Genomic DNA, 57671 nt, shown 5'->3' with positions numbered 1-57671 from the left:
TTAAAGCTTTTCCTATTTCCTTGTCTGCATATTTACCTTCGTTAAAGATGTCCCTTAAGGCATCAATAGTAGCAAATACAAGATTTCTGTGAAGACGCATATATAAAAAATTAAGCCTGCAAAGGTAAGATTATAATAAGAATAGACCTATATTTAAAGCATGCATTTTAATTTTAAAACCATTGTTTATTGCACCTTATTTTTAATAATGGGATGCAAAACCACAACAGAAGAAGTTGCTAACTTTTCATCTGTAGATATTGAAGTTATATATACTAACGAAGACCTAAGTATTAGAGGTTTAGAGATTATAGCTGAAGATACATTAGCCTTAGCGTATAACACCGGTTTTGGAGTATTAAAACGACAAGGCAATAAGTTTGATGATAGCCAGATGTTCTTTAATTTTCCATCACCAAAACAAGATTCTGTCTTCTCAACTTTAGCGTTTAGAAGTGTTGCTGTAAACGATGCGCTTTATGCATTATCAATTGGTAATCCTGGAACGTTAATTTCTTTACCTTATAAAAATAAAGACGCCACAATATCTATAGTATATACCGAAGAAGGTGAATCTGTATTTTATGATTCTCTTGCATTTTGGGATTCTATGGATGGTATTGCTATGGGAGATCCTACAAATGGTTGTCTTTCTATACTTATCACTAGAGATGGTGGCTTAACTTGGAATAAAATTGCTTGTGAAGATTTACCGCAATCTTTTGATGGTGAAGCTGCTTTTGCTGCAAGTGACACAAATATTAAAGTGATAGGAGACAAGGCTTGGATAATTTCTGGTGGTAAAGCTAGTAGAGTTTTTTATACTGAAGATAGAGGATATACCTGGTCTGTAGCAACTACTCCTTTAATACAAGGAAAGGAAACTACTGGTGGTTACTCTATAGATTTTTATGATGAAACCAACGGATTTATTGTTGGTGGAGATTATACACAACCTGATAACAACTCTCAAAACAAAGCTGTTACTATAGATGGTGGCAAAAGTTGGTCTTTAGTTGCTAACAACTCTGGTATTGGTTATAAAAGCTGTGTACAATACGTACCAGAAGGACAAGGTAAAGCATTGGTTGCTGTAGGCTTTACAGGGATTAGCTTTACTAGTGATGCAGGAAAAGAATGGACAACACTAAGTGATGAAAGTTTTTACTCTATAAGGTTTTTAAACCCTACAACTGCATATGCAACTGGTAAAGGTAGAGTAGCTAAACTAACCTTTAATTAAGGTTGCTCCTTACGTTTTTCCTCTTCTTCTTTGTGACGCCTTTCTCTATACTCTTTTAGCAAACGACGTCTAAAGTCATCTTCTGCTTTAAAAAGTTTAATTGTTTTCTTTTTTGAAATTACAGGCGCTAGGTTTTTAACCAAGTTTCTGCGTTCTTTTACCTTATTTTCTTCTATGCTTATAAAAGTTTCTACAAGTTGAGCAGATTTACTTTCTGAAAGCTCATCACTACAATTGCGAAGTTCGTCTTTAACCTCTTTGTGCTCTCTTACATACAGATCATGTAATCTTTCACTATATGCGTTGTAAATAGGCCAAAATTTTTGAGCTTCTTTACTAGTTAACTCAAGTTGCTCTGTAAGGTAAGCGGTTTTAAGAGCTTCGATACGTTCTTTACTATCTGGTTGCGCCATAGCTGCAACAGATATAAAAAGGATAAATAGGGTGATATATGTTTTCATATTATTCAGAATAAAATGATTGATCGTCTATATTGTTTTCTAAATATTCTAAAATGGCATCATCATCTACATCAAAACTAGCTGTAAGTTCTGTGTTTTCATATAATGATGTAATATCAGATAAGCTAATGTCTAAATAGCCTTCTTCTAAAGCATCTTCAATACTTGTAATTTCAATAGTATCAAACGTTAATGTGTTTGTTTTTTGTATGTTAACTACCATCATACAAACAATTAATACAGCTGCAATTGCAGATAGGTACCAATAGTTTAAGCGAATGGTAGGTGTGTTAGATGTAGAAGTTTCTTCAGCATCTTTCTGAATATTAAGCTTAGCAAAAACGCTATCTTCTACAGTATTAAAATAACCGTCTGGAATAGTAAAACCATTAGGCGTACTCTCTTTAAGTTCATTTTCAGAACTTAGTTTAGAGAACATACGGTCTTCAAATCCATCAAAATAATTAGCTGGAGTTTTAAAACCTGAAGCGTTATGTGATTTATTATTCGTTTTCATTATTAATTTGACTCTTATATACTTAAAAGGTTTAATTTGTTTTTAAGTACTCTTCAATTTTTTTTGAAGCCAAGTGATAACTAGCCTTTAAAGACCCTTCACTTGTTTCTGTAATTTCTGAGATATCAGCATACTTTAATTCCTGAAAATATCTCATATTAAAGACTAGGCGTTGTTTTTCTGGTAATGTAGCTATAGCTTCTTGTAATTTTTTAGCAATCTCATCGCCTTCAAAATAAACATCGCTTTCTAAATTTTCAATAAGACTTGTTTGTAGCTCCTCATCTGTTATAGATTTTCTTTTAGCCTGTTTGCTTAAAAATGTAAGAGCTTCATTAGTTGCAATTCTATACATCCACGTGTATAACTTACTGTCTCCTTTAAATTTATCTATATATCTGTAAATCTTGATAAATGTATTTTGAAGCACATCATCTGCATCGTCATGAGACTTAACGATATTACGAATATGCCAATATAACCGTTCTTTATAATCGGCCATAAGCTTCCTAAAGGCTGTCTCTCTTGTGGCCTTGTCTTTAAGCTGAGTTATAAAAAGTGATTGATGATCTTCCAAGTACTTAAGATATCTTACTAATGGTTAGACGGTTATTTACAGAAAAGGTTTAATCTCCTTAAAAAAATATTATTCAACTAGTTCTACATCACTAATTGTAGCTTTCACTTTGCAGTTTTCTGCTTTAAATTTAAATTCTTGATCGCCTTTATAATGTGAAATTGCATAGATATTACAAGAGTCTAAATTTGTATTACTTTCAGAAAAGATAACATCTCCGTTTAGTAATGCCGCTGAAATATCTGAAGTATCTAACTGTACTCTAGCCATTTCTGCTATAGCCTCGCTAGTAAATATGCGATCTTTAAGCTTTATGTTTTTTAAAACTCTTGACTCTGGGCCATAGTCACAGGAAGCACGTTTGCCTCCCAAGAAAAACATGAGGATAATTATGCCTACAACAAAACCACCTAAATAGTAGCTCACACGATGTATAAGTTTCACAATAGAAAATTAAATGTTAGGGTGCAAATTTAGAAGTTATATCTCACAAACCGTAAGGTTTGGCAGCAGATTAAAATATAAGTAGGTTAATGTCTCTATAATTTAGATCAAACCACTCTGCAACAGACCTGTTAGTAAGTACGCCATGATAAAAATAAATGCCATTTCTTAAGCCTTTATCAAACCTCACAGTATCTTCTAATCCACCTTCTTCGGCAATGTGCAACAGGTATGGTGTAAAGATGTTACTAATAGAAACAGAAGCTGTACGGGAATATCTTGATGGTATATTAGGTACACCATAATGAATAACACCGTGTTTTACATGAATAGGTTCATCATGAGAAGTTATTTCGCTAGTTTCTACACAACCACCCATATCTATACTAACATCAATAATAACTGATCCAGCTTTCATTTGCTCCACCATTGTTTGAGTCACTAATACAGGAGCTCTATTATTACCTCTTACTGCTCCAATTACAACATCGGCTCGCTTTAAAGCTTTCATTAAATACTTTGGTTGTAGGGTAGAGGTATGTAGTGGCCTACCAATATTGGTTTGTATACATCTTAATTTTGTGATAGAATTATCGAACACCTTAACATTGGCTCCCAAACCAACGGCAGATCGTGCTGCAAACTCACCGACAGTTCCTGCTCCTATAATGACCACTTCGGTTGGAGGTACTCCACTAATATTACCAAACATAAGTCCTGTACCAGGTTTTTGACCACTCATTATTTGAGAGGCAATTAAAATAGACGCTGTTCCTGCTATTTCACTTAACGCTCTTACTGCTGGATATGTACCATCTTCATCTCTTATAAACTCAAATGCCAATGCTGTAATACGTTTTTCAGCTAGCTTTTGAAAATAAGATTTATCTTGGGTTTTTAGTTGAAGTGCAGAAATAAGAACCGAAGCTGGATTCATCATATCTATTTCTTCGTGAGTAGGTGGCTCTACCTTAAGAATCATAGGACAAGAAAATACTTTTTGCGTATCCTGTGTAATCTTAGCACCAGCCTCACTATAATCTTTATCTGTAAAACGTGCACCTTCACCAGCACCAGACTCCATCATTACTCTATGCCCGTGAGCTGTTATAGCTGCAACAGCATCAGGAGTAAGACATATTCGCTTTTCTTGATAGGAGTTTTCTTTCGGGATACCTATAAAAAGTTCGCCTTTTTGCTTCTTAACTTCTAGCTTTTCTTCTTGGGGCAATAATTCTGCTTTAGAAAATGGTGTACTAGGTTTACTCATGAGTCTTGGTTAGTGCTTACTTAGTAAAGTTAGAAAAATTACTGTAATGTAAGTTGCCTAGTATCAGAATTGATTGCTAATAATTTAATGGTGTGTACTTGATCTTCCAAAAATGGCGTGGCAATGTCTGGCCATTCTATAAAAACATAGGCGTTATCTGTAAGATAGTCTTCAAAACCAATATCATATAATTCATCTTCATCTTCAATTCTATACAAATCAAAATGATATACTTTATCAGTTAATCCTTGATATTCATTTACTAAAGAAAATGTTGGACTTCCTGTAATATCATTTACACCTAAACAACTTGCTAAGGCTTTTATTAAAGTAGTTTTTCCAGATCCCATTTCTGCTTCAAATAAAATAGTTTTATACTTAAACATTTCTATAAGTTGTGCTGCAATGTCATCTATTTCTGAAAGCTTATAAGTAAGTGTCATCTCTTTAAAATATGCTGCAAATATAGAGATATCTTATATGTGTTTTTAAATCCTTTTCCTACAAATGATTTATACATTAGTAATGCCTCCTTGTAAACTTTGGTATCTTTGTATTATAAATTATGAATATGTCTATTAACGAGAAAGCGCTTTCTGAATACGCTTGCTTTTTTCAAGATTTGCTTACATCACAAGGTATGACGGTGATAAATGCAACTATGCTTGGCGTTTTATTAAACTGTCTGGTTTTTGGAACAGCAGTCTATATGCTAGATCGCTTTTTAAGATGGGCAATTGTTGAAGGTTTTAGAGCATTTACCATTAAAAGTAAAAATACTTTTGATGATCATATGTTGCAGACCAACTTTCCAAGGTATGTAGCACATATTATTCCTGTAACGTTAATAAAATTAGCGTTACCATATTTGGTTTACGATTTTCCAGAAACGCTAGGTTTCTTTACAACCATAATTAACATATACGTTATATTCCTTGCGGTACGCTTGTTAAGAAGTATTTTAAGAAGTACTAAATACTATTTAAGAACTAAAGAAGAGTATGCAGACAAACCTATAGAGAGCTATGTTCAAGTATTAATGATCATACTCTGGGCAATAGGAATTATATTAGTATTGTCTCAATTATTCGGTACTTCTATCAAAGAGTTTGCATTATCTCTTGGTGCAGTATCTGCAGTAATACTTTTAATATTTAAAGATACCATCCTAGGATTTGTGGCAAGTATACAAATTTCTGTTAATGACATTGTTAGGATTGGAGATTGGATAACCTTTAGCAAATATGGAGCAGACGGTTATGTTACAGAAATAAACCTTGCTACTGTACGCGTTCAAAATTTTGATAACACATATACTACCATTCCTACATACAGTCTTATTAGTGATTCTTTTCAGAATTGGAGAGGAATGCAGGAATCAAAAGGGCGTCGTATAAAACGTAGTATTTTTATTAAACAAAGTTCTATTCGATTTCTTAATGATGAAGATATTGAGCGTTTAAAGAAAATTCAGCTTATATCACCTTATTTAGAGCATAGACAAAAAGAAGTGATGCGTTTTAACAGAACACATCAAATAGATAAGTCTCACATTGTAAACGGTCGAAATCAAACTAACTTAGGAGTGTTTAGAAATTATGCAACTGCATATCTAAATGAAAATGAATTAATTAACCAAAATCTATTTTTAATGGTAAGGCACTTGGCACCTACAGAACATGGTATACCATTAGAGATATTTTGCTACACACACCATAAACAATGGGAGAAATACGAGCTTATTATGGCAGATATTTTTGACCATCTTATTGCAGCCATAGAGTATTTTGATTTAGAAATCTTCGAGTTGCCATCTGGAAAAGATGTACAACGTGCGCTAAGAAATGATTAACAAGTTGTTGGCAGAAGTTTGAGTGACTTACAAGTATATTTGTGTTACTTACAACTAACCAATGACAAAACAACATCTCTACAACGCAATCAAAATTTTTGGTTGTATCGTTATCGTATTAACGCTTTTCAGGTTTGTCTCACTAGATTTTTGGTGGGTAAGAATATTCGATTTTCCACACGTACAACTTACCTGTATTACAGCGACAGCTTTAGCGTTATACTTTATAAAATTTGATTACAAATGGTTAAACGACTATATTATTATAGGCGGTATTATAGCTTGTTTTATCTTTCAGATCTCTAAAATTTATCCTTACACACCGTTGTCTTCTACAGAAATTGGAAATGTAACTGAAGACGAGCAGCACGACAGTTTAAAAATTTATGTGGCCAATGTTCTTCAAAAAAATAAAGAGCCTCGTTTTTTAATAGATGAGATTAAAACAGCAAATGCAGATGTTATTATTCTTACTGAAACAGATAAAATTTGGCAGAAAAATATTGCTCCTATTGTTAATGCGAGATATCCATATCAAGTAGAAGTACCACAAGACAATACTTATGGCATGCTACTTTATTCAAGAAAAGAACTTGTTAACCCTAAAGTGATGTTTATGGTAGATGATGGTATACCATCCATACACACCAAAGTAAAGCTAAACAACACACAGTTAGTGCAATTGTATGCTATACATCCTACGCCACCAATGCCGCAACACAATCCAACATCTTCAGATAGAGATAAGGAGATGATGCTTACAGCACAATTAGCTTCTAAATCTGAATTGCCAGTTATAGTAACAGGAGATTTTAATGATGTGGCGTGGTCACAAACTACAACATTATTTCAGCGTATAAGTGGTTTGTTGGATATGCGAAAGGGAAGAGGATTTTTTAATACATTTAATGCAAATAATCCTTTAATGCGCTGGCCTTTAGATCATATGTTTGTTTCTGAGCATTTTAGAGTTATAGAAATAGGCTTAGGAAATGATATAAACTCCGATCATTTTCCATTTTATGCCTCACTATCTTTTGAACCAGAAAAGGCAGCCGAACAAAAAATGCCTCCACCAACTAAAGATGAGTTGAGTAGGATGCAAGAGCAGATTAAAGGAAAGCCAGGCTTTGAGATGATAGATGAAATAACGAACTAAATAAAAGATTCACTTTAAATTATGTTACTATTACAAGCAACTACTACTAATAATGAATTAACAATAGTAGAGTCTACAGTAAACTTTTACAATGCGTTTATTGCACAACTTCCAGCAATAGGGTTAGGCTTGCTCATCATAATTTTAGGTGTAATCATAGGGACTTGGATAGGTAACTTCTCACGTAGGCGTATTTCTGCACGTACACAAGATCCTTTAATGAGTAAGTTTTTAGGAAAAGCTATACGGTTTCTCTTTATAGTTATTGCTATAATGATAGGATTACGTGCAGCAGGTTTGGGTGGTATTGCTACTGGTATATTAACTGCTGCAGGTGCAAGTGCCGTAGTGTTAGGTTTTGCCTTTAAGGATATAGGTGAAAATTTTATAGCAGGTATAATTCTTACGTTTAACAGACCATTTGATGTAAATGATACTGTAGCCATAGGCGATAATTTCGGAAAAGTAAAAGAGTTAGAGTTTCGGTATACAAAACTTAAAACCTTCGACGGTAAAGATGTGTATATTCCTAATAGTGACGTTCTTACAGAACCTGTAACCAATTATACAGAAGACGGATTTTTTAGATGGGATTTCATAATAGGAATAGCCTATGAAGATAATATTGAAGGAGCTAAAAAAGTAGTATTAGAGGCTTTGAGAAAAGAACCCAATGTTGTTGAAGATGAAGAACATGTAAATTTTGTGATAGAAGATGAACTTGCAACTAGTACAGTAAACTTAAAGGTGTTCTTTTGGGTAGACACCTATGATTTTAGGCGTATGGCACTTATTACCAAGGGAAATGTGGTAAGAAATGTAAAAGAAGCACTCGAAGAACACGGTTTCTATATGCCAGCAGATATTCAGGAAATTAAACTTTACGGTGGCGAAAAAGAATTTCCTGTTCGTATAGCACAACAGCTAAAAGAACCTAAAGACTAATTATTTAGCCATTCGGTCTTTTTGATATTCTATTTGAGTCTTACCGTGTGGTTTTGGTTTTCCATCTTCACCTAATGCTACCATTATAATAGTATCTATAGTAATAATTGTATCGTAGGTCATTTTATTACGCACTTCACATTTAAGTGTTAGGCTAGTGGTACCGTACTTAATTGGTTCTAAACCTATTTCAATAATATCTCCTTTTCTGGCAGAGCTCGCAAAATTAATCTCACTCATATATTTTGTTACTGTTTTAGGGTTTTCTAGTTGAATAATAGCATAAAGTGCTGCTTCTTCATCTATCCACTCTAATAGGCGACCTCCAAATAAAGTGCCGTTTGGGTTAAGGTCTTCTGGTTTTATCCATTTTCGGGTGTGAAAATTCATAGTTTATATTTTAAGTTAACATTGTTGGAACACTAAGCTGTGTTCCTAATTTTTTATTTGCTTGGTTAATAACATAAGCTGCTAATAACGGATGATCTTCATTTATCTTTTGATGTATAAACAAGTATATATTTTGTAAACCTTGCTTTTGCCAAGTTTCAAATTTATACATCCATTGGTCTAATCTTACTTTATCTTGTTCAGTATTAACGCTATTAAATCTAATAAACGCTGTATTTGTAGTTAAACGCATAGAAAGTACATCTCTTCGTCCTGGAGAATCTGTCATTATAAGCGTTACTTTAAAAGCTTCAAGAATATCACACAATGCTGTGAATACTTTAGGGTCTTCAAACCAACCTTTATGCCTAAACTCAATTGCAATTGGAATATCCTCTGGAAATTTCTGCAAGAATGGCTCTAGTCGATCTATACTTTTAGGAGCAAAATTATGTGGCATCTGTAAAAAGCACATTCCGAGTTTTTCTTCCAATTGAATAACACTTGCTAAAAACTGATCAAGATAGGGTTGGGCATCTTCAGATAAGCGTTTAAAGTGACTTATATTCTGAACTAATTTCGGAAAGAACTTAAACCCTTTTGTTGTCTTCTCTTTCCAAAGTTTAAATTGTTCTGGCGGAAAAATTCTATAAAACGAAGCATTTAATTCTATAGCATTAAACTGTGTGCTATAATAGGGTAACTCATCTTTTGTTCCTTTCGGATAAAAATCCTTAAGCTCTGTCTTACTCCATTTAGCACAGCCAATATAAAGGTTAATTTTTCCGTTAACTGTACAATTATTAAAAACACGTTTGGTCTCAAAATGATCTGGAGGTAAGGTGAAATCTACCAATTCCGGATTGTCTACTTTTCCAAACTTCATTTTAAATGAGATTACTTTTATATTCTTTATTAGTTATTACAAAGGTAGTTGTAAACGCTTAGAAAAAGCGATTAAACAAACAGCTAAACTCTATATAACTATAAGTGTTTAGGATTATAAAAGCTTTAAAATAAATTGAAAATGTAGTAGCTTAATTAAGCTTTGCCGGTTTGTAGCTGTAAGCGTTTTTCACGTTTTAAATAAAACAATAATAGGAGAGAAATACCACCACAAATTGAAAAGCCTACAAATAGAGGTAGTGCAGTACCACTAATATAACGACCAATAAATATACTAATTGGCACAGCCATAATGGTTGAAATAAATCCTGTGATAGCAGAAGCAATTCCTGCAATATGTCCTACAGAATCCATTGCCACAGCACGAAGGTTACCAAAAAGAAATCCGATGGCAAAAAACTGACACGCAAAAAAGCCTAACAATACCCAAACACTAGGATTAGGACTGTTATAAAATACACATACATATATAACAGACACTACAAAAAAGGCTAGGAGTGAGGTACTTATAAGTTTCTCCATACCATACTTAATAACCAATGAACTGTTTAATAAAATAGCACTTCCTATTGAAGCTGCCAATCCAGCAAAAATAAAAGGAAACTCATCTTTTAACTGGTATTGTATTTCAAAAATTTGTTGGGAGCTACTTAAGTAAACCATAAAAGAACCTGTGACAAACCCTGAGATTACGGTAAAAATAATAGTGCGTTTATGTTTTATGAGTTCTTTAAAACCTTCAGTAAATACTGTTGTCGATACCTTTTTTTTATGCTCCGCAGCTAAAGTTTCTGGTTGGCGTCTCCAAAACCAAAGGCATACTAAAATGCTTATTAACACCTGTACATAAAAGATACCTTGCCAATTGTAGGCATCTAATATAAATTTACCCAACGCAGGTGCGATAATAGGAACAAGAATAAAGACTACGGTAACAAAAGACATGATGCGCGCCATATAATCTCCAGAATACATATCCCTTATAATGGCAATACTAATTGTACGTGGAGCAGAAAGCCCGACGCCTTGTAATATTCTACCAATAATCATAACCTCTAAGCTATTAGCAAGAACACAAATCACACTTCCTATAAAGAAAATACCAAACCCCATATAAACAACAGGCTTTCTTCCTAAACTATCGGATAGCGGACCAAAGATTAACGGACCAACACCAAGACCTAAAAAGATCATGATGATAAGCAATTGGTTATTTACTATATCTGTAACACCAATTGCAGCACCTATAACATCCAGAGCAGGTAATAAAGCATCAATAGTTAAGGCTACTACAGACATTAAAGATGCCATTAGAGCCACAAATTCTAACTGAGATTGTGCTTTTTGATTTTGCATCCTGCAAAAATACTCTATGTTTTGCTCTCAAAATTTGTAATTTACTTAAGGTCTTCTTAAATTATGTAGGTTTAAAATTAACCTATGTTTGTGGTATTAGTTTTGATATATATTATGTAAAATAAGAACGTATGAAATGGTTAGTATATATAGTAATAGCATTAAGCATAGTAGGTTGTGGCACTGCTAAAGAACCTACAATTGAAGAACAAGAAGCTTATAATACTCTTAAGTCTTTTATAGCTGAAAAAGATTTTACAATACTTTCAGATTATGCAAGACCACAAGCGTCAAGCGGATTAAACAGTTTACAGAATTCAAATATTCTTGGGAACGGAAATTCTGTGGCAGGAATTAGTTTACAGGGAAATCCTAATTATTTAAAAGTAACAAACGATACCATTTCTGCGCATTTACCATTTTATGGAGAACGACGAATAGGAAGCGGATTTGGATCAAACGGTGCTATAGATTTTAATGCACAGCCAAATAATTATAAGGTGATTGAAAATGATAAAAAACGTGCTGTTGAAATCTCATTTGATATAAAGGGAAACTCTGAGTTATATACCATAAACCTAACTGTATTTTCAAATAAACGAACCACATTATTAGTTACAAGTTCACAACGTACTAATATAGAATACACAGGTAAGGCAAAGCGAACTGTGAATGAATCTTTAGAATAGAGGAAACAATTTTAAATACATCTTAAACACAAAATATTCTATTTTACATAATATAAATTATAGTACAAATCAATATATAAGAATATTAAGTAATATCGTCTAATTAGGATTTAATAAGCTTATTAGAATATTTAGCTTTAATAAGCATATATACACCATATGCTATTAAGCCAATTGAAATGCTTATAAATACCACATCTCCAAAGTTACCTTTCAAGAACTGAAACGCTTGTTCTTTATTTACAACGTTACCTTTACCATATGTTAACATACTTTTAAAGATTAGGTATACCGTAATTGCAATGACAATACCACGTGTAGTAAGTCCTAATTGACCTGAATTTACCAATAGTTGTTGTCTTTTACTATCCAAATCAAACTCTTGTATCTTTTCTTTGTACTTACCAGAATACACTTGATAAAGTTGATACATAGCTTTAGCTAGCAGTCCTATTCCTATTAAAACAAGTGCAATTTGACCTATTGTACTGTCTAATAGTGTTTGGAATGATCCGCCATTAGATGAATTTACATTTAATAGTATTTTAATTGCTGTATAAGACAAATACCCATAAAACAATGCACTAAAGAAAAATCCGATTTTCTTGGTTATGGTTTTAAAATTATTTGAGTTGTTTTCTTTGTCTATAAACGTTTGATAAAGTCTCCAGAACACATAACCTGTTAATCCTATTGCAATTATGGCTAATATAATTTGGCCATAAACTTGTTTGGCTAAGTATTTAAATGCTCCTAAACTTCCAGTTTCTTTTCCGCCTAAGCCTAAGGTTGTCATAGCACTAAGACCACCTATTAGAAGGTATATAATTCCTTTAGTAGCAATTCCAAATTTCGCAAAATACTCTCTTTTGTTTGTCATGTAATAAGATTAATCAAAAATGAAAGTACGCTAAAGAAAACCTTCTCTATATACATATAACACAGGTTTAACATTCGTTTGAAAAATTAAATTAACACCAATATTACTAGTCATAAATATGTACTATTTAAATGTAGAAGCTGGTAATTGCGTTTAGATATTTCAATTGATTTGTATAACGGTAATTGTAAGTTATCAACTCTACTTCAGACTATAGGTTTACTTTCAATTCTTACCCAATTTAACTAACTTGCATATAAACTTATCTTATGAAAACTCTTACTTGGACTTTACTATTACTAATTGTTGTTTCAGGATGTTCTTCTTCTAAAATAATACCTACGCAATGGGCTTCCAGTGACTTTAATGCAGAGCAAATTAATACCTTGTTAGTTTATGCCAATACAGAAGACAAAGCTTTACAGGTAGATTTTGAGAATATGGTAGCTACAGCATTAACCAACAAAGGCGTTACCATGTATAAAATGCATGATGAATTTCCAGATATAGAATACAAAGAAAATCCGTCTCAAGAAGAGATTAAAGAATTTGTGGCAGACTGTAAAGCAAAAGGTATTTACAATGTTTTACTGGCTTCTCAAAAAGCTGTTAAAGTTGATACTGTAAGAAAACATACGCTACATAATTATATGAATTCTTTACAGCCTTTAAAATTAGGATATACAGGTTCAGAAAATCTTGAGTATGATAAAAAGGAATTAACATCTTATACTATTGAAGCTGCCGTATATGATATAGCAAAGACTGCTGAAGATAAGCCAATTGCCACCACTACTCTAGTGGCTAAAAATCCAAAATCTAAGGATAAAGTAAAAGAACAATTCTTAGAAGCTATCATTGCGCTTTTTGAAAGTAACTAATCAAGTTAAAGGGTTATATACTTAAGTAGTTTTAGAGGTTTTTAAAGTGTTGCGTATATGCTCACCATCCCAATGGTTATCATAATCTACAACACCGCGCTTAAAGTCTTGTTCTAATAGCTTTTCTTGTTCTTCTAGTTCTTTTCGAGCTTTAAAAATGTAGTCTTCTTCTCGTTTAGGCTCTTTTGCTAATCGCCTCAAACTAGTTTCATCGTATTTAATAAAATTTTGCACTTGTCTACTAAGCGTATACTTTCTGAATCCTAACTTGTTTAAAACATCACTCGCCAATGCTAAAGATGTATCTAAAGTTTCGCGGTAAATATTTTCGTGACCTAGGTTTAACAATTCATAAGCATCATATCTGTTTTTAGTACGAATCATAAGTTCAACATGAGGATACTTCTCTTTAATTATTGAACTTATAGCTTTGGAAACGCCAATTTTATTTGTGGCACAAATAACAATTTTAGCTTCAGCAATACCTGCAGACTCTAACAGATCTAAGCGTGTAGCATCTCCATAATACACTTCAAACCCCATTTTTCTTAAGAAATCTACTCTATTAGAATCTTGATCTAAAATGGTTGCTTCAACACCATGAGACCGTAAAAACCTTCCAATTGTACTTCCAAAATGACCAAATCCAACTAATATAATTTTTTGAGATTTTGCAATATGATCCATTGGTCGTTTAATAGATTCTTTGGTGCCAAATCTCGGTAGTAGTAAGCGCTCATTTAAAAGACCAATAATTGGTGTTAAAGACATAGATAATGCCGTTATAACTAGCATAATATCTATTTGTTCTTGGTTTAAAATATGTAACTGAAATGCAAAAGATAAGAGTACAAATGCAAACTCACCTACTTGAGCTAAACTAAAGGTAAGCAGTAATTTTTGATCTAGTTTTAATTTAAAAACTTGTGCTGTAATAAATAATACTGCAGCCTTAAGTACTATGATGGCCAACAAAATACCGCCTATAGTAAACGGACTTTTAGCTATAACAATAAAGTTTATTGAAGCACCAACAGCCATAAAAAACAACCCTAAAAGTAAATTTTTAAAGGGTTCTAGAGTGCTCTCTAATTCGTGTTTAAACTCACTATTAGACAATACAACGCCACCTAAAAAGGCTCCCAATGCAGGACTTAACCCCACAAACTCCATTAAGAATGATATGCCGAAAACAATTAAAAAGGCAGCAGCAATTAGCATTTCACGAACACCAGTTTTTGCAACTTTGCGCAACATTGGTGCTATTAAATAACGGCCTGCCAACACTATTAAAACTACAGACACTATAATTGCTAAGGTTTGAAAACCAATAGGTAAGCTTTCAATTAAACTAGCAGTATTACTATGATCATTTGTTGTAGGCTCTGAAGATGCATTAGAAAGTAATGGTAATGCTCCTAACATGAAAATTACTATAATATCCTGAAACAATAGTATAGAAAAAGAAGACGAGCCAAAAGTAGTCTCCATAAGTCCTTTTTCCTTGATGGTCTGTAAGGCAATTGCGGTAGATGATAGTGCAACTGCCATTGCAATTACTAAGGAAACTTGCCAAGTATAACCCATCACATAGAAAAATGCGTAGGTAAATATCATGGTAAGCCCTACTTGTATACCACCCATACCAAGTATAGATTTTCGCATTTTCCAGAAATTTTTTGGTTCAATTTCCAGGCCTATTAAGAATAGCATTACCACTACTCCAAATTCTGCGAAGTGTAAGATATCGTCACCTTCTTCTCCTATAAAACCTAACACATAAGGTCCTATTAACACACCAGCTAACAAATACCCCAAAACAGAGCTTAACCCTAACCGTTTAACAATTGAAACGCAGATTATTGCACCTGCCAAAAATACAATAGCTTGAAATAGTAAACTTCCTGTCATGTTACTGTATTTTTTAACTGTGGCAAATCATTTAAAAAAGGACAATCCTTAAATGCTCCTAAATGAAATTCATCTTGCAGAAGGTCTAATAACTTATCATAATCTTCGCAATTCTTTTGCAAAGCTTCATCAGATAATGTGTGTGTTCCCATAACTGCAAATGGTGGTAAATAAGTCATACCACAGAGGTTTGCAGTTTGCTCAAACGGTCTTAAAAATTGCTCAACAGTAAAGCTGTTATATCCTTGAGAACAATATACGTCTTTAGAGCCACCAGTTGTTATTGCATTTAAACAGGTTTTACCCAATAAGGCATTACCATTTGGACCATAAGCCCAATCAAATTCCAAAACCATATCTATCCACTGTTTCATAAGTGGCGGACAGCTATACCAATAAAACGGATGATGCCAAATAATAACATCATGAGCGCTTATTAGTTCCTGTTCAAAAGCTACGTTAATATGAAAATTGGGATAATGTTCATACAAATCATGAACATATACGTTTTCCTTATCTTTAATTTGATTAATTAGTGCCGAGTTGGCTCTAGACTTCTCAAATTTAGGATGTGCAAACAGGATTAGTATTTTTTTCATCTTACGAATTTAATCGAAATTTATGAGTATGCTTTACATTCTATAAAGCATATTGAGCATTATAGACTTTCTAATATTGCTTCTGTTTGTGTTATGAGCTCTTCAACTTTACGAGCGTCGTATGCATCTGGATGTGCCGTGTTAAACTCACCTTTAGTATCTCCTTGATCATTATCAAAATACTGCCCAGATTTATCTTTATAAAATTCTTCTGTAGCTAACTCAACTAATATCTTCTGCCCTTTTTCTGCCGAAGACCAATGTTGACCATATGCTTCTTTTACCATTTTTGTATTTAGTAAAGAACCAGGATTTACTGCAATAGTTGTAATTTTAGGATATTCTTGAGCTAACTTAAAACTCCACATTGTAAGAGCTAATTTACTTTGAGCATAGCTGGCACTTTCTGCTATTTGCTCATTTCCCTTTAAAACAGGTATAGCAACAGTAGCTTGAGCTGCAGAGCTTAAATTAATAATTCTCGGAGCTTCTGAAGCTTCAATCTTAGAGATTATGGCGTTGGTTAATACATAAGGAGCAATATAATTTACTGCTATTCTCCTGTCTAAACTATTAGCACTCTTAGCAGTTTTTGATTTAAAAACACCAGCGTTATTTATGAGAACATCTAATGTTGAAATGGTTTCATTTATACGTTTAGCCATTGCTTTAACATCTTCTATTTTAGAAAAGTCTGCTACAAACCCATTAATATTTGAGTTGCCTGAGGCTTCTTTTAATTCTGAAATTACTTCTTTTAATTTCGCTTTATTTCTTCCGTGTACATAAATGTTATGTTGCTGTTTGGCTAACTTTAAGGCTGTTAACTTCCCGATGCCATCTGTACTTCCAGTTATTACTATTGTTTTACTCATAATTGTGTAATGATGATTATTGAAACTCTGGTAATACCTCTTTAATGATCTGTTCTAAAGTGGTGTTAATTGCCATGGTATTAAATCTTAAATTTAACGCTAAATGATTAACTCCTATATTTCTCAACTTGTCTAAATAATCTGTTAGATAGTTTATCCCCAATCTAAACCCTAATTGTATTGGTTGTGGTTTAAAATTAGGATCTTTTTGTAAATCCAAATACATAGGTTGCATAAAAGGTTTATCGAAATTGTGATAGCTGCTAACCAAATCTCTATAGGATTTAATTGTAAGTTGTTGTTGATATAAATCTCTCGGATAATTCATCCAGCCATCTGCATGTTCTGCATTCCACTCTAGCGTTTGTCTACTGCTACCTGTCATTAACAACGGTATTTTATGAGCATTTGCTTTTGGTAACATATCTATATTACCTTGTAAGTTTCCATAACCTTTTGTGTTAATTGTCGGAAAGTTATCCTGAAGCTGTCTTATATATTGAAAAGATTCTTTAAACAGTTCTCCCCTATTTTCATAAGAAATTCCCATTGCTGGATATTCATCATATCTATCTCCAGATGCCACACCTAATAGCAATCTACCATTAGACAATTCATCTATAGTTGAAGCAGATTTTGCAACGTGCAGAGGATGATGAAGCGGTAATGCAATGCTTGAGACACCAAGTGCAATTTTAGAAGTTTGACCTGCTAAAAAGCCTAAATATGTAAACGGATCATAAGTTTGGCCTGCATCTCCAAAACTAGGAACATTAAAAGGTATATCTCTAATCCATAATGCTTTAAAACCTAACTCTTCAATGTATTTTACACGTTTTAAATGCTCTTGCATTGTAGGTACTGCAGATTGAGCATAGTTTTCAATAGGTACGACAACGCCTACTGTTAACTCATTTGGTTTAAATACTGAGTTATATGCATTATTTATAGATTCAAATTGTGTCATAGTGTTGTTAGAAAAATGTGCTTCCTACTGCGGAAGCACATCATTATAATCTTAAAAGTTGATGGGTTTAATTATTCTCTACAACAACTTTCCCAATAGCTTTCCCGCTTTGTAAATGTGCATAGGCTTGACCAACGTTTTCTAATGAAAATGTTTGTGCATCTAGTATTGGAGTTAATTTTCCAGAATTACTTATTTCTGCCAAAGTTTTTAAAGTTTCTCCATGTTTCTCTCTTTTAAAATCGTGTAACATTGGTATTAACATAAATACTACGTGTAAGGCTGCACCTTTAAAATGCAAAGGTGTTAAGTCTAATTCACATAATGAGACTGTAGTAGCAATTTGTCCATTTAGAGCAACTGCTTCTATAGAGTTATTTAAATTTGCGCCACCTACGGTATCAAAAACTACATCAAAACCCGTATTGTTGGTATATTTCGAAGTATAACTTTCTACACTTTCTGTTTTATAATCTATAAATGTCGCTCCAAATTGCTCCACAATAGCTTGTTGATCTTTACCAGTTCCTGTTGCATAAACATCTGCGCCAAAGTAATTAGCTAATTGCACTGCTAAATGACCAACACCACCAGAACCACCCTGAACTAATACTTTTTGCCCATCTTTTACACCAGCACGAGTTAAACCCTCATAGGCTGTAATCCCTACTAATGGTAAGGCAGCTGTTTCACGCATAGTTAAGCCTTTTGGTTTATGTGCTATAAGTTTACTATCTGCAACAATATATTCTGTTAGAGTTCCAGGTAAATCTGCTAGACCACCAGCACAACCATATACTTCATCTCCTATGTTAAAGCCTTCAACACCTTCTCCAACAGCTTCTATTGTTCCAGAAAAATCCATTCCTAATAATGCAGGTGTTGCTGGAGATAATGGTAAGTCTGTTCCCATATTGCGTATCATCGTATCTATTGTATTTACACTTGATGCTGCTATTTTTACTAATACGTGATTTGTTTTTACTTCGGGTTTTTGAATGTCTGAAACTTCAAACTTTGCCTGTTCCCCATATTCCTTAATTAACATTGCTTTCATCTCTATCTTTATTTTTATTGATTAATATTTAATTTACTTCTTGTATATCTATTACCATTTGCTCCCAATTCTTTTGATTATCGTGATTAAATTGAGCACCATTATCATTTGCGTATTGAAAACGCTTAACCGCTGGAGTTTTACTAGTTGCCTGAAATAATTGGTATGCTTCTTCTTTTAAAGCTTCTTGTATAGGTAAATCTATTGAGGCATAAATGGCTCGTTTGCTAGCAGTAATAGATTCTGCTGGAAATTTTGAAATGCGTTGTGCTAACGTAGCTACATAATCATCTATTTCATCTGGATTTAAAGCTTTGTTTATAGTCCCGAACTTTTCAGCTTCATCTGCGTCCCAATCTCTTGCACCTAAGATAATTTCTAAAGCTTTGCCTAAACCAGTTTGTCTAGCCATACGAGAAGCGCCACCACCACAAGGTAAAATGCCCATTCCTACTTCCATTTGCATAAACTTTGCTTTTCCTCTAGCTGCAAAGCGCATATCTAATGCCAATCCCATTTCATGACCACCACCACGTGCAAACCCTTCTATTTTAGCGATAGTTGCCTGTGGTAATTTGCTTAATCGCTCTAAAACTACTTGCAGATCTAATAATTGTACGTCTTGTCTAGATACTGCTTCTATTGACATGTCTTTTAAAAGATCTGTATCATAATGGCACACCCAATAATTAGGGTTAGAAGATTCAAAAATGACCACTTTTACAGATCTGTCTCTTTCTAGACGTAAGCAAAGACTGCTTAAGTCTGCTAACATCTCTTGACCTTGAACATTTACAGGACCAAAATTGATATCTACGGTTAAAATGCCACCGTTTTGTTTTGCCGAAAAGGTTTGAAAATTTTTATACTCCATTGTTTTTTATTTAGTTGATTAGCGCTTTGTTTTAATTACAGTACAAATTTACTGTACGCATCCTGCTATAATTTGGTAAAAAACAATGTGTTATAGGTAAAAAATAAGGGTTATGTATCGTACTATGAAAGGTTTGCCTTAAAAGCACCAATGGTTTAACCTTTATAACTTAAGAATGTCTTATTTAGGTGACTAGAATCTGTAAAACCCAACTCTGTAGCAATTTCGGAGAATTGTAAATCTGTATATTTTAGCCGAGTTTCTACAAGTTTAAGCTTGTAATTTATAATGTATTTTTTCAGTGAGACATCTGTATGCTTTTTAAAGTATTCACTAATATAGTTTCCTGCCATATGAAACTCTTCAGCTAAGTGTTTCGTGGTAAGTAGTTCTGAATTATAAATATTTGAATGAATGTAGTTTATAATCTTTTGAATTTTAGAAGATTCTGTAACTTTTGAGGATTCAGAATTTAAAAACTGAATATTTCTCGCTATCAAATGTAAAATGACAGATAATGAATTCTGAATAATGAAGATATCATAGAACTGTTTCTTATGATATTCTGTAGTAACCATATTAATTAAAGACGTTAAATGCAGTTTATCTGAAGCATTTTCAAACTTCATCTCTCTTAATTGATGACTCTCACTATTTAAAATCTCTTCTATTTTTCTAAACCAATCATTAACAGGTAGGACTGCAGGTTGAGAATTAGTGTTTCTAAAAAAGCTTTTTAAAAATTTTATGGTTACTGTACTTGTTGCCGTTTTAGCGTTAACTATATAAATATCATCCGGGACAAATACAAAAATGCTATTAGGTGTATAAGTTACCGTTTTACCATTTATTTTAATAATGCCTGTACCCTTTTCAAAATAGAGAATCTCAAAAAAACGAATGGTTGTATATTTACAAAACTCAAAGAATGTTTGATCCTTATATTCCTGAATAACAATATTTTCTATAATTGTACGCGGCATAATAATTAAAGCTAAATATTATTTTGAAGTTATATTAAAACTGCCATTACTACGAATATAAATTGTAGTCTCTTCTAAAGCTTCTACTCTATGTACTGAATCTTTAGCTGCTCCAAAATAGCTACCTGATTGTAATGTAGAGCGTTTAGCATTTTTAGTAATACTATGAGTTAGGTTACCATTAATAATTACAGCTCTAAAATTTGGACTTAGGTTTTTAATACTTCCCTGAAAGCCTTTAGGTAATTTGATTAGTGATGCTCTTAATTGTTCGTTTTCATGAGTTCCCCATAAAAAAGCAGTTTGTACACCACTATCATTTTTAATCCACGTGATATCCTTAGCATTTAGCCAAACCAAGTTAGACTTGTCAATATTAACAGGACGTTCTCCATTATCAAAAGCTTCTGATGTTGGTTTTACCAAATAAGGGCCTTCTTGGATTTCTATATATGCCAAGTTAACTTTGCCAGAAGCTGCTGTAATATGTGCTTCGCCTGCAGGTTGTACCCAGAAGGAACCCTTTGGCAACCACATTTCTTCTGCCTTTTCATCATCATTATGAAGTAAACCAGAAATGACCATACCACGATACGTCACATTATGAATATGCGCAGGAGACGAAAATCCTTTTTTAAACTTTACAAGAAATCCTGAAGCATTCGTGCTAGTACGATCACCCCAAAGTTTACCGGCAGCAGGACTTTTGTCGCCACGTAGCGGGTTTAGCCAACCCCATTCAACTTGGTTTGCTGTAACTACTTCATTTATTGATGTTGTACTATCTGTAGTAGGTGTTTGTGCGTTAGCTAAAATTCCTATTAATAAAGCGATTGTAAATGCAGTGTAATTTTTCATGTGTTCGTCGTTTTAAAATTCTTCTAAGACTATTTTTCCCTTTGCTTTCCCTGTTTCTAAGAACGCGTGTGCTTTGCGAAGATTTTCTGCGTTTATTCGCCCAAAATGTTCTCCTACGGTTGTTTTAATAATATTGTTATCTATTAAATCTGATACCTTGTTTAATATATGGTGTTGCTCTATCATATCTTCTGTTTGAAACATAGAACGTGTAAACATAAATTCAAAATGAGTTGATACGGCTTTAGACTTAAAAGGCATAACGTCTAATGATTTAGGATCGTCAATAAACCCGAATTTACCTTGAGGCTTTATTAATTTAACTATCTCATCTATATGATGTTCTGTGCCATTTAAGCTTACTACATAATCTGGAGCAGGAAGATTGTGCTTTTCTAATTCCTCACTTAATTTATGTTTATGATTTAAGACGGTATGAACGCCTAAATCTTGTAACCAAGACGTTGTTTCTTCTCGAGATGCAGTACCAATGATGTTTAGCTTAGTGAGCTGTTTAGCTAACTGAACCATAATAGATCCTACGCCACCAGCAGCACCAATAATTAAAATAGATTTACTATCGTCATCTTTTGAGACTTGTAGCCTGTCAAATAAAAGCTCCCAAGCGGTAAGTGTTGTTAATGGCAATGCGGCAGCTTCTGCATAACTTAAATTGCTTGGTTTGTTACCAACTATACGTTCATCGACGAGTTGGTATTCTGCATTGCTACCTTGTCGTGTAAAATCTCCAGCATACCATACCTTATCTCCTACTTTAAAAAGACTAACATCTTCTCCAACTTCCTTTACTATTCCGGTAGCATCCCAACCTATAACTTTCCACTTGTCTCCTTCTGCTTTCATTCCAGAGCGCACTTTATAGTCAACAGGATTAACAGATATTGCCTTAACTTCAACAAGTATATCTCTTCCTTGTGCTTTTGGTGTTTCTAATTCTATGTCCTGAAGAGAATTTTCATTTTCTATATCTAAATTCTCTTTATAACCTATTGCTTTCATTGGTAATATTTTATGCGTTGCTATATTGTACTATAAAAAGTATAGCTACAAAAGTAAATGTAGTCTTGCAATCTCACAATAACGGTCAAACATGATAGTACCCTAAATTTAACAAGTTAAGTTCTTATATATTTAATCATCAGTAATTTAAATATTATAATTTTAACTATAAAAAGTATAGTTGTATACATTAGTTTAGTGTTGTAATTTTGAAATCTTATTTAAGATATTTATGGAGGTTGAACACAAAAAAAGATTAATAACTTACAACGACAAGAGCTTTTCTTGTACTACTAGTATTGCTATGGAGTTTATTGGCGGTAAATGGAAAAGCGTTATTTTAATATATCTTACTAGTGGCAAGAAGCGTTATAACGAACTTTATAAGCTTATATCTACAATTACAGAGCGCACACTAAGTTTACAGTTAAAACAACTAGAGAAAGATGGCTTAATTACTAGGCGTGTTTATACAAAAAAACCACCCTTAAAAGTTGAATACGCTCTAACTCCATTTGGGGAAACATTATCTCCTGTTTTACACGCTATTGCAGAATGGGGACAAGTAGTGGCTAAAGAAAAAGGTGAGATTATTGAATAATCTGAACAGCCAATACGATTCAATTTAAACTACCTTTACTAACTAAATTTACTCCTATTTATAGTGCAACAAATTAAAGCATACTTAGATCAAATTGCATCGATATCTGCTGCAGATTGGGCATTTTTTACCTCAAAACTTCAACGGCGTGTTATTCCGAAGAAAGATGTGTTCTTAAAATTGAATGAAATAGAAAATACCATATCGTTTATTGAAACAGGTGTAGTAAGATTATTTATCCCTAAAGAAGATCCAGACAAAGAAATTACTTTTGGCTTTACGTTTAAGAATCAGTTTGTTAGCGCTTATGATTCTTTTATAACTAGGCAACCTTCTGCCTACCAATTACAAGCACTTACAGAAACAACTTTGCTAAGTATTTCCTATAACGATTTACAAGCTGTTTATAAGACAACACAAATAGGTAATTTAATAGGACGGCTAACTGCAGAGCGTTTGTTTTTGGTAAAATCTAAACGTGAACAAAATTTATTAAACCTTTCAGCAGAAGAACGCTATATAAAACTCTTTAAGGAACGTCCAGAACTATTAAAAGTAATTCCATTAAAATACATTAGTTCTTACATAGGCGTGACAGCACAAGCCTTAAGTAGGATAAGGAAACGGCTTTAAATTTTAATTTAATTGATTTAGGTTCATTGTTTGGCATATAACGTGCAATTACTTTTGTATAAAAAAGTTATGGCTGTTATTCTGTTTGTCTTAGTACTTTGGTATGGAGGCTTATTTTTTCAATCGTTTTTTCTTCATAGGTATGCTGCACACCAAGTGTTTACAATGTCTAAGACAATGGAACGTATTACATTTATACTTACATGGATTTTTCAAGGCGCAAGTTATTTAAGTGCTTACGGATATGGAATAATGCACAGAATGCATCACGCATATACAGATACTGAAGAAGATCCGCACTCACCATCACATGATGCTAACATATTTGCTATGATGTGGAAAACAAAAACCATTTATCAAGATATAAACAAACAGCGCATTACTGTAGAACCTCGTTTTACTAAAAACATACCACAATGGTCTAGTTTTGATATGTTTGCAAGCTCAAGAATTTCTAGGTTATTATGGATAACTGGCTACATTTTATTCTTTGCATTCTTTGCAACTGCTTGGTGGCAATGGTTATTACTACCTATTACATTTTTAATGGCTCCTATTCATGGTGTTATCATAAACTGGTTTGGTCATATTTATGGTTATGTAAATTTTGCTATGAAAAATACGAGCAAGAACTTATTTAGATTCGATTTTTTAATGATGGGCGAAGGCTATCATAACAATCATCACAAATATGCAAGTCGTGCAAATTTTGGTGTAAAATGGTATGAGATAGATGTTACATACCTTGTAATAAGACTACTAGATGCTTTAAGAATTATACACCTTAAACCTATACCTATTAAGAAATAAGGTTAGTTTACCAATCTATAGGAAAATAATCTTTTAAGAATTTACCGCTCCAATGCTTTCCTGTGTTAATTCCATCAATTAAAGGATCCATTACACGTGCAGCACCATCTACAATATCAAGTGGTGGTTGAAAATCATGAACTTCTTGTTTCTTTTTAGAAAGTTCTGCAGGATCTTCATCTGTAACCCAACCAGTATCTACAGCATTCATATAAATACCAGATTTAGCTAATGTTGCAGCAGATGTATGTGTAAGCATATTAAGTGCAGCTTTAGCCATATTTGTATGAGGATGACGATCTTCTTTTTTAAAGCGATGAAACTTTCCTTCCATTGCTGAAACGTTGATTATATGCTTTTTACCTGTATCTTCTTTAAGCATTAGTTTAGATAATCTATTGCATAAAACAAAAGGAGCTACTGCATTTACAAGTTGTACTTCTACCATTTCAGTAGTTTCAATTTCACCTAATTTTAGGCGCCAACTATTAGTCTTACGTAAGTCTACTTGTTGTAAATCTGCATCTAATTCACCTTCAGGAAATACTTCAGAAGCTTTTAAAGAATTATCAAAACTATAAGGGATTTGAGATAGTTCTGCAGAGTTCCTTAATCCTATACCAGGTTCTGGACCGTGCCAAGTTACCGGCAAGACATTGTTTTTACTAGTTTTACTTGTAGAAATACTTAAGTCTGAAAGTTCCTTTAAACATTCAGAATGATCTTTTAAAAGTGGTTGCGCTAATTCTGGCAGCTCATTTATAGAACGTTTTTCATTTAACATTAAATGTGAGTAGAACCCAGAAGGACGTCTAACTGTTTGAGCAGCATTATTTATAAGAATGTCTAGACGCTCATATTTCTGTTCTATATAGTTACAGAAAATTTCGACACTAGGGATATGGCGTAAGTCTAAACCGTGTATATGTAAGCGGTCTTTCCATACATTATAATCTGATTCTTTTGAAAATCGGATAGCTGAGTTTGCCGGAAAACGTGTAGTAGCCACTACTCTAGCACCACTTCTTAATAGCATTAACGTAATGTGATATCCTATTTTTAAACGAGAACCTGTAATTACGGCAACTTGGTTAGTTAGGTCTGCTGTTTGAAAACGCTTCGCATAATTTAAATCGCCACAATCTGTACACATTGTATCATAAAAATGATGCAATTTGGTGTACACTTTTTTACAAACGTAACAGTTTCTTGGAGACTCTAGCTCTAGTTGTTCATCTGGAGCAGCAGTAAGAAGTTTCGGTGCTTCAAAAACCGAAGCTTCTCTGGCAGATCTTATGCCTGTTGCTTTTCTAGCATGTTTATCTCGCGTAATCATTTTACGCTTAGCCGCTTTTTTAGCGTCTTTTCGACGGCGATCAAACTCGTCGCGGTTTGGTCTAGTTAAGGCACCAGCTGCTTTAAATAAAGCTATGCGTTGCTCTTCTGGTAAATCAAACAACCTATTGGTGTCTTCTAAAAGAGATTGCAACGTTGCAATACAAGCATTTATATCTTCATTATTTGTAGCCTTGCTCATAGCAGCGAGTGTCTTTATAAATTAGGCGTCTTGTAAATTACGCTTAGATTGTCTGTGTACAAACTTTGGATAAATGTTTCGTTTTGCAAAACGGTTTAAGTTTCCAGCATTTACCAACTTGATATAAACTGGCTTTGTTACACCAAAATACTCATACGTAGTGCCGTCTGTAAAGGTTACTTCTAACAGCATACCTTTATGGTGGTAGTCTGCAATACTCTCTGTAGTTATAGTTTTAGTATAAGCCTCAAGATTTGCAGCCTTTGTTTCTGGTGCCATGCTTACTAAGAAGTGGTATCCATCAATAATTTTTCGGCTTTGTATTTCGGCTTCAGCTTTTTTTGCATCGTCACTCTGAAATTTATCAGGGTGCCATTCTTTTACTAAGTTGCGGTAGCTTTTCTTTAAAGTCTTTAACTCTATTTCCTTTTCTACACCAAACAACTTCTTATATTCTGAAATGCGTTTCATAGTTTATCTTTTTTGAAGGCGCGAAAGTACGCTTATTTTTAGTCTGCATGCTTATGTATTAAGCATTTAATTTTAGATGCTTAACTTTTGAAAATCAGACAGAAAAAGCGATTTGATGAAGAGCATTGAAAAACCTGCAATCCAGACTAATAAACTTATACAAATACTTGAATAAAGTTCTTGTTACTCTAAAACTGTAATTCTTACTTTCTTCTTTTTTAAGCGAGTATCTGTAGTTTTATTTGCTATTTGTTGCGCTTTTTTAGCAGGTACAGCAACAAACGCACAGTCTTGCTTAAGTTCTATTATACCAACTTCATGTTTATCAAGTTGTCCTTGTTTAAACAATAGTCCCGCAATATCTCCTTTTGAAATTTTATCTTTTCGACCACCAGATATAAACAGTGTTGCCCAAGTTGAAGCTAATTTAGGAACATTAACTTCTGGTGTGATAATTTGCTTTGCGGTTATAAATTCTGGCAAATATTCTTCTTTCCATTGCAATACATATGCTGTACCTTCAGAGTCCATACGTGCGGTACGGCCATTTCTATGAGTAAACTCTTCTGCTTTTAAGGGTAGCTGAAAATGTATAATGTAACTTAACTCAGGTATATCTAAACCGCGTGCAGCCAAATCTGTGGCAACGATAATTTGATGAGTTCCATTTCTAAATTTAATTAGAGCACGTTCTCTATCTATTTGATCCATACCTCCAAAGAAACAGCCGTGAGGTATGCCTTCATCTAATAAAAAGTCACTTACAAAGCGTATAGTGTCTTTGAAATTACAAAATATGATACCAGGCTTATTACCAATATGATGTAAGAGTTGAGCTAAGGTTTCAAGTTTATTCTTATTAGGAGATATAACCTTTTTAATTTCTAATTTAGAGCGTTTTGTATCTAAATAGTCTATAGTTAATTCTTTTGTGACACCAACAAAAACAGGTATCTCATCTAATCGGGTTGCAGATGTTAAGATGCGTTTTTCAATAGTTGGTAACGCTTCAATAATTTCTTTCATCTCTGTTTCAAACCCAACTTCCAGAGACTTATCAAACTCGTCTAAAACTAAAGTCTTTAATTCAGCAGTCTCAAAAGTTCCTCGTCTTAAATGGTCTGCTACTCTACCAGGCGTTCCAATTAAAATAGCTGGTGCGTGAGAGAGTTCAATTTTATCTTTCGAAAATGGCCTTCCACCATATACCGCATTAGCTTTAAAGCCAGAGCCCATTTCTCTTATAACCTGCTCAATTTGTATGGCTAGTTCTCTAGATGGAACTAAAATTAGAGCTTGTACTTGTTCTATATCTCTATTTAAGTCGTTAATTAATGGTAATAAAAAAGCTACGGTCTTTCCTGTCCCTGTTGGAGATAGTAATACTGTATTTGCTGTAGATGTGATCGCTAACAGTGCTTCCTCCTGCATAGGATTAAGCGTTTTAATATTAAGCTTATCTAGAATTTCCTTTTGGGTTTTTATATCTGTAGCCATTTTTCTCAAAGTTTAAGTGCATCTTGTGTACAGCAAAGATAGATAGAGTTTAAGAGCTACAATACGATTTGAGGTTTAGTTATACTCTTTGTTTATGATAGTGGTTAATTGGTTACAAGTTTATAACCAACACCGTGTACGTTTATTAGCTGTATAGAAGCATCTGAAGCAAGTTTCTTTCGTAATTTAGAAATATAAGTGTCTAAACTACGCCCAACTACTACTCCATTATCTTCCCACACTTTTTTGGTGAGTTCTTCTCTCTTTATAACTTCATTTGGCTTAGCTACAAATAATGCCAGTAGTTCGCATTCTTTATTAGATAGTTGGATTTCCTCTGCTTCTTTAACCAAAATTAATTGATCTGGATAAAATTTAAAATGACCTATATAGTTTGTGTTTTGTTCTTCTTGCTGCTCTCTTTTATAGCTTGCATATTTACTATAAAACACAAGCACAAGAAATGCCAACACCAATGTAACTAATATGTAGAATATTATAGTTTTAGTTGAAGATGTTTTTACTGGTATTTCTGTTAGCATTACTAGTATGGTGTAACAATCATTTGGTAAAACACGACCACTACAAGGCACTATATCTTCATCTTTAAAAGCTGTTGTAACATAACTATATGCAACTTCATTCGAGGTACAATCTACCACTTCAACTAAATAATTATGGATGTTTAGTTTAGACTTGAAGACATTATCTATTGTAGCGTTTAATACTTCAGGATCTATTTGAAATGAGCGTTCAAAAGATAACTTATACGTTGTAGCGTTTGTTTGCTCAATAGGCTTTACTAAAGAAGTACTGTCGTTTTCTAACAATAATAGTTGATGCCCAACACTTCTTAAAGCAACTTTAATATGTTCTGAGGACACTTCAGGTTTTTCCTTAGTGGAACAACTCAAAGTAAGCAATAGAAACAACGTTGCTGTAAATAAAATAAAATATTGATATCTAAACTTCATAATATAGTGCAAATAACACGCAATTTGCTGAATTTTTACAGCTGTTGACACTTCTTTTACATTCTTTTGACACTTTTAAATATCCCTAAAAGTAGCTTTACTCTAAAATATAAAAATTATGAATAAACTACTTATTTGCCTTGGCGTGATGATGCTATCTGTTTGCATCTCAAATTCTCAAAAGATGTATGATTTAGATACAGATGAAAGTCTACTAAATTGGAAATCTGACTATGTCTTTAAAATTGCTGGTCATCATGGCTTTGTTAAGTTTAACGACGGAAAACTTATTACCATAAACGGAAACATTACTGGTGGTCATTTCACTATAGATATGACAACAATTGAAAATGTTGATGGTGGCTATAATGAAGGTTTGGTATCACATTTAAAGAATGAGGACTTTTTTGATATTTATAAATATCCCACAGCTTATATAGAATTTACAAATGTGGTATATAATAAAAGCATTAATGAACATTTAATTGATGCGATGTTGACTATTAAGGATGTTTCTAAACCTGTAAAATTTACAGCTAAAGCAGATGGTACCGACAACACGATGACCGCAAGATTTAAAATAGATAGATCTCGATGGCAAATTAATTACAATCACGATTTAAAAGATAGTACGATTTCTGAAGCTGTAGAGTTTAATGTGTACCTAAAGTTTAAATAATGTAAATTTTGGCGTTGGTACAAGACGTAACAACGCCAATCAAAATATTAATACATTGTATTTAAGTTTTTAGAGACCTTAGAAATTTGTTGTATAACATCCCAATGTTCACAGATTTTCCCGTTATCATCAAATTTAAAGAAATCCATAGTTACATATTCATCTTGATCTGGCCAAGTTTGATGTGTATGTAGGGCAACCAAATCACCTTCTGCAATACATCTTACAAACTCTATACTTTTATTAGGGTATTCGGCGTGCATACGTTCAAAATAATTAATAAAACCCAAAGTTCCATCTTCAACATGTGGATTGTGTTGTATATACTCCTTTCCAACAAAATTTTCAATTGCTTTTTTAGGGTTTCCATTGTAGGCCATTTCATAAAAAGCAATGGCTCTGTTTTTATTTTGTTCTAATGACATTCGTTTAATTTTTATCCAAGATAATCAATTTCTTCAGCACTTATTCTTGTCTTATTTAACCTAGGTTAATCAAAAGAATTAAGGTTAGTTAAAAATAAATGTAGTGCTAAAATTTGAAATAAATTTGCACTAACAATCAATATAAACTCACTAAAAACACAAAATAGTAAATAGGTTTTATGTTGAATATTTTAAACGTGATAAACATTTTATAATGGAGTTATTAGATAAATTAAATTGGAGATACGCTACAAAAGCAATGAACGGAAAGACTGTAGATCAAGACAAAATCGACAGGATTTTAGAAGCAGCACGTTTAGCTCCAACATCTAGTGGTTTACAACCATTCGAGATAATTGTGATTACCAACAATGATATAAAAGGACAAATAAAACCTGTAGCTTGGGATCAATCTGTTATTACAGACAGTTCTCACCTTCTTGTTTTTGCTGCTTGGGATACCTACACTGCAGAACGTATAAACCAAGTTTTTGATATGACAAACTCTGTAAGAGGTTACGAAAATGAAGGTTTTGAGAATTACAGACAAATGTTACTTAATACATATCCTCAAAAGGATGCCGAAGAAAATTTTATTCACGCCTCTAAACAAGCATACATTGCATTTGGACTTGCTGTTGCAGCTGCTGCCTACGAAGGAGTAGATGCTACGCCAATGGAAGGTTTTGATCCAGATGCTGTAGATAAAATTTTAGGCCTACGAGAAAAAGGTTTACGTAGTGCTGTATTATTACCATTAGGATATAGAGATGAAGATAATGATTGGTTGGCAAACCAAGTTAAGGTTAGAAAACCTAAAGAACAATTAGTAACAGTACTAGATTAATATATAATGACCAATTTTTTAAAAATCACCACACTAATAGCATTAGTGATTACAGCTACAAGTTGTAAAAATGAATCTAAACAAAACGCTTCTGATACACTTGCAGAAGCATCACAACAAAACGAAAAAACTATGAATATTTTATTTGTATTAACATCTCACGATCAACTAGGAGATACTGGAGAAAAAACTGGGTTTTGGATTGAAGAATTTGCAAATCCATATTACACGTTAAAAGATAAAGGAGCAAACATAACTATTGCAACTCCAAAAGGTGGCGCAGCACCAATAGACCCTAAAAGTGATGATGAAAGCGCAAGTACAGAAGATACTAAACGCTTTAATAACGACGAGGAGACTCAAAAATTAATAGCTAACACAAAAGTACTATCTACTGTAAATGCAGAAGATTTTGACGCTGTATTTTATCCTGGTGGTCATGGACCTTTATGGGATTTAGCGACAGATGAAACTTCTATTAAGTTAATAGAAACGTTTAATTCTCAAAATAAGCCAATAGCTTTTGTATGTCACGCACCAGCAGCTTTAAAAAATGTGAAGTCTCAAGACGGTACACCTTTAGTTAAAGGTAAAAAAGTAACTGGTTTTACAAATACAGAAGAAGAAGCTGTACAGCTTACAGATGTTGTTCCTTTTTTAGTTGAAGACATGCTTAAAGAAAACGGAGGTGAGTATTCTAAAACAGAAGATTGGGGTGCCTATGCATTGCAAGACGGTAACCTTATTACAGGTCAAAACCCAGCATCATCTGAGTTAGTTGCAGAAAAATTGTTAGAATCCCTTAAGTAAGCTCACTTACATTCTAATAAAATGCGCTTAAGGCTTTGTCCTTAAGCGCATTATAATTTTACCATATTTTCGGTTTTAAATTCATTTAAAAATTACTTTAAAAGCATATGATTTCTATGAGTTATCATGTACTTTTGAAGCCTTAATTATCAAGAATCTCAAAGAGAGATAGCAACCTGCAATAACGAGCAAGGTGCTAAAATAGATAAGCCAAATTCAATTGGAAAAAATGTTAATTCATACCCATTTGCGCTTCCTAACATCTTTTGTGATTCTGTAATAAAACATATTATGACAGAAATACCTTTAGTATCCCCAAAATCAAGTTTTAAAGCTTTACTCCCACTTTTTGTATTTGTATTTACCTTTTTAGGCGTAGGTATTTATCAGGGAGATTTTTATGCACTTCCTTCTCCCATCGCAGTAATTGTTGGTATCATAACCGCATTTATACTTTTTAAAGACACAATAAATGCTAAAATAAATACTTTACTTAAAGGCTGCGGAGATGACAAAATCCTAACAATGTGCCTCATCTATTTGCTTGCGGGAGCTTTTGCAACAGTTACCAAAGCAACAGGAAGTGTAGATGCTATAGTAAGCTTAGGCTTAGATGTTATTCCTATTCAATATATTTATTTTGGAGTATTTATTATTGCAGCATTCTTATCTGTTTCAACCGGTACATCTGTTGGTGCAATTGTAGCTCTAGCCCCAATTGTAGTTGGTATTGCAAATCAAGGTGGTGTATCCTTACCAATACTTTGTGGTGGCTTACTTGGTGGAGCAATGTTTGGCGACAACCTTTCTGTAATATCTGATACTACAATTGCTGCCACACAATCTTTAGGATGTAAAATGAGTGACAAGTTTAAACAGAATATTAAAATTGCATTACCTGCTGCAATTGCAACCATTATTATACTTATTATACAAGGATTCGGATTTCAGCCAACAGAGGTAATTGAAGCCTCACAACAGTATTCAATTTTAAAAATATTACCATACCTGTTAGTAATAGCATTAAGTATTATTGGAATAAATGTATTTGTAGTATTGCTATTAGGTGTTATTGCTGCAGGAGTTTTAGGTTTGGTCTATGCAGATTTCACCATTATTGAGTTTACAACATTAGCATATACAGGTTTTACCAGTATGACAGAAATTTTCTTACTCTCTCTACTTACTGGAGGTTTAGCAGCATTAGTTGAAAAGCATGGCGGTATACAGTTTATTTTGGATAAGATTAAGTCTTTAATAAATAATAAAGCAACTGCTCAGCTTGGCATTGGTGCACTAGTAAGCAGTATAAATTTGGCTATAGCAAATAATACTGTCTCTATAATTATAGCAGGACCAATAGCCAAAACTATTAATGATGATTATAGCTTAGATAACAAAAAAACAGCATCTATTCTTGACATTTTTGCGTGTATTACTCAAGGTTTACTTCCTTATGGGGCTCAAGTACTAATGATTTTAAGTCTTACAGAAGGCGCTATAGATTATCTAGACCTAATATCTAACACCTGGTACTTATTACTGTTATTAGTGTGGACACTTTTGTTTATGACATTTAAACCTTTAACTAACTCTAAAAAACGAAATCGCATTTAAGCTGGTACTGCATTAAGATCTTTCATTAATTCTGCAAATAAAGTTACAGACTTTAAGCGGTCTTCGTAATCGTAAATATGTGATACTACCATTAGCTCATCTGCTTGTGTGTCTTCTAAAAATTGTTTTGTTTTTTCAGACACCATTGCTTTGTCTCCAGCAAAAGCATAAGCCATCATTCGCTGTAATGCAGGGTTTTCTACTACAGCTTTTAAATCTGGCGTCATAGCTGTTGGTGGTTGCATATAATCTAATCTACCAGTTAAAACTCCTATAAGCATACGTATCATAGATGTAGAAATGCGCTCTGCTTCTTCATTTGAGTCTGCAACTATTGCATTAATGCAAGCAATAGTTTTTGGTTCTTTAAGAAATTTAGAGGGTTTAAATTCTCGTCTATATATCTCAAATGCTTCAAACAAATGTGTAGGAGCAAAATGACTTGCAAAAACATATGGTAACCCAAGTTTGGCTGCTAAGTGGGCACTATCTGTACTTGAACCCAATATGTAGGTTGGCAAGTTAATACCTTCAGCAATGGGCACTCTCACTTTAGCATTTACATTTTCTTTAGAAAAGTACTTTTGTATTTGCTCTAATTCTTGAGGAAATTGATACACAGCTTGCATTCTATCTGGTCTTATGGCTTGTGCTGTGGTCTGGTCTGTTCCTGGAGCGCGTCCTAATCCTAAATCTATTCTATCTGGATACAAGTGTGCAAGCGTACTAAATTGTTCAGCAATAATTAAAGAAGAGTGATTTGGTAACATAATTCCTCCAGAACCAACTCGTATACTTTTGGTGCCACCAGCAATATGACTCATTAAAACAGAAGTTGCAGAACTGGCAATACTCACCATATTATGATGTTCTGCCAACCAGAATCTTTTATAGCCTAAATCTTCTGCAGCTTGCGCTAATTTTAAGCTATTCTTAAAAGTATCTGAAACCGAAACTCCTTTACCAACTGTTGCTAATTCTAATATTGAATATGGTATAGTTTCCTGTGATTTATCTTTAGACATTTACGAACTTTTTTACTTAGTATACATTCTTACACATCGTATGTAATATTTAAATAGTCGTAATTAGAACAAGAAGTATACAAATTCACTAAAATGATTTAATATATCCTATATTTCAGTAATAAGTATTCAACTATAGGTAATTAGAGTACAATTTGACCTTCTGTTTTCCTCTAACTTTGCAATGTATACGTAACAATTGTATATAAACACAAAATACTTAGTTATGAAAAAGGATAAACTTAAAGGTAATAAAGCAGAACAACCTGCAAAAGAAGAAACACTATTAATACATCCTAAAAAACGACTAAACTCTAAACCTTTTTTACGTTTTGGAAACGGTAATCAATCTAGGTTTCTAATGTTTTAATTGAAAACTAATGATTAAACGAATTTTAAAAAAACTAATGATAACAATTATAGCAATTATAGGTGTATTGGTTGTATCCTACCTATTGGTTACCACCTATTACCCAAATTTTGGAGGGAATATTTCTGAAGATCGACAAGAACAATACCTAGCGTCTACTCAATTTAAAGACGGGAAATTCCATAATACGAATCCTGTACCTAAAGATTTAAGTTTTATAGAAACTATACCTCTAGTTTATAAATTCTTCACAACTAAAGTTCCTAATGGCCGACCTATGAAAAACTTGGAAGTAAAAAAAACAGACGTTAAACACATTGAAAACTATACGGGTAGCGCTCGCTTGGTTTGGTTTGGACATTCATCATTTTTATTGCAGATAAAAGGGAAAACAATTTTATTAGATCCTATGTTTAGTAACGTAGCTGCTCCACATCCTTTATTAGGAGGTAACAGGTTTAACAAGGAGATGCCAATAAATGTAAAACAGCTTAAAACAATAGATGCTGTTATATTTTCTCACGATCATTATGATCATCTTGATTATGAAACAGTAAAAAGTATACACGAAAAAACTAAGCATTTCTTTGTGCCACTTGGTCTTGGAGGACACTTACAATATTGGGGCGTTCCTGAAACTAAAATAACAGAACTAGATTGGTGGGAAGATGTGTCTTATGAAAATTTAAAATTGGTATGTACACCAGCTCAACATTTCTCAGGTAGAAAGCTTAATAATTCACAAAGCACGTTATGGAGTTCTTGGGTTATTACATCATCATCAGAAAATATATATTTTAGTGGAGATAGTGGTTATGCTTCTCATTTTAAAAGTATAGGTGAAAAATATGGTCCTTTTGATATCGCTTTACTAGAATGTGGCCAATACAATGAACAATGGTCCGATATACATATGATGCCAGAAGAAACCGCTCAAGCTGGTTTGGATGTTAATGCCAAGAAAATTATGCCAATACATTGGGCTGGTTTTAAGTTAGCATTACACGATTGGAAAGACCCGATTACTAGGGTTACAAAAAAAGCTGATGCTTTAGGTATTGAGGTAATAACCCCGCAAATTGGTGAACATATCATTATAAACGATTCAACTAATACTTTTAATAAATGGTGGCAATCACTTTAAATATAGTTTATTATGAAAGATATTTTAAGAATAAATAGTATAGCTGAAGTTCATAAATTCTTTGGATTAGAAAAACCTAAACACCCTTTAATCTCTGTGCTTCGAGTTACTAATGAACTACAGAAAAAAGACTTAGAAAAGTTTAAATATGCTTTAGGTCTTTATCAAATTAGCTTAAAAGAAAGTTGTGCCTATACCATTTCCAACTACGGTAGAAATCAATATGATTTTGAAGAAGGCTCTATGATATTTATGGCGCCACATCAAGTTGTTGAAGTGGAGAAACAAAATATTCCCACAAACAGCGGAAGCTGGTCAATCGTTTTTCATCCAGACTTAATTAGAAAATCTGAACTCGGTAAAAAAATAGATAAGTATTCATTTTTTGATTACGCATCTCACGAGGCGCTTCATTTATCAAATGATGAGCGTAATACACTATCTGCTATTGCTACAACAATTGAGCAGGAATTTACGCAGCAAATAGATATGCATAGCCAAACTTTAATTATTTCAAATTTAGAGCTGTTGCTAAACTATTGCATACGATTTTATGATCGCCAATTTTATACAAGGACAAATCTTAACCAAGACTTGGTGAGTAAATTTGAAACCTTACTAAAAGATTATTATGCTTTAAATAAACAAGAGGAATTAGGTATTCCTACTGTACAGTATTGTGGTGCTGCATTAAATATGTCTCCAAAATACTTAAGTGATTTGCTAAAGAAGGAAACTGGCTCAAGCACGCAAGACCACATACACAAGTTTATTATTGAAAAAGCTAAATATAATCTTCTAAATTCAACAGTGAGTGCAAGCGAAATAGCCTATAATTTGGGGTTTGAGTATCCTCAATATTTCAGTAAAATATTTAAAAAGAAAACTGCGCTTAGTCCCAATGCGTTTAGACAAAGTTATAATTAATACCGTTGTTAATAGTATTTAAAGCATGATTTGAAATCTAATAATTTTGAGTTTTTATTATGAAAACTCAAATAGCTGATTTGTACCTTTAGTAAAAACTATAACTATGAAAAACTCAAAAGGATTATTGGCTTTATTAGGCTTGGCAGCAGGCGCATTCGGATTTTGGAAATATAAAAACATGACTCCAGAAGAAAAAGCTAAACTTAAAGAACGTGCTAATAACGCAGGAAAGAAAATAAAAGAAACTTATGACGATGTTGAAGGGCAACTATCTGAGAAAATTGATAAATTAAAAGATTCTGTTAGCAATTAAATAATTGTTTCAACAAAAAAGAAAACGGCTTTGTGATACATACTCATACTCACAAAGCCGTTTTTTAGTTTATAATATTTACCAATTATTCTAAAGTTAATACTAGGTCTTCTGAGTTTACCATAATATTTTCTTTAAGAATAATTTCTTTCACAGTAGCATCTACATTTGCAGTAATTGTAGTTTCCATTTTCATTGCTTCAATAATAAATAAAGGTTGATTCTTTTTTACAGCATCTCCTTTTTTAACAAGAATGGTAGACAGCATTCCTTGTAACGGCGCACCTATTTCTTTATCATCTGCTTTATCAGCTTTTTTATACTCAACCTTATCTACCTTAACAGAAGTGTCTTTTATTTTTACAATACGACCTTGGCCGTTAACCCTAAAATAAACATCTACAATACCATCTTCGTTAGGTTCTCCAACAGAGTCTAAGGTAATTAGTAGTGTTTTACCTCTATCTAATTCAATAATTATCTCCTCACCTATCTCCATGCCGTAGAAAAAGTTTTTAGTAGGCAGGTTTATCAGGTTGTCATATTTTAAATGATTGTTATAGGCATCTAAAAATACTTTTGGGTAAAGTTTGTAAGATAAGAAGTCTGTAATATCCAGTGTTCTACTCATATCATTTTCGAACATGTCTTTAAACTCCTTATACTCTTTATCTATATCTAATTCTGGTAATTGAGAATTTGGTCGCTCTGTATAAGCTTTTGTGTCTTTCAAAATAAGTTTTTGCAAGTCTTTTGGGAATCCACCAACTGGTTGCCCTAAGTCACCTTTAAAGAAACTAACTACAGATTGCGGGAAAGATATACTATCTCCACGCTCCAATACATCTTTTATTGTAAGGTTATTACTTACAAGATACTGTGCCATATCTCCAACAACCTTAGAGCTTGGTGTTACCTTAACAATATCGCCAAAAAGTGAATTTACATCTGCGTACATTGCCGTTATTTCGTGGAAACGATCTTCTAAACCTAATGCTTGCGCCTGTGGTTTTAAATTAGAATATTGTCCTCCAGGAATTTCGTGAGTATACACATCTCCAGAGCCTGCTTTAAGACCAGACTCAAATGGATAATAATAATCTCTCACTGTTTCCCAATAGTGAGAATATTCACTTAAAGACTTGGTATTTATTGTTGAAGAGCGCTCTTGATACTTAAGCATTTCTACAACTGAATTGAAGTTTGGTTGAGACGTAAGACCAGATAAGCCTCCTAAAGCTACATCAACTACATCTACACCAGCTTCAACAGCCTTTAAATAAGTAGCTGCCTGTATGGAAGATGTATCATGAGTATGTAGGTGAATAGGAATATTTACGGTATCCTTTAATGCCGATATTAACTCATACGCTGCATAGGGTTTTAATAATCCAGCCATATCTTTAATGGCAAGAATATGTGCACCTGCATTTTCTATATCTTTTGCTAAACTTGTATAATAGTTAAGGTTATACTTTTTATTTTCAGGGTTTAGGATATCGCCAGTATAACATATTGACGCTTCTGCAAGACCTTTAGTGCGAGTTCTTACGTGTTCAATACAAGGTGCTATTGATTGCATCCAGTTTAAAGAATCAAAAATTCTAAACACATCTACTCCAGTATTCCAAGATTGTTCTACAAATTCTGCAATAAGGTTGTCTGGATATGCAGTATAACCAACACCATTTGAACCTCTAATAAGCATTTGTAATAATACATTAGGCATTGCCTCTCTAAGCAATTTTAAGCGTTGCCAAGGGTTTTCTTGTAAAAAACGCATACAAACATCAAAGGTTGCGCCACCCCAAACTTCCATACTAAAAATGTCTGGATGATTTTTAGCATATCCTTCTGCAACTTTTAGCATATCGTAAGTACGCATACGTGTAGCAAGTAAACTTTGGTGTGCATCACGCATTGTGGTGTCTGTAAAATGTACTTTCTTTTCTGCTTTTAACCACTTAGAAAATTCATCTGGACCTAATTTTGTAAGTAAATCTTTTGTGCCTTCTGGATAGCTGGCAGACTTATCATACTTTGGTACTTCGGGTTTTATAAATACTTTAGATGGATCTTTTTTCTTTACATCTGGATTTCCGTTAACAATTACATCTCCTAAATAGGTTACTAATTTTGTTGCTCTGTTTCTAGGTGCTTTAAACGTAAATAAGTCTGGATGAGATTTAATAAAGTTTACAGTTACCTCACCTTTTCTAAATGTGTCATGAGCTAGTATGTTATCTAAGAATGGCATATTGGTTTTTACGCCACGTATTCTAAACTCGGCTAAAGCTCTTCTAATTTTTCGTGAAGCACCATCTAATGTTCTACTATTAGCAGTAACTTTTACCAACATAGAGTCGAAAAAAGGTGATATTGTAGCACCTTGATACACACTACCAGCATCTAGACGAATACCAAATCCTGAGGCACTTCTGTAAGTAGAGATTGTACCATAATCTGGTTTGAAATCATTTTGAGGATCTTCTGTGGTAATACGGCATTGTAAAGCATAACCATTAACCTTTACAGCTTCTTGATTAGGAATCTTAATTTGTTGATCGCTTAACTTATAATTTCCAGCTATAAACAACTGTGTTTTTACCAAGTCTATATTAGTAACAACTTCTGTAACTGTATGTTCTACTTGTATACGCGGATTTACTTCAATAAAATAAATAGAGCCATCATCATCTACCAAAAATTCTACAGTACCTATATTATTATAGTTTACCGCTTTACAAATCTTTACTGCATACTTATATAAATCTTCTTTTATAGATGTATCTAAATCATACGAAGGTGCAAACTCTATTACCTTTTGATAACGACGTTGTACAGAACAATCTCGTTCAAACAAATGCACCATATTACCATGATTATCTGCTACAATCTGGATTTCAATATGCTTAGGGTTTTCTACAAATTTTTCAAGAAAAACGGTATCGTCTCCAAATGCATTTAAGGCTTCGCGTTTACTTTCGTTAAATGCACGCCTTAACTCATCTTCTTCTCTTATAACACGCATACCTCTACCACCACCACCAGAAGCAGCCTTAAGCATTACTGGATAGCCAATGGCTTCTGCCTCGCTAATAGCAATATCAATAGAGTCTAAGTCTTTTGAGTTACTTTGTATAATTGGGACATTATTCTCTAACGCCACTTGCTTGGCAGTAATCTTATCTCCTAAAGATTTTAAAACTGACACTTTAGGTCCAATAAATATGATTCCGTTGTCTTTACACTTTTGAGCAAATTCTGCATTTTCAGAAAGAAACCCATATCCAGGATGAATAGCATCTACATTATTTTCTAATGCTACTCTAATTAATTCATCCTTATTTAAATAGGGTTTTAAAGGATCGTTGTCCTCTCCTATTTGGTAAGACTCATCTGCTTTATATCGATGTAATGAATAGCGATCTTCAAAAGTATAAACGCCAACTGTTTTTACGTTTATCTCTGTACACGCTCTAAAAATACGAATAGCTATTTCTCCTCTATTGGCAACTAATACTTTATTAATATTCATTGGGTTATCTAAATTTTAGTGGTAAAAATTATATAAGAATCTAAGTTAATAATTATTGTACTCGTAATTTCTTCTGAATTGTTATAATAACGCTAACAAGTTACAAAATAAACCCAAAATACAATGCACGCATAATAAATGTGTGTGCTAGTATTTTATTGACAAATGTTAATTAAAATAAAAATAAGATTAACAATCAATTAACTTCGTTAAGTTCGGTTTATTCCGAACCAATCGTAATTTTGTAAAAAATATATAACTATATGAATGACATTTGTCATAAGAAAAGAGATTTAGTAGAAAAACTAGGTGTGTTTATTGAGCAAAAAGACAGTCTTGCTCCAGTTGCAGCTAGAATACTCTCCTACATCATATTAACTGGGAAAGTAGGAACTACATTTGAAGATCTTGTTACTCAATTATGTGCTAGTAAAAGCACAATTTCTACACATTTAAATCACTTAAGTGATTTAAAACGAATAGAATATTTCACTAAAGCTGGAGATCGAAAAAAATACTACATCATTAATCGTGACAGTATTTTGCAGCATATAGACGAAATGATAACTACTTGGAATGTTCAGAAAAATCTTCATTCAGAAATTAAAGACTACAAGGAATCTGTAAACAACCTACCAGAAACCGAAGAAAAAGATATGTTCGACCTAACCTTTCATATTAATTATTTAGAATTTTTAGCAGAAGCAACTTCCTCTATCTCTAACTTAAAAGAAAAACTTAAAAACAACCCTAAACTATAACCTACACTAATGAAGAAGAGAATCATATATTTAAGCCTGTTGTTAGGTGTCACCACAGTAACGCTTATAAGTTGTGGAGACAGTAATGCTAACTCAGAAACACAAGCCCAACCTAAAGCCACTCCTATGGCTGTAAGTACTATTCCTAATAAAACTGTAACGTCTTATTTAACTTACCCAACAACTATTGAGGGAAAAGTAAATAGTGAAGTTAGAGCTAAAGTATCTGGCTATATACAACGAGTGTTGGTAGATGAAGGTGAACAAGTAAAAAAAGGACAAGCTCTATTTAAACTTGAAACACAATCTTTAAGTCAAGATGCTGCTGCTGCAAAAGCTAATGTAAATGCTGCTCAGGTTGAAGTAGATAAATTAGTGCCTTTAGTGGAAAAAGGTATTATAAGTAATGTACAATTAGAAACTGCAAAAGCTAAACTTGAACAAGCTAAAAGCGGTTACAATAGTATTGCTGCTAATATTGGTTATGCAACTGTGAAAAGCCCTGTTAATGGTTTTGTTGGTTCTATAACTTATAGAGAAGGTTCTTTAGTTAGTGCTACAAGTACTAAACCATTAACTACTGTTTCAGACATTCAAGACGTTTATGCTAATTTTTCTATGAATGAACGCGACTATCTTAATTTTTTACAGAAAACTGAAGGAAAGAACTTAAATGAAAAACTTAAGAATTTCCCTAATGTAAAATTAGTACTTGCCAATGGTCAGGAATATGCTCATAGCGGTGTTATTGAAACTGTTACAGGACAGATAGATCCTAATACGGGAACAGTAAGCTTTAGAGCTGTATTTAAAAACCCTAATCAATTAATTACTAATGGAAACAGTGGTACTATAAAAGTACCTACGGAGTATACAGATGCAGTAGTTGTCCCGCAAACAGCAACATTTGAACAACAAGGACAAACTTTTGTATACAAGGTTAATAGTGAAAATTTAGCCATTGCTACACTAGTAAGTGTAAAAGACACTTCTAACAACTTGTTTATTATAGATTCTGGTATTTCTGCCGGAGACAAGATTGTTGTAAAAGGTATTGGAAAGCTTAGGAATAAAACACCTATTGCTCCTCAAGAGGTACCTTTTGATAGTATTGCGAAGCCTATTCAAACATTATTTCAATAACTGTAGCTCCTAGAACTTATGTTAAAAACATTTATAGAGAGACCTGTATTATCTACAGTAGTCTCCATAGTCATTGTTATATTAGGAATCTTAGGTCTTTCTACGCTTCCTATTGAACAATATCCAGATATTGCACCACCAACTATACAAGTAACTGCCACCTATCCTGGCGCGAGTGCAGAAACCATATTAGAAAGTGTAATAATTCCTATTGAGGAACAAATTAATGGTGTGGAAGGTATGACCTACATAACATCAGACGCTACTAATAATGGAACCGCTAATATTACTGTTTTCTTTGATCAAGATGTAGATCCAGATATCGCTGCTGTTAACGTACAAAACCGTGTTGCAAGAGCAAACCCATTATTGCCGCAAGAGGTTATACAAACAGGAGTGCAAACACAAAAGCAACAAACTAGTGCTTTAATGTTTATGTCTGTACTTTCTAAAAATGAAGATTACAATGACACTTATATACAGAATTACCTAAGAATTAATGTAATACCATCTTTACAACGTGTTAACGGTGTTGGAGATGTTAATGTATTTTCGAGACAAGATTACGCCATGCGTATTTGGTTAAAACCAGAGAAACTTGCTGCTTATGGTCTTATACCGGCAGATGTTTCTGCAGCTTTGAGTGAACAAAACTTAGAGGCATCTGCAGGATCCTTAGGACAAAATAATGGAGAAGCTTTTACATATGCTATCACTTATAGTGGTCGATTTAAGACGGCAGAGCAATATGAGAATATTGTTATTAAAGCATTAGATAATGGCGAATACTTAAGGCTTAATGATATTGCAAAAGTAGAATTAGATGCCCAAGGTTACGACTCAAGCTCCACTACCAATGGTTATCCTAGTATTAATTTGGCCATTTATCAAACTGCAGGATCTAATGCACAAGAGATTATTGAAGATATTAAATCTGAATTAACTCGACTTGAGAAAGATTTTCCAGAAGGAGTTGAAGCATTTATAAATTACGATACCAATAACTTCCTTTCTGCATCTATTGAAAAAGTGGTGCATACTTTATTAGAAGCATTTTTATTAGTGTTTATAGTTGTATTTATATTCTTACAGGATTTTAGGTCAACTCTTATTCCTGCTATAGCCGTACCAGTTTCGATAATAGGAACATTTTTCTTCCTAAACCTTTTTGGTTACTCTATTAACCTGTTAACGCTGTTTGCAATGGTACTCGCCATAGGTATTGTGGTAGATGACGCCATTGTGGTTGTCGAGGCTGTACATGCCAAGTTAGATGAAGGTGCAAAAAGTGGAAAAAAGGCAACTTTAACCGCTATGAATGAAATATCTGGTGCTATTATATCTATTACATTAGTAATGGCAGCAGTGTTTATTCCAGTAACGTTTGTACAAGGTCCTACAGGTGTATTTTACGAACAGTTTGGTGTAACTTTAATTGTAGCCATCTTAATTTCGGCAATTAATGCATTAACGTTAAGTCCTGCATTATGTGCCTTATTTTTAAAACCACATAATGAAGATGCTCAAGAGAAAAAAGGGTTTTTACAACGTTTTTATAGGGCTTTTAACCGTGGTTTTAATGCTACAATACAACGCTATGGGCGTTCTCTAAGTTTTCTGTACAGACAAAAATGGATTACAGTTGCTATTCTAGTTTTAGCTGGAGTTGGTATATGGTGGTCTGCCACTACTACACCAACTGGTTTCGTGCCTACAGAAGATAGAGGTTTAATATTTATTAATGTTGAATTACCTGCAGGCTCATCTATAGATAGAACAAATGAGATAAACCAAGAAATTTACAATCAAGCAAAAGAGTTGGAAGGTGTAGATGGAATCTCGCTTATAAATGGTCGTAGTTTAATTAGTGGATCTGGTAGTAATTACGGATTAGGCTTTATTAAACTAAAAGATTGGTCAGAGCGTGAGGATGAAAGCCTATCTACAGAAGCTATAACTAAGCGTTTATTTGGTATTGCTGCGGGTATTCCAGAAGCAAAGATTATATTTTTTGCGCCTCCTAGTATTCCAGGATTTGGATTATCATCTGGGTTTGAGGTAAACTTGCTAGACCGTACTGGTGGAGACTTTAAAGACTTAGATGCTGCAACACAAGAGTTTATTGGCAATTTAATGTCGCATCCAGAAATACAATATGGCCAATCTTCTTTCAATACAAAGTATCCACAATATGAGATGGATATTAATGTACCGTTAGCTAAAAAGTTTGGAGTTCCTGTAAGTAGTATTTTCTCTACTATGCAAGGATATATTGGTGGTGTATATGCATCAGACTTTGCAAGGTTTGGTAAGCAGTATCGTGTATATATGCAAGCGTTACCCGAAGATCGTACAGATAAAAATTCTTTAAATGAGATTTATATTAAAACTGGCAGTGGTGAAATGACTCCTATTACTCAGTTTGTAACACTTAATAGGGTTTATGGACCACAAACTGTAACACGTTTCAACTTATATAATTCAACTAAAGTAAGTGGTGCTGCTAATCCTGGTTTTAGTACTGGAGATGCATTGGCAATTGTACAAGAAGAAGCTGCAAAATTATCAAGTGAATATGACATCGCATTTTCAGGACTTTCTAGAGAAGAAGTTAGTGCTGGAAATCAAACTGTGATTATTTTCATGCTATGTATTCTATTTGTTTACTTTTTATTGGCAGCACAATATGAAAGCTACCTACTACCCTTTTCTGTAATATTATCATTACCCTTAGGTGTATTTGGAGCCTTTTTTACTACCAAGGTATTAGGATTAGAAAACAACATCTATTTTCAAATAGCATTAATCATGCTAATAGGGCTATTAGCTAAGAATGCCATACTAATTGTAGAGTTTGCCTTGCAACGCCGTAAGCAAGGTGAGCCAATTGTAGATGCTGCAATAGATGGTGCTAAAGCAAGATTAAGACCAATTTTAATGACATCTTTTGCCTTTATTTTAGGACTTATGCCACTTGTGCTTGCTAAAGGTGTAGGTGCAGAAGGAAACAGATCTATAGGTTCTGGTGCAGTTGGAGGTCTTCTTATAGGTACCATTCTTGGTGTATTTGTAATCCCTATTCTATTCATCTTTTTCCAATGGCTACAAGAAAAAATTTCTGGCAGCCCTCAACTACAAGAATCTAAAAAATTAGAAGAAACAATTTAGACATGAGAAAAGGAATCATATATAACATAGTTGCTATAGTAAGTGTTTCTGCACTACTAACCTCTTGTTTTGTTGCCAAAGATTATACAAGACCAGAACTTAGCACTACAGAAAATTTATTTAGAACAGACCAATTACCACAGGATAGTATATCTGCAGCAACGGTTTCATATAAAGATTTATTTAAGGATCAATATTTAGTGAACTATATAGAAGAAGGTCTTTCTAATAATATAGACATACGTATTGCTTTGCAGCAAATAGTTGCTGCAGAAGCTTATGTAAAACAAGGAAAGGCAGGCTACTTGCCAACATTAGGTGCTAATGCAACCCTAACACATCAAGAACTTTCAAAAAATTCTCAATTTGGGTCTTTTCTTTCAAATACTTCTACAGATCAATTTGAGATTAATGCAAGTTTGTCTTGGGAAGCAGATATTTGGGGAAAAATCAGAAGTAATTCAAGAGCAACACAAGCTAATTACTTACAAACTGTTGCTGCTCACCAAGCAGTTAAAACAGAGTTAGTCGCGCGTATTGCTACAGCTTATTATCAACTTCTTGCATTAGATGCGCAGTTAGAAGTTACTAAGGCTTCAATTGAAACAAGGGACAATAGTGTTGTAACCATAAAAGCATTAAAAGACGCTGGACAGGTTACACAAGTTGCTGTTGACCAAAATGTTGCTCTTCTCAATAATGCTAAAGCGTTGGTTGTAGATTTAGAGATTGCTATATTTAGAACAGAAAATACACTAAGCATATTACTGGGAAAGGGACCTCAAAATTTTGAACGTGGAACTATTAATGATTTAGAGTTTACCACAGATTTGGCAATTGGTGTTCCTACTACTCTTTTAAGAAATAGACCAGATGTAATGGCTGCTGAATATGCATTGATAGAATCTTTTGAACTAACAAATGTGGCTAAAAGCATGTACTATCCTTCATTAACACTTACAGCTACTGCTGGTTTTCAAAGTTTAGACTTGGCAGATCTTATAGACACTAATTCTTTATTTGCTAACATAATAGGTGGTCTTACACAGCCTATTTTTAATAAACGTGCCATAAGAACTCAAAATGAAGTTGCTGTTGCGCAACAAGAACAAGCTTTATTAAATTTTAAACAATCGTTATTAATTGCAGGTCAAGAAGTTTCTAATGCACTATATGGATATAATGCTGAAACTGAAAAATATGAATTCAGATTAATTGAAATTGAAGCTTTGCGTAATGCCGAAACAAATTCAGAAGAACTGTTAAACAATGGTTTTGCAACATACTTAGATTTATTAACAGCCAGACAGAGTGCATTAAGTGCAGAACTTAATGTGGTAGACAGTAAGCTACAACAACAACTATATATAATAGATTTATATGAAGCCTTAGGCGGTGGATGGCAATAAGATAAAAGAGATGGAAAAAACAGAGTTATTAAAACACGCAGCTTCTCGGTTCACAAAATTTGGCAGTAAACGGTTTACGCTAGATGAATTGGCCAATGAACTGGGAATCTCTAAAAAAACAATTTATAAGCACTTTAAGAATAAAGAAGATTTGGTTGCTGAAAGCGTTAACCATCTCTTAGAAGAAGTCATGTCTAAATTAAACGCCATATTGGAAGATAAAGACAAAGATGCTATTCAAAAGATTATTTGGATTTATAAGATATGCTTTAACTATTTAAAAGAATTTAAACCTTCATTTATTAATGGACTTAAGAAATATTATCCTAAAGCAGATGTTGTTTTTGAAGGTTTTAGAAGTGATGTTGTACACCAAATGATTTATTATTTACTAGTTGATGCTAAGGAAAATACTATTATTAGAAATAATGTAGATATTAAATTGGTATCACAATTGTATTTTTTGAGGGTAGATAATGTTGTTTTCAAATCTGATAACCTATTCTCTCTTTATTCATCAGATGTATTATTAGATCACTTAATTATAAATAACTTAAAGGGTATTGTAAATTCAGACTATAAAGTTATTTACTAAGGCCAAATATTCGTTCAAAAAAGAAAACCCTCTTATGTGTTGTTTGCATAAGAGGGTTTTTATTTATTCTTTAAGTTCATGTTCTTCTAAGTCTTTCCGAAGATCTAATTTTCTTAAACTTGGTAACAATGCTCCAGTAGAAACCACTGTAATTAGCGTCATACTACCGCCAAATATTACAGCAGTAACTGTTCCCATAAGTTTTGCTGTTAAGCCACTTTCAAAAGCACCTAACTCATTAGAAGACCCTACAAACATAGAGTTTACAGAAGCCACACGACCACGCATTTCATCTGGTGTTCGCAATTGTAATATGGTTTGTCTTATAATCATAGAAATACCATCTGTTATACCACTTAAGAATAATGCAATTACAGAAACCCAGAACCAAGTAGACACTCCAAATAATATTATACAACAGCCAAAAGCAAATATGGCACCTAATAATTTGTAGCCTGCATTTTTATTGAGAGGAAAATACGCAGAGGTAAACATGATGATTAATGCGCCAACTGCTGGCGCAGCTCTTAATACTCCAAAGCCTTCTGGTCCTACCTTTAAGATATCTTGCGCAAAAACAGGAAGCAACGCTACTGCACCACCAAATAGAACTGCAAACATATCTAATGTTAACGCACCTAATATTATCTTAGTAGAAAACACAAAGTTTAATCCTTCCTTTAAGCTCTTAAAAACTGGTTCGCCTATCTTAGTATTTAAAATTGGTTTCTTAGGTATTTGAGTTAAACTTAAAAATGCCACTAAAGAACATGCAAATACAAAACACATAGACCAATGTACACCTATCCAATTAATGGCAAATCCGGCAATGGCAGGTCCAACAACTGCACCCATTTGCCATACAGAGCTACTCCAAGTTGCAGCATTAGGATATATTTTCTTAGGAACAAGTAATGAGAATAATGAGAATATAGTGGGACCAATAAATGATCTTACAACACCTCCTAAAAATACCAGTGCATAAATTGTATACAATACTGTATTTTGAGACCAGTCTCCTATTACTTCTGGCCAGGTAATGAGAAATAGTCCAAAACTAATGACAGAAAAACCTAGTATACACTTTAACAATAATCCTTTCTTTTCTTTTTGATCTACAACATGACCTGCAAACAATGCCAAAGAGACAGCCGGAATAACTTCCATTAAACCAATAATACCTAATGAAAAAGGATCTTTAGTTATACTATAAACCTGCCACTCTATCACGACAAATTGCATAGACCACGCAAACACCATAGCAAAACGTACTAATAAGAAGATATTAAACTCTCTAAATCGCAGTGCTGCGTAAGGATCATTCTTTTTCTTTTCCATAATGCGAAGCTACTACAACATTTATATATTTTTAAGACTTTATGGTATGAATCTTGTCCAATATACTATGCAATAAAAGTTATTGCAACACATATTATAATTAACCAAAAATTGAAGATTATGAATACGAGAGACAAAGGTTTAGGAATAGCAGCGTTAATAGGATTAGGTGTAAGTGCCTTAGCCGTTTTAGGATATAAAAAATTACCGAAAGACAAAAAGGATAAAATTAAGTCTACACTTAATGATGCTGGTACAAAAATAAAAGATACAGCTGGTGATGTAAGCGATACTGTTACAGATACTTTTGATAAAGTAAAAGGTAAGATTGCTAACACTAGTAAAAATGTAAATGAAGATGCTAAAGAGTTAGTATCTTAATTAAATACAAGTAGAAATGTAAAAGCGACTTATTTAATAATGGGTCGCTTTTTTTATGTAAACTTTTTTCCTTTTTTCATTTTCTTACTGCTATTAATAAAGTAAACGCCTGTAAGCAATACAGCTGCAGATACTAATGTCTGTGTGGTAATTGTTTCATCTAAAAAGTACCATCCTAAAAAAATAGCTATTATGGGATTTATATAGGCAGATGTTGCCACTTTTTCTGTTGAGACAACTTTTAATAAGTAATTAAACGACGTAAATGCGGCTATACTTCCAAAAAATATTAGTCCTAATAAAGAAAGTTGTGTACTGGTTTGCCAAGTTGTAGGAAAGCTCCAAGTCTCTCCAGTTATTACACTTGCTATACCCAACATAAAACCACCAAGAAGCATTTGATAACCAGTGTTTACAAAAAAGTTTTTTGGTAGTTCGGCTTTAGAAACAAAGACGCTACCTATACACCAACTTAAGACACAGGTAAAAATTACTAGCATTCCTAAAACGCTACCTTCTTGTGTAGTAAGCTCCTGTTGACTTACTAATAAATAAATTCCTATAATTCCTAAAATTATACCAACAACAGATTTTAGTTTAATAGGTTTTCTATCTACAATTCGCATTAAAACTAGAATAAGTAAAGGTTGTAATGACGCTTCAATAGCAGCAAAGCCACTATCTACAAATTGTAATGCCCAAACAAACATCCCGTTACCGTATGCAAGAAATAAAAATCCTGCCAAAGCACAATTCAATAGTTGTTTCTTAGAAATTTTAAGGGATAATTTTAAACATTTAGCAATGATAAAAATTAAAGATCCTGCAGCTGTAAAGCGAATACATGCTAACATTAAAGGATCTAACTCTGTAACAGCTAACTTATTCATTACATAGGTAGAGCCCCAAAATACATAGATTGAGAAGAAAGCAACAATTATAAGAAGCGGATTACTTTTCATTACAAAATAATAAAGCCTTAAAAGATTCCTTTCTTTTAAGGCTTAACAAATGTAGGTGCTTATTTTATGTTTTGCTATACCTGTACGATTTTAAATATAACTATCATTAAGAACTAAAAAAGCCGATAAGTAAGACTTACCGGCTTAATTAATTCAATAACAAAAATTAATTTTTCAAGGATTGCATATCGATTACAAAACGGTATTTCACATCTGAGTTTGTAACTCTTTCGTAAGCAGTGTTAATAGTATCCATATCTATCATTTCTACATCACTCACAATATTATGTTCTCCACAAAAATCTAACATTTCCTGTGTTTCTTTAATACCTCCAATAAGAGAACCAGCAACACGCTTACGTCCCATTATTAATCCGCCACCATGCATTGGCTCTAAAGGTTCAATGGCACCTACCATACACATTGTAGAATCACGTTTTAATAATTGTATATAAGGATTAATATCGTGTTTTACAGGAACCGTATTCAACAAGAAATCAAAAGATCCTTTGTGCTTTTTCATATCGTCTTCATTCTTTGAGATTAAGACTGAAGATGCGCCTAAACGCTTTGCATCATCTGCTTTAGAAGGTGATGTTGTAATCATTACAACTTCTGCTCCCATTGCTGCAGCTATTTTAATACCCATATGACCTAAACCACCAAGACCTATAACTCCTACTTTATCACCTTTCTTTACATTCCAATGTTTTAAAGGAGAATACGTTGTTATTCCTGCACATAGTAAAGGTGCTACTGCTTTTTCGTCTAAGTTTTCTGGTACTTTAAGTACGTAATATTTATCTACAACAATAGTTTCAGAATAGCCACCAAAGGTATGTCCACCTAAGTGCTTATCCTTACCGTTATATGTGCCAACCATTCCTTCTTCACAAAATTGTTCAAGATCGTCTTTACAAGCACTACACTCTCTACAAGAATCTACCATACAGCCTACTCCTACTAGCTCGCCTTTTTTAAAGTTAGAAACATCACTTCCTACTTCTATAACGCGACCAATAATTTCATGTCCTGGAACAACAGGATATTTAGAGCCACCCCAATCGTTTCTTACTGTATGTATATCACTATGACAAACACCGCAGTAGGAAATCTCAATTTTTACATCGCGATCTGTAACGTCTCTACGTTCAATAGTCATTTCTTTTAAATCGGCATCACTACTCTTTGCGCCGTATGCTTTTATAGTACTCATATAATTATTTATAATTTTACTTTAAAAATACGTTGTTATTTTACCATAGCCTTTTGTTTATAAGGCTTTAGTTGAAGTTTAACAACATTAATTAACCTATGGTAATATGGTATCGATTATAAATCTATTTAGCTGAAACTTTCCAGATGATTCCTGCATCATCATCATTTACTAAAAGGCTACCATCTGGCGCTACAGCTACACAAACAGGACGACCATACACCGTACTTTCTTCTTCTGAAGCAATAAAGCCAGTTAAAAAGTCTTGTGGTTTTTGGGGCTTACCATTGTTAAATGGAACATACAGTACTTTGTATCCAGAAAATTCTGCTCTATTCCAAGAACCGTGTTGGCCTACAAATGCACCATTTTTATATGTTTCAGGAAATTGATCTGCCGTATAAAATGTTAAACCTAAAGATGCGGTATGGTTACCAACAGGAACATCTGGCATTATTGCTTTATCTACCAAATCTTGGTGTGGTTCGTCTTTCCATCTAGGATCATTTATTTGTCCATAATAGCTATAAGGCCAGCCGTACCAACCACCTTTTTTTACACTTGTAATATAATCTGGTACAAGGTTGTTTCCTAACTTATCACGTTCGTTTACTGCTGTCCATAATTCTCCGGTAACAGGATTCCAATCCATTCCAACTGGGTTTCTTAATCCACTTGCATAAGTAATTTCACCAGAGCCGTCTAGGTTAACTTCTAGAATTGTAGCACGACGGTCTTCTTTTTCCATGCCTTGCTCTCCTACATTACTAGCAGAACCAACAGAGATGTATATTTTGTCCTTAGCTTTATTAGTGATAATATTTCGTGTCCAATGGTTGTTATAACCACTAGCTGAAAGCTCAACAATCTTAGTACCTTCACCTTTTAAACTAGTATCACCTTCGGTGTATGGAAAACTGTACAAGCCATCTGTATTAGCTACATAAAATGTATCATTAATAATAAGCATACCAAAAGGTTGATTTAAGCCTTCCTTAAAAACAAAACGTTCATCTATTTCACCATCGTTATCATTATCTCTTAAAAGTGAAATTCTATTAGCACTATTTTTAGTGTTACTTTCTGTTACGAAAATATCGTTATTTGGCGCAATGTAAGTCCATCTTGGGTGTTCTAACTCATCTGCAAAACGAGTGACCTTAAATCCTTCTGGAGCAAGTGGTGTTTGGCCTTCTGGCCAAGCAATTACTTTACTGTTTTTTGTTACAGATTTACTGGAGAATGGAGCTTCAAGTGTTAATGGACCTATTGCGGTTTCAACCGTAACTGGCGATGCTGTTTCTGCAATAGTTTCTTTTTCCTCTTTGCTAAGTTTAGATTTACAGCTCATTAACACTGCAAAACAAAGTAATGTTGTTATATATTTCATAGTTAAGTTTTACTTAAAAATACGTGATTAATAAAGGCTTTCAACACTTCAAAAATCAATTAATATAATTTTAACTAACAATTAAAATTCAATCTTAAAATTTAATAGGAATACCTCAAAAAACTATGAGACAGTAAAGTGTTAATTATAAAACAATGCTTAAGTTTGGCGTTAGATATGATGTAAGACGCAAGGTTACGTTTCCATAGAGTTGTGGTTAGTGCCTTTTGAAACAGATTTTTTTTGATATGACAAACGAACAACACCATAAAGGTTGGAATGAGATAAAAACAAATGATTCTTGGGCTCTGTTCAAGATAATGGGTGAATTTGTAAATGGATTTGAACGCATGAGCCAGATAGGACCTTGTGTTTCTATATTTGGATCTGCTCGTACAAAACCAGACCATAAGTATTATAAGCTAGCAGTTGATGTTGCAGAGAAAATTGTACAACACGGTTATGGTGTTATTACTGGTGGTGGACCAGGAATTATGGAAGCTGGTAATAAAGGTGCGCACCTAGCTGGCGGTACATCTGTAGGGTTAAATATAGATTTACCTTTTGAACAACATGACAATCCTTATATAGACTCAGACAAGAGTTTAGATTTTGATTACTTCTTTGTAAGAAAAGTAATGTTTGTAAAATACTCACAAGGTTTCGTGGTTATGCCAGGTGGTTTTGGAACTCTAGATGAACTTTTTGAAGCAATAACATTAATACAAACTACTAAAATTCAAAAATTCCCAATAATATTGGTTGGTACAGATTTTTGGAGTGGTTTAGTAGATTGGGTTCGTAATACCTTGTTAGACAGCTTTCAAAATATTAGTGCACATGACATGGACCTTGTGCAAGTTGTAGACACCGCAGACGAAGTCTTAGATATCCTAGATAAATTCTACGATGAGTTTAATTTAAGTCCTAACTTCTAAAAATACCGTATATCATCATATATGGCATATGTATTGTTAAGTAAGTAACTGGTTTTAGATTAAATAATTCACTTTGAGTATTAGGAAAATTCTCCTCTTTTTTTGTTTAGTAGCTTCTGTAAATAGTTTATTTGCACAACATGCTACGTCTCTTAATGTTAAATTAAATGATGACTTGCATCAATTAGAAATACAGCAAGAGCTAACCTTTGTAAACACCTCTGCAGATTCTTTATCTGAAATATACCTTTTAGATTGGGCCAATAGCTTTTCAGATAAAACAACACCATTAGGTAAACGTTTTTCAGAAGACTATCTGCGAAGATTTTATTTTGCCAAGCCAGAAGAACGTGGTCATACCACTATTCATAAGTTAACAAACTCTAGGTCTCAAGATTTAGTTTGGGAACGTCCTAAAGACAAGCAGGACATTATTAAGGTGACTTTACCTACACCACTTGCGCCAAACGCTTCGTTCGAGTTTAAATTAACGTACACTGTTAAAATACCCGACGAAAAATTTACACGCTATGGTTTTTATGAAAATGGTGATTTAAAGCTTAGATATTGGTATATAAGACCTTCTGTTTATACTACAGAGTGGAAAGCTTACAGCCATAAGAATTTAGATGATCAATTTGTGCCTAAAAGCAACATCACCATAACTATAGAAGTCGCCAACGATAAGGTTGTTACTTCTTCTTTAAATACTTCTGAACGTGTTGATGGTGACAAGAAAATTGTAACACTTACAGGAAATAATAGGATTGAGAACAAACTGTATATAACGAGTGAGAACACTTTTGATAAAATTATTACAGACTACACCTCTATTGAAACAAATATAGATGATGATGATTTACCAGAAGAAGCAAAAGCGCTAGCCGTAGATAGAATATTATCTTATTTAGATACAGAATTAGGTTCTTACCCTCACGAAAAGATACTTGTCACTAATGAAGACTATTTAGCCAACCCAGTATATGGCTTAAATCAATTACCAGATTTTATCAATCCCTTTCCAGATGGTTTTCAATATGAAATTAAGTTATTAAAAACCATAACCAACAATTACCTAGAAAACACTCTCCTACTAAACCCAAGAGAAGAAAAGTGGGTGCACGATGGTATACATATTAAAATCCTTATGGATTATGTAGATAGGTATTACCCAAAAATGAAACTCTTAGGTAGTTTAAGTGATTTTTTTGGAATACGTTGGTTTCACGCAGCAGAGTTAGAGTTTAATGACCAATACCCATATTTGTTTATGAATATGGCTCGTATGAATTTAGATCAAGCTTTAACTACGCCTACAGATTCATTGGTAAAGTTTAATCAGAATATAGCAAACGCTTATAAGTCTGGAACAGGTTTCGAGTATCTTGAAGATTACTTAGGTACTGAAGAGGTGAAGATTACAATGAAGGAGTTTTACCAAAACTTTAAGCTAAAAGAAGTTTCTTCAACAGATTTCATGACGTTGTTACAGAAGAACGCTTCCAAAGATTTATCTTGGTATTTTGAAGACTATGTAGGAACTAACAAAAAAATAGATTTTAGAATAAAGCGTGTAAAGAAAACTAAAGACTCGCTTACCGTAACAATAAAGAATAAAAGAAATGCTAAAATGCCTGTGTCTCTTTATGGTATTAAAGATGGCAGAGTAATAACCAAAGATTGGGTAGAACCCTTTTTAGGAACACAAACAGTTACAATACCTAGAGACAGTAGTGAGCGTGTTGCTTTAAACTATGAAGGCATAATCCCTGAATTTAATCAGCGTGATAATTATAAAAGTGTATCTAAGCTAACTGCAAAACCAATACAATTTAGACTTTTACAGGATATTGAAGATCCCAAATATGCACAAACATTCTTTATTCCAGAATTTGATTATAACATTTATGATGGTGTAGCTATTGGTTTAAAAATGTATAACAAAGCTGTATTAAGTAAAAATCTAGCCTACAAAATATCTCCTAAATATGGATTTGGAAGTAATACTATTGTTGGTTCAGCATCTATCTATAACACACATTATTTTGACAATAGTAATTTAAATGCTGTACGCTATGGTGTTGGCGGTACTACATTCTCTTATGCAAATGATTTATTTTATAGAAAATATACACCATACTTAACCTTTTATTTTAGAGATACCTACTTAAGAAATAATGAAAAGCAACGCCTTAATTTTAGGTATGTTGCTGTTGAAAGAGATAGAGATCAATTAAACGTTGTAGATGAGCCAGATTACGGTGTTTTTAATGCAAGATATATTTATAGTAACCCTAACCTAGTTAATTATTTTTCGGGTTATGTAGATTACCAATTATCTGATAGTTTTAGTAAGATTTCTGCCAGTGCCACTTATAGAAAGTTGTTCCTTAATAACAGGCAACTTAATTTAAGAGTGTTTGCTGGAGCTTTTTTATATAATGACAACACTAACTCAGACTACTTTAGCTTTGCTTTAGACAGGCCAACAGATTATCTGTTCGACTATAATTATTATGGCCGTAGTGAAGAATCTGGATTATTTAGCCAACAAATTATACCTGCAGAAGGTTTCTTTAAGTCTAAACTAGAACCTGCATTTGCAAACCAATGGATGACAACATTAAATGGAAGCACAAACATCTGGAAATGGATATTTGCATATGGTGATGCAGGCTTAATTAAAAATAGAGGTAGTAATCCAAAATTTGTTTATGACACTGGTGTACGAGCAAGCTTAGTTGCAGATTATTTTGAAATATTTTTTCCTGTATATTCAAATAATGGTTGGGAAATTGCTCAAGACAACTACGATGAAAAGATTAGGTTTATTGTCACGTTAGACATACAAACTCTAATAAAGCTCTTTACAAGAGAATGGTACTAAGCTTCAGCATTTCAATCTTAAACAAGATCAAATAAAAAGTGGTTAGGTAACCACTTAGGATCTTCTAAACTTAGCCGTTTCTTCGAACACGTGTTCTAAAATTGCTTTATCATCATCAGAAAATTCTATCTCTCTTCGTTTCATCACAATTTCAGCAACTTCAAAAGCTTTTTTAGTTAAATAGGTTTGTGTTCCTGCACTGCCACCCCAACTAAAACTTGGTACAAAATTACGAGGAAAACCAGCGCCAAAGATATTAGAGCTTACTCCTACTACTGTACCCGTATTAAACATTGTGTTTATTCCACATTTAGAATGATCTCCCATCATTAATCCACAAAACTGAAGTCCTGTCTTTGCAAATCCTTCTGTTTCATAGCTCCACAGTCTTACTTCTGCGTAATTATTTTTAAGGTTAGAGTTGTTACTGTCTGCACCTATATTACACCATTCTCCCAACACAGAATTCCCTAAAAAACCATCGTGGCCTTTATTACTGTAACTAAATATAACAGAGTTATTAACTTCTCCACCTACTTTACTATGTG

At 33.3% G+C, this 57671-nt stretch carries 57 protein-coding genes and 1 riboswitch (2 of these 58 only partly in view); of the genes, 25 read left to right on the top strand and 32 right to left on the bottom strand.

Annotation, left to right across the window (positions count from 1 at the left end; all coding sequences use genetic code 11):
• On the bottom strand, positions 1 to 100 hold the start of the coding sequence (locus CA2559_RS10195) for an RsmB/NOP family class I SAM-dependent RNA methyltransferase (protein WP_013187804.1). The gene continues 1112 nt to the left of window position 1, outside the view; the window shows 100 of its 1212 coding nt (coding positions 1–100); the start codon lies at positions 98 to 100; its stop codon lies off the left edge, out of view.
• Between the two features lie 108 nt (positions 101 to 208).
• Between CA2559_RS10195 and CA2559_RS10190 the strand changes: the two genes are divergently transcribed.
• The gene (locus CA2559_RS10190; RefSeq protein ID WP_013187803.1) at positions 209 to 1243 is read left to right on the top strand and encodes an oxidoreductase; all 1035 of its coding nucleotides are present in this window, start codon (positions 209 to 211) and stop codon (positions 1241 to 1243) included.
• On the opposite strand, the gene CA2559_RS10185 is transcribed toward CA2559_RS10190, so the two are convergent.
• The 6 genes from CA2559_RS10185 to tsaE form a co-directional block, all read right to left on the bottom strand.
• Complete coding sequence (locus tag CA2559_RS10185; RefSeq protein ID WP_013187802.1) at positions 1240 to 1704, bottom strand: hypothetical protein; 465 nt, start codon at positions 1702 to 1704, stop codon at positions 1240 to 1242. The two genes, CA2559_RS10190 and CA2559_RS10185, sit on opposite strands and share 4 nt — an antisense overlap.
• A 1-nt stretch (position 1705) precedes the next feature.
• Positions 1706 to 2221 (bottom strand): hypothetical protein, encoded by a 516-nt coding sequence (locus CA2559_RS10180; protein ID WP_013187801.1) that lies wholly within the window; start codon positions 2219 to 2221, stop codon positions 1706 to 1708.
• Between the two features lie 31 nt (positions 2222 to 2252).
• On the bottom strand, positions 2253 to 2798 hold the full coding sequence (locus tag CA2559_RS10175; RefSeq protein WP_013187800.1) for an RNA polymerase sigma factor: 546 nt from the start codon (positions 2796 to 2798) through the stop codon (positions 2253 to 2255).
• A 69-nt stretch (positions 2799 to 2867) separates the two neighbouring features.
• On the bottom strand, positions 2868 to 3242 hold the full coding sequence (locus CA2559_RS10170) for a DUF4258 domain-containing protein (protein WP_041240988.1): 375 nt from the start codon (positions 3240 to 3242) through the stop codon (positions 2868 to 2870).
• Between the two features lie 70 nt (positions 3243 to 3312).
• Positions 3313 to 4512: an alanine dehydrogenase gene (locus CA2559_RS10165; RefSeq protein WP_013187798.1), complete on the bottom strand. Its 1200-nt coding sequence runs from the start codon at positions 4510 to 4512 to the stop codon at positions 3313 to 3315.
• A gap of 38 nt (positions 4513 to 4550) precedes the next feature.
• Positions 4551 to 4955, bottom strand: a complete 405-nt coding sequence (tsaE, locus tag CA2559_RS10160; RefSeq protein WP_013187797.1) for a tRNA (adenosine(37)-N6)-threonylcarbamoyltransferase complex ATPase subunit type 1 TsaE — start codon at positions 4953 to 4955, stop codon at positions 4551 to 4553.
• A gap of 122 nt (positions 4956 to 5077) precedes the next feature.
• Between tsaE and CA2559_RS10155 the strand changes: the two genes are divergently transcribed.
• The 3 genes from CA2559_RS10155 (at position 5078) to CA2559_RS10145 (ending at position 8468) form a co-directional block, all read left to right on the top strand.
• A complete protein-coding gene (locus tag CA2559_RS10155) occupies positions 5078 to 6364 on the top strand; it encodes a mechanosensitive ion channel family protein (RefSeq protein WP_013187796.1) in 1287 nt (428 codons plus the stop codon).
• Between the two features lie 61 nt (positions 6365 to 6425).
• Positions 6426 to 7523 (top strand): endonuclease/exonuclease/phosphatase family protein, encoded by a 1098-nt coding sequence (locus tag CA2559_RS10150; RefSeq protein ID WP_013187795.1) that lies wholly within the window; start codon positions 6426 to 6428, stop codon positions 7521 to 7523.
• Positions 7524 to 7544: 21 nt separating this feature from the next.
• Positions 7545 to 8468 carry a mechanosensitive ion channel family protein gene (locus tag CA2559_RS10145; RefSeq protein ID WP_013187794.1) on the top strand — a complete coding sequence of 308 codons (924 nt, stop codon included), beginning with the start codon at positions 7545 to 7547 and terminating at the stop codon, positions 8466 to 8468.
• Here the strand turns inward: CA2559_RS10145 and CA2559_RS10140 are convergent, their stop codons facing one another.
• The 3 genes from CA2559_RS10140 to CA2559_RS10130 all read right to left on the bottom strand — a co-directional run bounded on the left by CA2559_RS10140 (position 8469) and on the right by CA2559_RS10130 (position 11120).
• Positions 8469 to 8858 (bottom strand): acyl-CoA thioesterase, encoded by a 390-nt coding sequence (locus CA2559_RS10140; protein WP_013187793.1) that lies wholly within the window; start codon positions 8856 to 8858, stop codon positions 8469 to 8471.
• A 10-nt stretch (positions 8859 to 8868) separates the two neighbouring features.
• The gene (locus tag CA2559_RS10135; RefSeq protein ID WP_013187792.1) at positions 8869 to 9744 is read right to left on the bottom strand and encodes a DUF72 domain-containing protein; all 876 of its coding nucleotides are present in this window, start codon (positions 9742 to 9744) and stop codon (positions 8869 to 8871) included.
• A gap of 155 nt (positions 9745 to 9899) precedes the next feature.
• Positions 9900 to 11120, bottom strand: a complete 1221-nt coding sequence (locus CA2559_RS10130; protein WP_013187791.1) for a multidrug effflux MFS transporter — start codon at positions 11118 to 11120, stop codon at positions 9900 to 9902.
• Between the two features lie 131 nt (positions 11121 to 11251).
• Between CA2559_RS10130 and CA2559_RS10125 the strand changes: the two genes are divergently transcribed.
• Positions 11252 to 11809 (top strand): DUF4251 domain-containing protein, encoded by a 558-nt coding sequence (locus CA2559_RS10125; protein WP_013187790.1) that lies wholly within the window; start codon positions 11252 to 11254, stop codon positions 11807 to 11809.
• Between the two features lie 103 nt (positions 11810 to 11912).
• Here the strand turns inward: CA2559_RS10125 and CA2559_RS10120 are convergent, their stop codons facing one another.
• Positions 11913 to 12689: a DUF1206 domain-containing protein gene (locus CA2559_RS10120; protein ID WP_013187789.1), complete on the bottom strand. Its 777-nt coding sequence runs from the start codon at positions 12687 to 12689 to the stop codon at positions 11913 to 11915.
• Positions 12690 to 12958: 269 nt separating this feature from the next.
• Between CA2559_RS10120 and CA2559_RS10115 the strand changes: the two genes are divergently transcribed.
• Complete coding sequence (locus tag CA2559_RS10115) at positions 12959 to 13570, top strand: hypothetical protein (RefSeq protein ID WP_013187788.1); 612 nt, start codon at positions 12959 to 12961, stop codon at positions 13568 to 13570.
• 21 nt (positions 13571 to 13591) lie between these two features.
• Here CA2559_RS10115 and CA2559_RS10110 read toward each other — a convergent pair whose 3' ends face one another.
• From CA2559_RS10110 to CA2559_RS10070, 9 genes are all read right to left on the bottom strand, one after another.
• Positions 13592 to 15481 carry a monovalent cation:proton antiporter-2 (CPA2) family protein gene (locus CA2559_RS10110; RefSeq protein WP_013187787.1) on the bottom strand — a complete coding sequence of 630 codons (1890 nt, stop codon included), beginning with the start codon at positions 15479 to 15481 and terminating at the stop codon, positions 13592 to 13594.
• A complete protein-coding gene (gene kefF / locus CA2559_RS10105; protein ID WP_013187786.1) occupies positions 15478 to 16080 on the bottom strand; it encodes a glutathione-regulated potassium-efflux system oxidoreductase KefF in 603 nt (200 codons plus the stop codon). The genes CA2559_RS10110 and kefF overlap by 4 nt, the downstream gene beginning before the upstream one ends.
• Before the next feature lie 59 nt (positions 16081 to 16139).
• Positions 16140 to 16955 carry an SDR family NAD(P)-dependent oxidoreductase gene (locus tag CA2559_RS10100; protein WP_013187785.1) on the bottom strand — a complete coding sequence of 272 codons (816 nt, stop codon included), beginning with the start codon at positions 16953 to 16955 and terminating at the stop codon, positions 16140 to 16142.
• 16 nt (positions 16956 to 16971) lie between these two features.
• Entirely contained in the window at positions 16972 to 17922 is a 951-nt protein-coding gene (locus CA2559_RS10095) for an LLM class oxidoreductase (protein ID WP_013187784.1), read from the bottom strand.
• Positions 17923 to 17989: 67 nt separating this feature from the next.
• Positions 17990 to 18979, bottom strand: a complete 990-nt coding sequence (locus tag CA2559_RS10090) for a zinc-dependent alcohol dehydrogenase family protein (RefSeq protein WP_013187783.1) — start codon at positions 18977 to 18979, stop codon at positions 17990 to 17992.
• 28 nt (positions 18980 to 19007) lie between these two features.
• A complete protein-coding gene (locus CA2559_RS10085) occupies positions 19008 to 19853 on the bottom strand; it encodes an enoyl-CoA hydratase/isomerase family protein (RefSeq protein WP_013187782.1) in 846 nt (281 codons plus the stop codon).
• Positions 19854 to 20008: 155 nt separating this feature from the next.
• On the bottom strand, positions 20009 to 20836 hold the full coding sequence (locus CA2559_RS10080; RefSeq protein WP_013187781.1) for an AraC family transcriptional regulator: 828 nt from the start codon (positions 20834 to 20836) through the stop codon (positions 20009 to 20011).
• Between the two features lie 18 nt (positions 20837 to 20854).
• The gene (locus tag CA2559_RS10075; protein WP_013187780.1) at positions 20855 to 21694 is read right to left on the bottom strand and encodes a DUF4437 domain-containing protein; all 840 of its coding nucleotides are present in this window, start codon (positions 21692 to 21694) and stop codon (positions 20855 to 20857) included.
• A gap of 12 nt (positions 21695 to 21706) precedes the next feature.
• The gene (locus CA2559_RS10070; protein WP_013187779.1) at positions 21707 to 22714 is read right to left on the bottom strand and encodes a zinc-binding alcohol dehydrogenase family protein; all 1008 of its coding nucleotides are present in this window, start codon (positions 22712 to 22714) and stop codon (positions 21707 to 21709) included.
• 232 nt (positions 22715 to 22946) lie between these two features.
• Here CA2559_RS10070 and CA2559_RS10065 point away from each other — a divergent pair, with 232 nt between their 5' ends.
• The 3 genes from CA2559_RS10065 (at position 22947) to CA2559_RS10055 (ending at position 24758) form a co-directional block, all read left to right on the top strand.
• Entirely contained in the window at positions 22947 to 23315 is a 369-nt protein-coding gene (locus CA2559_RS10065; protein WP_013187778.1) for a winged helix-turn-helix transcriptional regulator, read from the top strand.
• 63 nt (positions 23316 to 23378) lie between these two features.
• The gene (locus CA2559_RS10060; RefSeq protein WP_013187777.1) at positions 23379 to 23948 is read left to right on the top strand and encodes a Crp/Fnr family transcriptional regulator; all 570 of its coding nucleotides are present in this window, start codon (positions 23379 to 23381) and stop codon (positions 23946 to 23948) included.
• A gap of 69 nt (positions 23949 to 24017) precedes the next feature.
• Complete coding sequence (locus tag CA2559_RS10055; protein WP_013187776.1) at positions 24018 to 24758, top strand: acyl-CoA desaturase; 741 nt, start codon at positions 24018 to 24020, stop codon at positions 24756 to 24758.
• Between the two features lie 7 nt (positions 24759 to 24765).
• Here CA2559_RS10055 and CA2559_RS10050 read toward each other — a convergent pair whose 3' ends face one another.
• The 4 genes from CA2559_RS10050 to CA2559_RS10035 all read right to left on the bottom strand — a co-directional run bounded on the left by CA2559_RS10050 (position 24766) and on the right by CA2559_RS10035 (position 29237).
• Positions 24766 to 26295 (bottom strand): SDR family NAD(P)-dependent oxidoreductase, encoded by a 1530-nt coding sequence (locus CA2559_RS10050; protein WP_013187775.1) that lies wholly within the window; start codon positions 26293 to 26295, stop codon positions 24766 to 24768.
• A gap of 21 nt (positions 26296 to 26316) precedes the next feature.
• Positions 26317 to 26766 carry a KTSC domain-containing protein gene (locus CA2559_RS10045; protein WP_013187774.1) on the bottom strand — a complete coding sequence of 150 codons (450 nt, stop codon included), beginning with the start codon at positions 26764 to 26766 and terminating at the stop codon, positions 26317 to 26319.
• Positions 26767 to 26949: 183 nt separating this feature from the next.
• Positions 26950 to 28263, bottom strand: a complete 1314-nt coding sequence (locus CA2559_RS10040; protein ID WP_013187773.1) for a DEAD/DEAH box helicase — start codon at positions 28261 to 28263, stop codon at positions 26950 to 26952.
• Positions 28264 to 28367: 104 nt separating this feature from the next.
• Positions 28368 to 29237 (bottom strand): winged helix-turn-helix domain-containing protein, encoded by an 870-nt coding sequence (locus CA2559_RS10035; protein WP_013187772.1) that lies wholly within the window; start codon positions 29235 to 29237, stop codon positions 28368 to 28370.
• A gap of 118 nt (positions 29238 to 29355) precedes the next feature.
• Between CA2559_RS10035 and CA2559_RS10030 the strand changes: the two genes are divergently transcribed.
• Positions 29356 to 29916, top strand: coding sequence for a YceI family protein (locus CA2559_RS10030; protein ID WP_083798874.1), 561 nt, complete (start codon positions 29356 to 29358; stop codon positions 29914 to 29916).
• A gap of 47 nt (positions 29917 to 29963) precedes the next feature.
• On the opposite strand, the gene CA2559_RS10025 is transcribed toward CA2559_RS10030, so the two are convergent.
• Positions 29964 to 30341: a nuclear transport factor 2 family protein gene (locus CA2559_RS10025; RefSeq protein ID WP_013187770.1), complete on the bottom strand. Its 378-nt coding sequence runs from the start codon at positions 30339 to 30341 to the stop codon at positions 29964 to 29966.
• Between the two features lie 214 nt (positions 30342 to 30555).
• Between CA2559_RS10025 and CA2559_RS10020 the strand changes: the two genes are divergently transcribed.
• The 3 genes from CA2559_RS10020 (at position 30556) to CA2559_RS10010 (ending at position 33615) form a co-directional block, all read left to right on the top strand.
• Positions 30556 to 31188, top strand: coding sequence for a nitroreductase family protein (locus CA2559_RS10020; protein WP_013187769.1), 633 nt, complete (start codon positions 30556 to 30558; stop codon positions 31186 to 31188).
• Positions 31189 to 31194: 6 nt separating this feature from the next.
• A complete protein-coding gene (locus CA2559_RS10015; protein WP_013187768.1) occupies positions 31195 to 31998 on the top strand; it encodes a type 1 glutamine amidotransferase domain-containing protein in 804 nt (267 codons plus the stop codon).
• Positions 31999 to 32139: 141 nt separating this feature from the next.
• Positions 32140 to 32238, top strand: a riboswitch (SAM-I-IV-variant riboswitch).
• 51 nt (positions 32239 to 32289) lie between these two features.
• Positions 32290 to 33615, top strand: a complete 1326-nt coding sequence (locus CA2559_RS10010) for a Na+/H+ antiporter NhaC family protein (protein WP_013187766.1) — start codon at positions 32290 to 32292, stop codon at positions 33613 to 33615.
• Here the strand turns inward: CA2559_RS10010 and CA2559_RS10005 are convergent.
• Positions 33612 to 34640: an LLM class flavin-dependent oxidoreductase gene (locus CA2559_RS10005; protein WP_013187765.1), complete on the bottom strand. Its 1029-nt coding sequence runs from the start codon at positions 34638 to 34640 to the stop codon at positions 33612 to 33614. The two genes, CA2559_RS10010 and CA2559_RS10005, sit on opposite strands and share 4 nt — an antisense overlap.
• Before the next feature lie 226 nt (positions 34641 to 34866).
• Here CA2559_RS10005 and CA2559_RS13830 point away from each other — a divergent pair, with 226 nt between their 5' ends.
• The 4 genes from CA2559_RS13830 (at position 34867) to CA2559_RS09990 (ending at position 37397) form a co-directional block, all read left to right on the top strand.
• The gene (locus CA2559_RS13830) at positions 34867 to 35010 is read left to right on the top strand and encodes a hypothetical protein (protein WP_013187764.1); all 144 of its coding nucleotides are present in this window, start codon (positions 34867 to 34869) and stop codon (positions 35008 to 35010) included.
• A gap of 37 nt (positions 35011 to 35047) precedes the next feature.
• Entirely contained in the window at positions 35048 to 36154 is a 1107-nt protein-coding gene (locus CA2559_RS10000; protein ID WP_148232801.1) for an MBL fold metallo-hydrolase, read from the top strand.
• Positions 36155 to 36166: 12 nt separating this feature from the next.
• Complete coding sequence (locus CA2559_RS09995; protein ID WP_013187762.1) at positions 36167 to 37081, top strand: helix-turn-helix domain-containing protein; 915 nt, start codon at positions 36167 to 36169, stop codon at positions 37079 to 37081.
• Between the two features lie 106 nt (positions 37082 to 37187).
• Positions 37188 to 37397 carry a hypothetical protein gene (locus tag CA2559_RS09990; protein ID WP_013187761.1) on the top strand — a complete coding sequence of 70 codons (210 nt, stop codon included), beginning with the start codon at positions 37188 to 37190 and terminating at the stop codon, positions 37395 to 37397.
• A gap of 85 nt (positions 37398 to 37482) precedes the next feature.
• On the opposite strand, the gene CA2559_RS09985 is transcribed toward CA2559_RS09990, so the two are convergent.
• Complete coding sequence (locus tag CA2559_RS09985; RefSeq protein ID WP_013187760.1) at positions 37483 to 40935, bottom strand: pyruvate carboxylase; 3453 nt, start codon at positions 40933 to 40935, stop codon at positions 37483 to 37485.
• A gap of 263 nt (positions 40936 to 41198) precedes the next feature.
• On the opposite strand from CA2559_RS09985, the gene CA2559_RS09980 reads away from it, so the two are divergent.
• The 5 genes from CA2559_RS09980 to CA2559_RS09960 are packed head-to-tail and all read left to right on the top strand — an operon-like array spanning position 41199 to position 48011.
• Positions 41199 to 41696: a GbsR/MarR family transcriptional regulator gene (locus CA2559_RS09980; RefSeq protein ID WP_013187759.1), complete on the top strand. Its 498-nt coding sequence runs from the start codon at positions 41199 to 41201 to the stop codon at positions 41694 to 41696.
• Positions 41697 to 41705: 9 nt separating this feature from the next.
• Positions 41706 to 42839 carry an efflux RND transporter periplasmic adaptor subunit gene (locus tag CA2559_RS09975; RefSeq protein WP_041240987.1) on the top strand — a complete coding sequence of 378 codons (1134 nt, stop codon included), beginning with the start codon at positions 41706 to 41708 and terminating at the stop codon, positions 42837 to 42839.
• A gap of 18 nt (positions 42840 to 42857) precedes the next feature.
• Complete coding sequence (locus CA2559_RS09970) at positions 42858 to 46007, top strand: efflux RND transporter permease subunit (protein WP_013187756.1); 3150 nt, start codon at positions 42858 to 42860, stop codon at positions 46005 to 46007.
• A gap of 2 nt (positions 46008 to 46009) precedes the next feature.
• Positions 46010 to 47416: a TolC family protein gene (locus CA2559_RS09965; RefSeq protein WP_013187755.1), complete on the top strand. Its 1407-nt coding sequence runs from the start codon at positions 46010 to 46012 to the stop codon at positions 47414 to 47416.
• A 10-nt stretch (positions 47417 to 47426) separates the two neighbouring features.
• The gene (locus CA2559_RS09960; protein ID WP_013187754.1) at positions 47427 to 48011 is read left to right on the top strand and encodes a TetR/AcrR family transcriptional regulator; all 585 of its coding nucleotides are present in this window, start codon (positions 47427 to 47429) and stop codon (positions 48009 to 48011) included.
• Positions 48012 to 48074: 63 nt separating this feature from the next.
• On the opposite strand, the gene CA2559_RS09955 is transcribed toward CA2559_RS09960, so the two are convergent.
• Entirely contained in the window at positions 48075 to 49349 is a 1275-nt protein-coding gene (locus CA2559_RS09955) for an MFS transporter (RefSeq protein WP_013187753.1), read from the bottom strand.
• A 120-nt stretch (positions 49350 to 49469) separates the two neighbouring features.
• Here CA2559_RS09955 and CA2559_RS09950 point away from each other — a divergent pair, with 120 nt between their 5' ends.
• Positions 49470 to 49730 (top strand): hypothetical protein, encoded by a 261-nt coding sequence (locus CA2559_RS09950; RefSeq protein ID WP_013187752.1) that lies wholly within the window; start codon positions 49470 to 49472, stop codon positions 49728 to 49730.
• Between the two features lie 53 nt (positions 49731 to 49783).
• On the opposite strand, the gene CA2559_RS09945 is transcribed toward CA2559_RS09950, so the two are convergent.
• The 3 genes from CA2559_RS09945 to CA2559_RS09935 all read right to left on the bottom strand — a co-directional run bounded on the left by CA2559_RS09945 (position 49784) and on the right by CA2559_RS09935 (position 53298).
• Positions 49784 to 50692 (bottom strand): EamA family transporter, encoded by a 909-nt coding sequence (locus tag CA2559_RS09945; RefSeq protein ID WP_013187751.1) that lies wholly within the window; start codon positions 50690 to 50692, stop codon positions 49784 to 49786.
• A gap of 166 nt (positions 50693 to 50858) precedes the next feature.
• The gene (locus tag CA2559_RS09940) at positions 50859 to 51908 is read right to left on the bottom strand and encodes an NAD(P)-dependent alcohol dehydrogenase (RefSeq protein ID WP_013187750.1); all 1050 of its coding nucleotides are present in this window, start codon (positions 51906 to 51908) and stop codon (positions 50859 to 50861) included.
• Positions 51909 to 52032: 124 nt separating this feature from the next.
• The gene (locus CA2559_RS09935; RefSeq protein WP_013187749.1) at positions 52033 to 53298 is read right to left on the bottom strand and encodes a PQQ-dependent sugar dehydrogenase; all 1266 of its coding nucleotides are present in this window, start codon (positions 53296 to 53298) and stop codon (positions 52033 to 52035) included.
• A gap of 248 nt (positions 53299 to 53546) precedes the next feature.
• On the opposite strand from CA2559_RS09935, the gene CA2559_RS09930 reads away from it, so the two are divergent.
• On the top strand, positions 53547 to 54236 hold the full coding sequence (locus CA2559_RS09930) for an LOG family protein (RefSeq protein WP_013187748.1): 690 nt from the start codon (positions 53547 to 53549) through the stop codon (positions 54234 to 54236).
• Between the two features lie 73 nt (positions 54237 to 54309).
• On the top strand, positions 54310 to 57123 hold the full coding sequence (locus tag CA2559_RS09925; protein ID WP_013187747.1) for a gluzincin family metallopeptidase: 2814 nt from the start codon (positions 54310 to 54312) through the stop codon (positions 57121 to 57123).
• A gap of 54 nt (positions 57124 to 57177) precedes the next feature.
• Here CA2559_RS09925 and CA2559_RS09920 read toward each other — a convergent pair whose 3' ends face one another.
• Positions 57178 to 57671: the 3' portion of a GlmU family protein gene (locus CA2559_RS09920; RefSeq protein WP_013187746.1), read on the bottom strand. Its footprint extends 679 nt past the window's final position; only the last 494 of its 1173 coding nucleotides appear in the window; its start codon lies beyond the right edge, outside the window — the gene reads right to left on this strand; it ends in the stop codon at positions 57178 to 57180.

Source organism: Croceibacter atlanticus HTCC2559 (genome assembly GCF_000196315.1).
Taxonomy (GTDB): Bacteria; Bacteroidota; Bacteroidia; order Flavobacteriales; family Flavobacteriaceae; genus Croceibacter; species Croceibacter atlanticus.
This window is presented reverse-complemented; position numbering and strand designations above follow the sequence as displayed.

What these genes read in the sequence shown, in the direction of transcription:
- CA2559_RS10190 (WP_013187803.1), top strand. Translation starts at nt 209, where the DNA reads ATGGGATGCAAAACCACAACAGAAGAAGTTGCTAACTTTTCATCTGTA.
- CA2559_RS10185 (WP_013187802.1), bottom strand. Translation starts at nt 1,704, where the DNA reads ATGAAAACATATATCACCCTATTTATCCTTTTTATATCTGTTGCAGCT.
- CA2559_RS10180 (WP_013187801.1), bottom strand. Translation starts at nt 2,221, where the DNA reads ATGAAAACGAATAATAAATCACATAACGCTTCAGGTTTTAAAACTCCA.
- CA2559_RS10165 (WP_013187798.1), bottom strand. Translation starts at nt 4,512, where the DNA reads ATGAGTAAACCTAGTACACCATTTTCTAAAGCAGAATTATTGCCCCAA.
- tsaE (WP_013187797.1), bottom strand. Translation starts at nt 4,955, where the DNA reads ATGACACTTACTTATAAGCTTTCAGAAATAGATGACATTGCAGCACAA.
- CA2559_RS10155 (WP_013187796.1), top strand. Translation starts at nt 5,078, where the DNA reads ATGAATATGTCTATTAACGAGAAAGCGCTTTCTGAATACGCTTGCTTT.
- CA2559_RS10150 (WP_013187795.1), top strand. Translation starts at nt 6,426, where the DNA reads ATGACAAAACAACATCTCTACAACGCAATCAAAATTTTTGGTTGTATC.
- CA2559_RS10145 (WP_013187794.1), top strand. Translation starts at nt 7,545, where the DNA reads ATGTTACTATTACAAGCAACTACTACTAATAATGAATTAACAATAGTA.
- CA2559_RS10140 (WP_013187793.1), bottom strand. Translation starts at nt 8,858, where the DNA reads ATGAATTTTCACACCCGAAAATGGATAAAACCAGAAGACCTTAACCCA.
- CA2559_RS10135 (WP_013187792.1), bottom strand. Translation starts at nt 9,744, where the DNA reads ATGAAGTTTGGAAAAGTAGACAATCCGGAATTGGTAGATTTCACCTTA.
- CA2559_RS10130 (WP_013187791.1), bottom strand. Translation starts at nt 11,120, where the DNA reads ATGCAAAATCAAAAAGCACAATCTCAGTTAGAATTTGTGGCTCTAATG.
- CA2559_RS10125 (WP_013187790.1), top strand. Translation starts at nt 11,252, where the DNA reads ATGAAATGGTTAGTATATATAGTAATAGCATTAAGCATAGTAGGTTGT.
- CA2559_RS10120 (WP_013187789.1), bottom strand. Translation starts at nt 12,689, where the DNA reads ATGACAAACAAAAGAGAGTATTTTGCGAAATTTGGAATTGCTACTAAA.
- CA2559_RS10115 (WP_013187788.1), top strand. Translation starts at nt 12,959, where the DNA reads ATGAAAACTCTTACTTGGACTTTACTATTACTAATTGTTGTTTCAGGA.
- CA2559_RS10110 (WP_013187787.1), bottom strand. Translation starts at nt 15,481, where the DNA reads ATGACAGGAAGTTTACTATTTCAAGCTATTGTATTTTTGGCAGGTGCA.
- kefF (WP_013187786.1), bottom strand. Translation starts at nt 16,080, where the DNA reads ATGAAAAAAATACTAATCCTGTTTGCACATCCTAAATTTGAGAAGTCT.
- CA2559_RS10100 (WP_013187785.1), bottom strand. Translation starts at nt 16,955, where the DNA reads ATGAGTAAAACAATAGTAATAACTGGAAGTACAGATGGCATCGGGAAG.
- CA2559_RS10095 (WP_013187784.1), bottom strand. Translation starts at nt 17,922, where the DNA reads ATGACACAATTTGAATCTATAAATAATGCATATAACTCAGTATTTAAA.
- CA2559_RS10090 (WP_013187783.1), bottom strand. Translation starts at nt 18,979, where the DNA reads ATGAAAGCAATGTTAATTAAGGAATATGGGGAACAGGCAAAGTTTGAA.
- CA2559_RS10085 (WP_013187782.1), bottom strand. Translation starts at nt 19,853, where the DNA reads ATGGAGTATAAAAATTTTCAAACCTTTTCGGCAAAACAAAACGGTGGC.
- CA2559_RS10080 (WP_013187781.1), bottom strand. Translation starts at nt 20,836, where the DNA reads ATGCCGCGTACAATTATAGAAAATATTGTTATTCAGGAATATAAGGAT.
- CA2559_RS10075 (WP_013187780.1), bottom strand. Translation starts at nt 21,694, where the DNA reads ATGAAAAATTACACTGCATTTACAATCGCTTTATTAATAGGAATTTTA.
- CA2559_RS10070 (WP_013187779.1), bottom strand. Translation starts at nt 22,714, where the DNA reads ATGAAAGCAATAGGTTATAAAGAGAATTTAGATATAGAAAATGAAAAT.
- CA2559_RS10065 (WP_013187778.1), top strand. Translation starts at nt 22,947, where the DNA reads ATGGAGGTTGAACACAAAAAAAGATTAATAACTTACAACGACAAGAGC.
- CA2559_RS10055 (WP_013187776.1), top strand. Translation starts at nt 24,018, where the DNA reads ATGGCTGTTATTCTGTTTGTCTTAGTACTTTGGTATGGAGGCTTATTT.
- CA2559_RS10050 (WP_013187775.1), bottom strand. Translation starts at nt 26,295, where the DNA reads ATGAGCAAGGCTACAAATAATGAAGATATAAATGCTTGTATTGCAACG.
- CA2559_RS10045 (WP_013187774.1), bottom strand. Translation starts at nt 26,766, where the DNA reads ATGAAACGCATTTCAGAATATAAGAAGTTGTTTGGTGTAGAAAAGGAA.
- CA2559_RS10040 (WP_013187773.1), bottom strand. Translation starts at nt 28,263, where the DNA reads ATGGCTACAGATATAAAAACCCAAAAGGAAATTCTAGATAAGCTTAAT.
- CA2559_RS10035 (WP_013187772.1), bottom strand. Translation starts at nt 29,237, where the DNA reads ATGAAGTTTAGATATCAATATTTTATTTTATTTACAGCAACGTTGTTT.
- CA2559_RS10030 (WP_083798874.1), top strand. Translation starts at nt 29,356, where the DNA reads ATGAATAAACTACTTATTTGCCTTGGCGTGATGATGCTATCTGTTTGC.
- CA2559_RS10025 (WP_013187770.1), bottom strand. Translation starts at nt 30,341, where the DNA reads ATGTCATTAGAACAAAATAAAAACAGAGCCATTGCTTTTTATGAAATG.
- CA2559_RS10020 (WP_013187769.1), top strand. Translation starts at nt 30,556, where the DNA reads ATGGAGTTATTAGATAAATTAAATTGGAGATACGCTACAAAAGCAATG.
- CA2559_RS10015 (WP_013187768.1), top strand. Translation starts at nt 31,195, where the DNA reads ATGACCAATTTTTTAAAAATCACCACACTAATAGCATTAGTGATTACA.
- CA2559_RS10010 (WP_013187766.1), top strand. Translation starts at nt 32,290, where the DNA reads ATGACAGAAATACCTTTAGTATCCCCAAAATCAAGTTTTAAAGCTTTA.
- CA2559_RS10005 (WP_013187765.1), bottom strand. Translation starts at nt 34,640, where the DNA reads ATGTCTAAAGATAAATCACAGGAAACTATACCATATTCAATATTAGAA.
- CA2559_RS13830 (WP_013187764.1), top strand. Translation starts at nt 34,867, where the DNA reads ATGAAAAAGGATAAACTTAAAGGTAATAAAGCAGAACAACCTGCAAAA.
- CA2559_RS10000 (WP_148232801.1), top strand. Translation starts at nt 35,048, where the DNA reads ATGATAACAATTATAGCAATTATAGGTGTATTGGTTGTATCCTACCTA.
- CA2559_RS09995 (WP_013187762.1), top strand. Translation starts at nt 36,167, where the DNA reads ATGAAAGATATTTTAAGAATAAATAGTATAGCTGAAGTTCATAAATTC.
- CA2559_RS09990 (WP_013187761.1), top strand. Translation starts at nt 37,188, where the DNA reads ATGAAAAACTCAAAAGGATTATTGGCTTTATTAGGCTTGGCAGCAGGC.
- CA2559_RS09985 (WP_013187760.1), bottom strand. Translation starts at nt 40,935, where the DNA reads ATGAATATTAATAAAGTATTAGTTGCCAATAGAGGAGAAATAGCTATT.
- CA2559_RS09980 (WP_013187759.1), top strand. Translation starts at nt 41,199, where the DNA reads ATGAATGACATTTGTCATAAGAAAAGAGATTTAGTAGAAAAACTAGGT.
- CA2559_RS09975 (WP_041240987.1), top strand. Translation starts at nt 41,706, where the DNA reads ATGAAGAAGAGAATCATATATTTAAGCCTGTTGTTAGGTGTCACCACA.
- CA2559_RS09970 (WP_013187756.1), top strand. Translation starts at nt 42,858, where the DNA reads ATGTTAAAAACATTTATAGAGAGACCTGTATTATCTACAGTAGTCTCC.
- CA2559_RS09965 (WP_013187755.1), top strand. Translation starts at nt 46,010, where the DNA reads ATGAGAAAAGGAATCATATATAACATAGTTGCTATAGTAAGTGTTTCT.
- CA2559_RS09960 (WP_013187754.1), top strand. Translation starts at nt 47,427, where the DNA reads ATGGAAAAAACAGAGTTATTAAAACACGCAGCTTCTCGGTTCACAAAA.
- CA2559_RS09955 (WP_013187753.1), bottom strand. Translation starts at nt 49,349, where the DNA reads ATGGAAAAGAAAAAGAATGATCCTTACGCAGCACTGCGATTTAGAGAG.
- CA2559_RS09950 (WP_013187752.1), top strand. Translation starts at nt 49,470, where the DNA reads ATGAATACGAGAGACAAAGGTTTAGGAATAGCAGCGTTAATAGGATTA.
- CA2559_RS09945 (WP_013187751.1), bottom strand. Translation starts at nt 50,692, where the DNA reads ATGAAAAGTAATCCGCTTCTTATAATTGTTGCTTTCTTCTCAATCTAT.
- CA2559_RS09940 (WP_013187750.1), bottom strand. Translation starts at nt 51,908, where the DNA reads ATGAGTACTATAAAAGCATACGGCGCAAAGAGTAGTGATGCCGATTTA.
- CA2559_RS09935 (WP_013187749.1), bottom strand. Translation starts at nt 53,298, where the DNA reads ATGAAATATATAACAACATTACTTTGTTTTGCAGTGTTAATGAGCTGT.
- CA2559_RS09930 (WP_013187748.1), top strand. Translation starts at nt 53,547, where the DNA reads ATGACAAACGAACAACACCATAAAGGTTGGAATGAGATAAAAACAAAT.